42 protein-coding genes and 2 pseudogenes (2 of these 44 only partly in view) are annotated in these 57,671 nt (G+C 70.1%); 23 read left to right on the top strand and 21 right to left on the bottom strand.

Features of this window, described 5'->3' with window-relative positions; all coding sequences use genetic code 11:
* Positions 1–514, top strand: partial view of a hypothetical protein gene (locus ACSRUE_RS45605; protein ID WP_441289033.1) — the final stretch only. The gene continues 668 nt to the left of window position 1, outside the view; only the last 514 of its 1,182 coding nucleotides appear in the window; its start codon lies off the left edge, out of view; the stop codon is at positions 512–514.
* A gap of 208 nt (positions 515–722) precedes the next feature.
* On the opposite strand, the gene ACSRUE_RS45610 is transcribed toward ACSRUE_RS45605, so the two are convergent.
* Positions 723–2,396: a sigma 54-interacting transcriptional regulator gene (locus ACSRUE_RS45610; protein ID WP_441289034.1), complete on the bottom strand. Its 1,674-nt coding sequence runs from the start codon at positions 2,394–2,396 to the stop codon at positions 723–725.
* 240 nt (positions 2,397–2,636) lie between these two features.
* Between ACSRUE_RS45610 and ACSRUE_RS45615 the strand changes: the two genes are divergently transcribed.
* Positions 2,637–4,430: a S53 family peptidase gene (locus ACSRUE_RS45615; protein WP_441289035.1), complete on the top strand. Its 1,794-nt coding sequence runs from the start codon at positions 2,637–2,639 to the stop codon at positions 4,428–4,430.
* 64 nt (positions 4,431–4,494) lie between these two features.
* Here ACSRUE_RS45615 and ACSRUE_RS45620 read toward each other — a convergent pair whose 3' ends face one another.
* Genes ACSRUE_RS45620 through ACSRUE_RS45635 form a run of 4 tightly spaced genes read right to left on the bottom strand, consistent with a single transcriptional unit; the run spans position 4,495 to position 11,054 of the window.
* Complete coding sequence (locus tag ACSRUE_RS45620) at positions 4,495–5,592, bottom strand: TfuA-like protein (RefSeq protein ID WP_441289036.1); 1,098 nt, start codon at positions 5,590–5,592, stop codon at positions 4,495–4,497.
* Positions 5,589–6,863 (bottom strand): YcaO-like family protein, encoded by a 1,275-nt coding sequence (locus ACSRUE_RS45625; protein ID WP_441289037.1) that lies wholly within the window; start codon positions 6,861–6,863, stop codon positions 5,589–5,591. The genes ACSRUE_RS45620 and ACSRUE_RS45625 overlap by 4 nt, the downstream gene beginning before the upstream one ends.
* A complete protein-coding gene (locus tag ACSRUE_RS45630) occupies positions 6,860–7,576 on the bottom strand; it encodes a hypothetical protein (RefSeq protein WP_441289038.1) in 717 nt (238 codons plus the stop codon). Before ACSRUE_RS45630 ends, ACSRUE_RS45625 begins: the two co-directional genes overlap by 4 nt.
* A 49-nt stretch (positions 7,577–7,625) precedes the next feature.
* Positions 7,626–11,054 (bottom strand): ATP-binding protein, encoded by a 3,429-nt coding sequence (locus ACSRUE_RS45635; protein ID WP_441289039.1) that lies wholly within the window; start codon positions 11,052–11,054, stop codon positions 7,626–7,628.
* Positions 11,055–11,771: 717 nt separating this feature from the next.
* On the opposite strand from ACSRUE_RS45635, the gene ACSRUE_RS45640 reads away from it, so the two are divergent.
* The 7 genes from ACSRUE_RS45640 (at position 11,772) to ACSRUE_RS45670 (ending at position 19,795) form a co-directional block, all read left to right on the top strand.
* Complete coding sequence (locus ACSRUE_RS45640) at positions 11,772–12,560, top strand: hypothetical protein (RefSeq protein WP_441289040.1); 789 nt, start codon at positions 11,772–11,774, stop codon at positions 12,558–12,560.
* Positions 12,561–12,777: 217 nt separating this feature from the next.
* A complete protein-coding gene (locus tag ACSRUE_RS45645) occupies positions 12,778–13,674 on the top strand; it encodes an HAD family hydrolase (protein WP_441289041.1) in 897 nt (298 codons plus the stop codon).
* A gap of 79 nt (positions 13,675–13,753) precedes the next feature.
* Entirely contained in the window at positions 13,754–14,185 is a 432-nt protein-coding gene (locus ACSRUE_RS45650) for a hypothetical protein (protein WP_441289042.1), read from the top strand.
* Between the two features lie 199 nt (positions 14,186–14,384).
* A complete protein-coding gene (locus ACSRUE_RS45655; protein WP_441289043.1) occupies positions 14,385–16,463 on the top strand; it encodes a hypothetical protein in 2,079 nt (692 codons plus the stop codon).
* A gap of 11 nt (positions 16,464–16,474) precedes the next feature.
* Positions 16,475–17,467, top strand: a complete 993-nt coding sequence (locus tag ACSRUE_RS45660; RefSeq protein WP_441289044.1) for a S1 family peptidase — start codon at positions 16,475–16,477, stop codon at positions 17,465–17,467.
* Between the two features lie 361 nt (positions 17,468–17,828).
* Complete coding sequence (locus ACSRUE_RS45665; RefSeq protein ID WP_441289045.1) at positions 17,829–19,052, top strand: S8 family peptidase; 1,224 nt, start codon at positions 17,829–17,831, stop codon at positions 19,050–19,052.
* A gap of 41 nt (positions 19,053–19,093) precedes the next feature.
* Complete coding sequence (locus tag ACSRUE_RS45670; protein ID WP_441293199.1) at positions 19,094–19,795, top strand: IS701 family transposase; 702 nt, start codon at positions 19,094–19,096, stop codon at positions 19,793–19,795.
* Positions 19,796–19,833: 38 nt separating this feature from the next.
* Here ACSRUE_RS45670 and ACSRUE_RS45675 read toward each other — a convergent pair whose 3' ends face one another.
* A complete protein-coding gene (locus tag ACSRUE_RS45675) occupies positions 19,834–20,085 on the bottom strand; it encodes a hypothetical protein (protein ID WP_441289046.1) in 252 nt (83 codons plus the stop codon).
* A 96-nt stretch (positions 20,086–20,181) separates the two neighbouring features.
* Between ACSRUE_RS45675 and ACSRUE_RS45680 the strand changes: the two are divergent.
* A pseudogene (locus ACSRUE_RS45680) lies at positions 20,182–20,466 on the top strand (TetR/AcrR family transcriptional regulator); the annotation flags it as partial.
* 245 nt (positions 20,467–20,711) lie between these two features.
* Here the strand turns inward: ACSRUE_RS45680 and ACSRUE_RS45685 are convergent.
* Positions 20,712–20,933 carry a heavy-metal-associated domain-containing protein gene (locus tag ACSRUE_RS45685; RefSeq protein WP_437761759.1) on the bottom strand — a complete coding sequence of 74 codons (222 nt, stop codon included), beginning with the start codon at positions 20,931–20,933 and terminating at the stop codon, positions 20,712–20,714.
* 225 nt (positions 20,934–21,158) lie between these two features.
* Here ACSRUE_RS45685 and ACSRUE_RS45690 point away from each other — a divergent pair, with 225 nt between their 5' ends.
* Both ACSRUE_RS45690 and ACSRUE_RS45695 read left to right on the top strand, forming a co-directional pair.
* Complete coding sequence (locus tag ACSRUE_RS45690) at positions 21,159–23,477, top strand: heavy metal translocating P-type ATPase (protein ID WP_441289047.1); 2,319 nt, start codon at positions 21,159–21,161, stop codon at positions 23,475–23,477.
* A gap of 417 nt (positions 23,478–23,894) precedes the next feature.
* Complete coding sequence (locus tag ACSRUE_RS45695) at positions 23,895–24,254, top strand: four-helix bundle copper-binding protein (RefSeq protein WP_441289048.1); 360 nt, start codon at positions 23,895–23,897, stop codon at positions 24,252–24,254.
* A 62-nt stretch (positions 24,255–24,316) separates the two neighbouring features.
* On the opposite strand, the gene ACSRUE_RS45700 is transcribed toward ACSRUE_RS45695, so the two are convergent.
* From ACSRUE_RS45700 to ACSRUE_RS45720, 5 genes are all read right to left on the bottom strand, one after another.
* Positions 24,317–27,784: an efflux RND transporter permease subunit gene (locus ACSRUE_RS45700; RefSeq protein ID WP_441289049.1), complete on the bottom strand. Its 3,468-nt coding sequence runs from the start codon at positions 27,782–27,784 to the stop codon at positions 24,317–24,319.
* Positions 27,774–29,066 (bottom strand): efflux RND transporter periplasmic adaptor subunit, encoded by a 1,293-nt coding sequence (locus ACSRUE_RS45705; protein WP_441289050.1) that lies wholly within the window; start codon positions 29,064–29,066, stop codon positions 27,774–27,776. The genes ACSRUE_RS45700 and ACSRUE_RS45705 overlap by 11 nt, the downstream gene beginning before the upstream one ends.
* A complete protein-coding gene (locus ACSRUE_RS45710) occupies positions 29,063–30,304 on the bottom strand; it encodes a TolC family protein (protein WP_441289051.1) in 1,242 nt (413 codons plus the stop codon). The genes ACSRUE_RS45705 and ACSRUE_RS45710 overlap by 4 nt, the downstream gene beginning before the upstream one ends.
* Positions 30,305–30,582: 278 nt before the next feature.
* Positions 30,583–31,986 (bottom strand): multicopper oxidase family protein, encoded by a 1,404-nt coding sequence (locus ACSRUE_RS45715; protein ID WP_441289052.1) that lies wholly within the window; start codon positions 31,984–31,986, stop codon positions 30,583–30,585.
* Positions 31,983–32,459: a hypothetical protein gene (locus ACSRUE_RS45720; protein ID WP_441289053.1), complete on the bottom strand. Its 477-nt coding sequence runs from the start codon at positions 32,457–32,459 to the stop codon at positions 31,983–31,985. Before ACSRUE_RS45720 ends, ACSRUE_RS45715 begins: the two co-directional genes overlap by 4 nt.
* Before the next feature lie 633 nt (positions 32,460–33,092).
* Here ACSRUE_RS45720 and ACSRUE_RS45725 point away from each other — a divergent pair.
* Entirely contained in the window at positions 33,093–33,803 is a 711-nt protein-coding gene (locus tag ACSRUE_RS45725) for a multicopper oxidase domain-containing protein (RefSeq protein ID WP_441289054.1), read from the top strand.
* Between the two features lie 66 nt (positions 33,804–33,869).
* Here ACSRUE_RS45725 and ACSRUE_RS45730 read toward each other — a convergent pair whose 3' ends face one another.
* Positions 33,870–34,526 (bottom strand): TetR/AcrR family transcriptional regulator, encoded by a 657-nt coding sequence (locus ACSRUE_RS45730; RefSeq protein ID WP_441289055.1) that lies wholly within the window; start codon positions 34,524–34,526, stop codon positions 33,870–33,872.
* A 63-nt stretch (positions 34,527–34,589) separates the two neighbouring features.
* Between ACSRUE_RS45730 and ACSRUE_RS45735 the strand changes: the two genes are divergently transcribed.
* A complete protein-coding gene (locus ACSRUE_RS45735) occupies positions 34,590–35,459 on the top strand; it encodes a sterol desaturase family protein (protein ID WP_441289056.1) in 870 nt (289 codons plus the stop codon).
* A 25-nt stretch (positions 35,460–35,484) separates the two neighbouring features.
* Here the strand turns inward: ACSRUE_RS45735 and ACSRUE_RS45740 are convergent, their stop codons facing one another.
* From ACSRUE_RS45740 to ACSRUE_RS45750, 3 genes are all read right to left on the bottom strand, one after another.
* Complete coding sequence (locus tag ACSRUE_RS45740) at positions 35,485–37,944, bottom strand: heavy metal translocating P-type ATPase (RefSeq protein WP_437944516.1); 2,460 nt, start codon at positions 37,942–37,944, stop codon at positions 35,485–35,487.
* 203 nt (positions 37,945–38,147) lie between these two features.
* The gene (locus tag ACSRUE_RS45745; RefSeq protein WP_437761768.1) at positions 38,148–39,563 is read right to left on the bottom strand and encodes a sigma-54-dependent transcriptional regulator; all 1,416 of its coding nucleotides are present in this window, start codon (positions 39,561–39,563) and stop codon (positions 38,148–38,150) included.
* Complete coding sequence (locus ACSRUE_RS45750; RefSeq protein WP_441289057.1) at positions 39,560–41,056, bottom strand: sensor histidine kinase; 1,497 nt, start codon at positions 41,054–41,056, stop codon at positions 39,560–39,562. The genes ACSRUE_RS45745 and ACSRUE_RS45750 overlap by 4 nt, the downstream gene beginning before the upstream one ends.
* Positions 41,057–41,326: 270 nt before the next feature.
* Between ACSRUE_RS45750 and ACSRUE_RS45755 the strand changes: the two genes are divergently transcribed.
* The 6 genes and pseudogenes from ACSRUE_RS45755 to ACSRUE_RS45780 form a co-directional block, all read left to right on the top strand.
* On the top strand, positions 41,327–42,229 hold the full coding sequence (locus ACSRUE_RS45755; protein WP_441289058.1) for a hypothetical protein: 903 nt from the start codon (positions 41,327–41,329) through the stop codon (positions 42,227–42,229).
* Positions 42,230–42,266: 37 nt separating this feature from the next.
* Positions 42,267–42,392: a hypothetical protein gene (locus ACSRUE_RS45760; protein WP_441289059.1), complete on the top strand. Its 126-nt coding sequence runs from the start codon at positions 42,267–42,269 to the stop codon at positions 42,390–42,392.
* The gene (locus ACSRUE_RS45765; protein ID WP_441289060.1) at positions 42,389–43,033 is read left to right on the top strand and encodes a hypothetical protein; all 645 of its coding nucleotides are present in this window, start codon (positions 42,389–42,391) and stop codon (positions 43,031–43,033) included. The genes ACSRUE_RS45760 and ACSRUE_RS45765 overlap by 4 nt, the downstream gene beginning before the upstream one ends.
* The gene (locus tag ACSRUE_RS45770; protein WP_441289061.1) at positions 43,030–44,217 is read left to right on the top strand and encodes an efflux RND transporter periplasmic adaptor subunit; all 1,188 of its coding nucleotides are present in this window, start codon (positions 43,030–43,032) and stop codon (positions 44,215–44,217) included. Before ACSRUE_RS45765 ends, ACSRUE_RS45770 begins: the two co-directional genes overlap by 4 nt.
* Positions 44,218–44,225: 8 nt before the next feature.
* Positions 44,226–47,414, top strand: a complete 3,189-nt coding sequence (locus ACSRUE_RS45775) for an efflux RND transporter permease subunit (protein ID WP_441289062.1) — start codon at positions 44,226–44,228, stop codon at positions 47,412–47,414.
* A gap of 204 nt (positions 47,415–47,618) precedes the next feature.
* Positions 47,619–47,939 (top strand): annotated as a pseudogene (locus tag ACSRUE_RS45780) (multicopper oxidase domain-containing protein); the annotation flags it as partial.
* Positions 47,940–48,715: 776 nt separating this feature from the next.
* Here ACSRUE_RS45780 and ACSRUE_RS45785 read toward each other — a convergent pair.
* Positions 48,716–49,549, bottom strand: a complete 834-nt coding sequence (locus tag ACSRUE_RS45785) for a helix-turn-helix transcriptional regulator (protein WP_441289063.1) — start codon at positions 49,547–49,549, stop codon at positions 48,716–48,718.
* A 128-nt stretch (positions 49,550–49,677) separates the two neighbouring features.
* Here ACSRUE_RS45785 and ACSRUE_RS45790 point away from each other — a divergent pair, with 128 nt between their 5' ends.
* Complete coding sequence (locus ACSRUE_RS45790; protein ID WP_441289064.1) at positions 49,678–50,406, top strand: SDR family oxidoreductase; 729 nt, start codon at positions 49,678–49,680, stop codon at positions 50,404–50,406.
* 32 nt (positions 50,407–50,438) lie between these two features.
* Entirely contained in the window at positions 50,439–51,119 is a 681-nt protein-coding gene (locus ACSRUE_RS45795) for a dienelactone hydrolase family protein (RefSeq protein WP_441289065.1), read from the top strand.
* Between the two features lie 79 nt (positions 51,120–51,198).
* On the opposite strand, the gene ACSRUE_RS45800 is transcribed toward ACSRUE_RS45795, so the two are convergent.
* Positions 51,199–51,408 (bottom strand): hypothetical protein, encoded by a 210-nt coding sequence (locus ACSRUE_RS45800; RefSeq protein ID WP_441289066.1) that lies wholly within the window; start codon positions 51,406–51,408, stop codon positions 51,199–51,201.
* A gap of 153 nt (positions 51,409–51,561) precedes the next feature.
* Here ACSRUE_RS45800 and ACSRUE_RS45805 point away from each other — a divergent pair, with 153 nt between their 5' ends.
* Entirely contained in the window at positions 51,562–51,966 is a 405-nt protein-coding gene (locus ACSRUE_RS45805) for a hypothetical protein (RefSeq protein ID WP_441289067.1), read from the top strand.
* 244 nt (positions 51,967–52,210) lie between these two features.
* Here ACSRUE_RS45805 and ACSRUE_RS45810 read toward each other — a convergent pair whose 3' ends face one another.
* From ACSRUE_RS45810 to gatB, 3 genes are all read right to left on the bottom strand, one after another.
* Entirely contained in the window at positions 52,211–55,612 is a 3,402-nt protein-coding gene (locus tag ACSRUE_RS45810; protein WP_441289068.1) for a GAF domain-containing protein, read from the bottom strand.
* 105 nt (positions 55,613–55,717) lie between these two features.
* Positions 55,718–56,563, bottom strand: coding sequence for a lysophospholipid acyltransferase family protein (locus ACSRUE_RS45815; RefSeq protein ID WP_441289069.1), 846 nt, complete (start codon positions 56,561–56,563; stop codon positions 55,718–55,720).
* Between the two features lie 140 nt (positions 56,564–56,703).
* Positions 56,704–57,671, bottom strand: partial view of an Asp-tRNA(Asn)/Glu-tRNA(Gln) amidotransferase subunit GatB gene (gene gatB / locus ACSRUE_RS45820; RefSeq protein ID WP_441289070.1) — the 3' portion only. 490 nt of this gene lie beyond the right edge of the window; the window shows 968 of its 1,458 coding nt (coding positions 491–1,458); the start codon falls outside the window, past its right edge — the gene reads right to left on this strand; its stop codon occupies positions 56,704–56,706.

Genomic DNA, 57,671 nt, shown 5'->3' on the forward strand with positions numbered 1-57,671 from the left:
GCTCGCGTTGCGCGGCGCCGCCGCCGAGCCTCAGGGCATGTTTCCTCTGCCCATCTTCCCCCCGGGCACGACCAACCAGCTCGCCATGCTGCTCGTCTTCGGCGCCCCACCCCCTCCGGGCGCGCTCGCGCCGACGCCCTCCTTCGTCCGCGCCGTCGCCGATTTCGAGACCCAGAGCCTCGTCTATAGCGACCAGTCCCGGCTCGAGCTCGTAGGCCCCCTCTTCGACAATTACGGCTCCCTCGCCGCCGTCCGCGATCTCGCGTGCGGGCTCTCGGGGCGCGACGCGAGCCACACGTCGAACCTCTCCGCCTTCCGCGGCGACGTGCTCATCTACGTCGAGGGCACCGGCTTCGGCCCCGCCATGTTCGACACCGCCGGCCTCTTCGATCGCGCCGCGTCCGTCACCATCGATCACAACCCCGAGCTCGGCGAAGCGGACGTGTACTTCAACGTCCACTGGAAACAGACCTTCCTCGGGCCCTTCACGCGCTGGCTTCGCCAGAAGATCTAGGACGCACTCCGATCAGGGGCGTCAAATTTCCAAAAAAAAAGGGACGATCCGCTGTACGTCGCTGCACTGTAATACGCGTCTCGTTCCCGTTCTCGTGATCAATCTCTCACGGAGAGCACAACATCATCATGTGCGCATGGTGGGCTCAGCCCATATCCGTCAGATCATTCGGCCCCACTTCACCGAAGAGCCAGCAATCCGGCTTCTTTTACCTCTGCGCGACGCGCACCGGGACCTTGAGCTCCCGGATGCGCCGCGAGAGGGATTTCCGCGAGACCTCGAGGCGCTCCACCATGGCGTCGATGTCCCCGCCGCAGTCTCGGTAGGCGTGCGCGATCTCGGCGTGGGTGAGGTCGACCGCTCGGCGCACGCGGGTGCAGCGGTTGAGGAGCTCATAGAGCGAGCTCCTGGCGACGCCCAACCGGTAGGCCGCGGCCTTGAGGTCCCAGCGGCATGCGCGCAGCGTGGCCACGAGCTCGTCCTCGGTCACGTCCTTCGGGCTGCGCCGTACCCGGTCGGGCTGTGCCGGTATCGCCAGGCGCGGTGTCGCTCCAGCCCGCTGTACCCCGGCGCCGCGCCCGAGCAGCTCGTCGAGGTGCGGACCAGCGCGCAGCTCGAGCGCCCCGCGGCTGCTCACGACGAGCTGGCGCACGACGTTGCGCAGCTGCCGGACGTTGCCGGGCCAGTCGTACCGGGCGAGCTGCGCGATGAGCGAAGCGGGCACGAAGCCGCGACCGTCCGGCCCGGAAGCGCGCCAGGCGTCGGGTTGGCCGACCCGCATGAGCTCGTCGCGGAGGAAGTGCACGAACAGGCAACCGATGTCCTCCCGCCGCGCGCGCAACGGCGGCAGCGAGATCTCGAAGCCCGCCAGTCGATGCAAGAGCGGCGCACGAAACGCGCCCGAGGCGATGCGCGCCTGAAGATTCGCGTCCGTCGCGCTGAGCACGCGCACGTGGGGCCGCTCGACCGTCCGGCTCCCGACTGCCTGGATCTCGCCCGTCTCCAGCGCACGCAGGAGCATCACCTGCACGTCCGGCGGCGTGTCGCCGATCTCGTCGAGGAACAGCGTGCCGTTCCGCGCCTCGCCGAAATACCCGCGCCGGTCTTCCACCGCGCCCGTGAACGCGCCCTTCTTGATCCCAAACAGCTCGGCGCTCGCCAGCGACGGCGACAGGCTGGCCATGTTCACCGCCAAGAACGGCTCCGCCCGCCGCGCGCTCAACCGATGAATCGCCTGCGCGACCAGCTCCTTGCCCGTCCCGGTCTCCCCCAGGATCAGCACCGGCATGTCGCCCTTGGCGATCGCGCGGATCTCCCGCCGCACGCGGTCCAGCGCCGCGCATTGCCCGACCAGCCCAAGGTCGTCGCCGCCGTCGCCCGCCGGCCCCCGCCCAGAGAGCGGCGGTGCCTGGGTGTCGACCGACAGCCCAAGGTTGTCGCCACCGTCGCCCGCCGGTGGCGCTACCATCGCGATGTGGAGCGTAAGCACCACGCGCTCCGACAGCTCCAGCACCACACCCCGCGCGATCTCCGCCGGCGAAAGCTCTCGCTCGCCCTCGAGCACCTCGCCGTCCACGACGAGGTGCGTCGTGCTCTCCCCCATGCAAAGGCGGATCCCACCGCCCCCCGCGTCGCGCAGCCGAAGAGGCGTCCGGCTCACGTGCCTGTCCTTGAGCGCGCTGGGCGCCCGGCCCGGCATCGCGAACACTGGCTCCATCCGCGAGAGCTGCGCCTCGTGCGCCGTGGCCATCTCGAGCAGCAACGCTCGCTCGCCGACGCGCTCGAGGTTCGGATGTCCCAGGATCGTCAGCGCTGGGACGAGCACAGGACCGAGCCCCCTCCGGGAGGGATCGGCAGGTTCGAGGGTCGAGTCCGAGAGCATGGGAACCCTGTCATCGCCCCCTATCGCTCCGCGGCGCCGCGCTGTCCATCGAACAATGCACCTCCCTCCGAGCCCGTACCTCGACCCCACGGACATCGCCCGAGGCCCTCCGCCCTGGCATCGCGATTGCTTCAACGTACACCGCCACCGCCACCGCCGCGCTGGATCCGCGATGCATCAGCCAGCACGCACCTCGCGGCGCCGAGCAGATCGGTCTGCATATGAGGAGGGAGCGACATCATGAGCGACAATCCGTGGAAAGACCGTGGCTCCGTGAACGACGACGAGCCGATGACGATCACCGTAGGCCTCAGTTGCCTCCAACCCGACGAGCGCGTGAAGAAGAGGCGAACGCTCGTCGAGACGATCGCGGCGAAGCCGCTCGCGCGCCACGAGGCGCTCGTCGACGAGCTGCACGGCGCCAACGACCAGGTCTTCGCGACGGTTCGGCAGTTCGCTGAGCAGCACGACCTGAAGGTCGTGCGGGAGCGGCGTGTACCCGGCGAGGTGGTTCTGACCGGCACCGCACGACAGCTTCGACGGCACATGGGCGTCGACTTCAAGCGGGTCGATGGCGAGGGTCGCCGCATCGTCGTTCCAGTGACGCTGGACAACGCGCGAATGCCGGAGGCGCTCGCGACCTACGTGACCGCGGTCATGTGCGACGAGGAGGGTCCATCCGACGGCTTGATCAGCGCGTTCCTGTTCGATGAAGGCGCGCGCGCGCGCGCCTCGACCAATCACGAGCCCAAGCCCGCCTCGCGCCCCGACGGCAAACCTTTCACCGTGCTGGACCTGGCGGCGCTCTACAATTTCCCACCGAACCTCGACGGCTCCGGCGTGAAGGTGGGGTTCATCTTGCCCGACGGAGGCCTGCCGGAGGACGTGCTCGGTACGTACTTCGACGCCCTGAGCTTGAAGCGACCGAACATTCAGCTCACCGAGCTGGGTCTAGCAAAGAATTCACCAGCTCCTCTGGAGGAGATCAGGGAGATCGTTCTTGCCTTCGAGCTCGGCACCGGCGGACCGCCGCTGCACGGAAAGGCGGGCACTGGACGGACTTCGGCTGCTCCCGTCCGCGCCGGCAAGATATCAGATCCAAGCAAGCGGAATTTGTTCACCATGGAGATCCTGCTCGATCTCGCGATCTGCGGTTCCGTGGCGAACGGCGCTGAAATGCGCGTGTACAGAACGCTCGCCAACCGCGTAGGGCTGCGCGATGCCGTCATCCGAGCAGCCGACGATGGCGTCTCCATTCTCGTCATCACGTGGGGCGCCGCGGAGCGTGACGGGTGGGAGAACTGGGGCGTGCCACAAGGGCAAGTTCCGGGGTTGAACCATGCGCTCGACTACGCCATCGCCAAGAAGGGGGTGACCGTACTCTGCGCCTCCGGCGACGGAGGCTCGACGCCCAGCAGGTTCGTGCACGATCGCCTCGAACCGACCTTCCCCGCGAGCCACGACTTGGTTGTCACGTGCGGCGGCACCGCGATCAATGGATGGACCGCGAGTGGATTCCAGGACGAAGTGGTCTGGAATGAGCTCGTCCTGGGACGACAGATGGCGAGCTGCGGTGGATTCAGCCGATTCGTCGAGCAGCCGCCGTGGCAGCGCGAGCTCGCCGAGATCGCCGGGGTCGCCGAGGCCGCCGGCATCGCCGAGCCGGGGCGAGGTGTGCCCGACATCGCGGCGAACGCGGCGTTCGCCTCCGGCGTATGGCTGTGGTTGGGCTCCGCCAACGCACACTCGTTCGGCACCAGCGCCGCTGCCCCGCTGCTCGCAGGGCTAATGGCGCGTATCTATCAAGGATTGGCTTCGAAGCACGGGATCTCCGGGATCCCCGGCCTCGGTGCATTGCTCTACGATCCCGCGGTGCGAAAGGCCATGCGACCGATCCTCAAAGGCAATAACATCCGTCGCAACGGCGTCAATCGATACGATGCGGGGCCAGGCTGGAACGCATGCACCGGGTTGGGCCGGCCGTCGGGCATCGATCTGCAGGCCGCGATCGAGGCGTTTATCACGCGGCCCTAGCGTAGGCGCGGGCGAGTCCGCGGTGCCCGCTCGGTCCGCGCGTGCGGCGAGCGAGGGGAACCGCTCAGGCGCCTCGATCGGCCCGCGGACCGCGCCCTGTCCACTGCACGTACAAGAGCTCTAGCGCGAGGGCGCGCCGCAGGGCGTTCACGTCGTCGAAGCCGACCCGATGCGCGTACGCCGCCAAGTCGTCGGGCACGGGCTGCCCGAGCTGCTCCTCGAAGTACCAGCGAAGCAGCTCCTGCTCCGGCAGAGCCGCCTCGGCGAGACCAGCGCTCGATGCGCCGTGCGCCGCAAGGAGCCGCTGCTTGCCGGACGCGCGGGCTGCGAAGGATTGATATGTACCGGTCCCAGCGAGGCGCAGCTCCTCGACGAGCGCCTCGTCAGGCACGGGAGCGCCGGCGGAGTCGGTCGCGGTCGCGTCCGCCGAGCGGCGCTCGGCGGCGCGACGCGCGTGCTCCCAGGCGTTCGTATGCTGAAAGCGGTAGCGCACCGCCTTCGGCTTCACCGCCCCCGCGAACCGGGCGCTCATCTGCTCCAGCATCGCGATCGCATCGAGGCGCTTCTGGTCGACGCGCCCGCGCGGCAGGAACGCGCGCAGCGCTTCGAGCGTCTCTCGCGCCAACCCTTCCGCGCGGCCCGCTTCGAGCAGCAGCGGCCACGTCCGCTCGGCGTAGAACAGCCGCTTCGCGATGCGCTCCAGCGCGTCGCGCGTCCCCTCGTCGACGGCTCCAGCTGCCGCCGCCGCGCGGAGCGTGCTTCGAACGTTCACCATCGCCTCGGAGCATGCCTTGTATCCGTCGTCCGAAGGACGGTGCGCCACCGCGACCTCGTCGTCGTCCTCGAGCTCGCCCCGCGCGAAGGCCTCGTAAATCGCGCCGACCCCCTCCATCCCGAACGCGGTCAGCTCCGCGGCCCGCAGAGCGCCCATGCTCGCGCTTCCGAGCACGTGGATCCCCTGCGACATGGCCCAGAGGACCTCCTTGTGCCAGACGGCCGGCACCCGCTCGAAGTACCCGTCGATGATCCCGATCGCGACGGGCCGATCGAGCGTCGCAGAATAGACGTCGCCCTGCGCAGCGGGCGGCAGGTACGTTGCATCGAGGTACGCGCGGGCCTCGCTGGGAGCGAGCGTCGGCCCCGTGAACACGTAGATCTTCATCGTTTGCCCTCCCGCGCGGTCCAGCGTGCGCGCGCGCGCGCTCCGGGGACGTAGCCTGGCAGCCCGCCGATCGTCTCCAGCCCCGGGATGACGACACGCACCACCGGAATTCCGATCTCCGCCTTCGTGAGATCGACCACGGCGACCTGATCGATGCCGGCGGTGCGCAGTTGCTCGAGCTCCCAGCGGATGTCCTCCTCGAAGGTCGTGATCTCGCGCGTGGGCACGTCGCGAAAACGCCGGCCCGGCGCTCCATCACGCATATCTTGCAGGACCCGGCGATGCAGATCGGGGTCCAGCCGCCGCTCGTAGTCGGCGCGACTCATATCGTCGCGCGACCCGCTGATCATCGTCATGCGGCTCTGGACGGCCTCGGTCAGCGCGCGCGACAGCGCCACCTCGCGCGCGGGGTGGCAGCCCATCCCCGCCGCTGGGTAGAGCGAGCTCAGGCCGCCCGGCGAGCGCTCCGCGATCATGCAGCGGAACGCCGCGATGTCGATGTCCGAGCGGATGTCCCACGCCGCCACGTCGAGCCCCGCGCGCTCGCAGCGGTCCAGCAGCGTTCTGCAGCCCACGTCGTCCACCGTGGCGAGGTCGAGCCGTGTGGCGCGGCGCGAGCCCGCGTCCAGCAGGCTCCAGAGCGTCCCCGCGTCGCGCTCCACCGCCTCGCAGATGCCGTGGCTGACGGCCTCGAGCGGATGATTGCCCGAGGCGAGGCCGGTGGAGCTCGTCAGAAACGCGCCGCTGCCCGTGGGGAGCGGCAGCGTGTAGTTCGTGTGCACGAGCTCGAAGGGGACCCAGAGCGGCTCGCTGCGCATCCAGTCGAGCGCCTCGATCCAAAGCAGCGGGGCGCTCGGGTGGAACGTGCTGAAGGCGCGCTGCGGTAGGAGCCTGACGTTCGCCAACCGATGCGTGAAGCGCAGCTCCTCGAGGGAGCCGAGCTTCAGCGGGGAGGTGATGCGCTCGGCGTGGTAGAGCTCCGTGGCCTCCATGATCCCGGAGGCCTTGGCTGCGGCGAGATCGACGCCTTTGCCCTGGGAAACCGAGAGCGAGCGCGCGTTTGGGCGGCAGACCATGACGACGGGGATTCCGAGGATGTCCAGCCCCGTAACGTTGGCGACGCGCGTGATCCCGAGCGCGGGCAGCAGGGGACGCAGCCGCTCGACCGTCTCAGCGGGCGGCACAAGGCGATGGGTCCCGTCCCGGAACTGCTTGAATGCGAAGGCAGCTTGGCCTGCTGCCGCGGGCTGCTGCGCCACGGGCTCGCTCATGGCTTGCGCCTGGCTTTGCGCTCTGCCTGCGCCGGCGGCTCCCTGATCATCGCCAGGTTGAGCAAGTAGCAAGCGAAGAACGGATCGAGCACATCGACCGGCAGGTTCGCCAGCGTGACCCCGTTGCGAAGCATGTTCTGCTCAACCCAATCCTTCGCATCTCCCGCAAGCGTCTGCGTGGCCGACCATTCCTCCCTGAGGAGCTGGTGAATCTGGCCGTCGTCGCCTGCGATCAGGATGGTTTGATCGCTATCCGACGATATACTGCGCCTGTCAGTTCCCATGATCGCGCGCGCGATTTGGGGAGTGAGCTCGATCGGCGTAATCGGCGTGGATCGCGTGTTGGCCGTGTTCGGCGCGGCCGCCGCCGGAGGCGCGGGAGGTTCCACGGCGCCGGGCGCGTCGTGACGGAAAGCGACGAACGCGTCGACCTCCTCGCGCTCGATGCACGCCTCATAGGCTTGGATCAGGGGTTCGTCGGGAGCCGCCTTATTGAGCTGCTCGAGCGTCTCGCGGCTGGGTACAGCCCACACATTGACGATCTTGTCCGGGCTCGAAGCCGCTTGAAAGCTGGCTGCGAGCCTCACGCCAAACTTCTCGCCAAGCAGCGTCCGCATCTCTTCCGTGAGACGACGGAACTCCTCCAGACGACCCGGTTTGACCTGAATGACGGCGTGCAGGTAGCAGGGGGCACTTCGATCGTTGTTCGTCATTGGTTCTCTCCTCGCGCTTCCCTATGCATTCGGCGTACCGTGCCGGCGCTTAGCAATAAGCGAGCCCGCGAGCGACCGAGCACGATCGTTCGAGGTGCGCCCGCGCATCGTCCTCCCGGGCCGCAGCGACCGCCTCCTGGAGGGGAAGCGCGACCGCATCGGGGAGGCGCTGTTGCTTCGGATCGAGCGCCGCGCGTGCGTAGGCCACCGCATCGTCGATCCTGCCGTCGGCGGTCGCGATCGCGATGAGGGGCAGGAGCGCCATCCACTGGAACGGGTAATCGTAGGCGAGGGATCGCCACGTCTCGAGCGCCGTCTGCAGGCGCGACTCTGCGCTCGCCCGATCGCCCTCGCAGAACACCACCCAGCCGAAGTTCGCGCGCGCCGCGCCGACATAATCGATCATCTTGCCCTCGGTCGCGACCGACAGGGTCTGCGCGGCCAGCGCGCGGGTCCGGGCGATCGCGCGGCGCCTTCGGTGCGTCATCATCAGGTAGGCGAGGCATCGCGATTGCAGGGTCACGTCGCCCAACCGCTCGGCGTCGCGCAGCGCCGCGTCGAGCTCCGCCTCCGCCTCCGAGAGATCGCCGTGGAAGAGCAGCGTGAAGCCGAGCGCGAAGCGCGCCCCGGCGATCTCGTTCGGATCGCCCGTCTCCTCGCTGGCCGCCATGGACGCTCGCGCGTAGCGCGCGGTCTCGTCTGAGGCGACGTAGCGATCGCGCCGCAGATCCATGTGCATGACCGCCTGGAAGAACTGCATGCGCTGCCGCGGCGTGCCGCGCCGCTCCACGTGCGGGCGCACCTGCTCGACCAGCGCGGCGAGCGCGTCGACCTGCGCCAGCCAGTAGTGGACCCACGTCCGATCCATCTGCACGTGCACCCACGCGTGCCACCACGCGTCCGCGGCCTCGCCGCCGCCCTCCGGCGGCGCCGCCCCGAGCGCCGCCTCGGCGAGCGCGTAGCACCGCAGCGCCTCCTCGTGGCGGTGGTGCGTCTCCCAGGTCTTGCCGATCTTGCGGTGCAGCCGCGCGCGCGCGAGGCCGTCTCCCTCTGGCATCCGCGCGAGCGCCTGGGTGTACCCCGCCCGCGCCTCCTCCTGGCGGCCCGTGATCGCGAGCACGTCGCCGAGGCCCTCATGCACGCGCTCTTCGGGATGGAGCGGCACCCCCGCGCCTGCGGCCCCCGAGGCGCGCGCCGCCTGCGCCTCCGTGAGGGCGCTCCGGTAGGACGCGATCGCCTCGCCGTTCGCATGCACCTCGCGGGCCCGATCGCCGGCGCACGCGAAGTGGACGCTCGCCCTGTCGTGCACCTCGGCCCTCGCGAAGTGGTGCGCGAGCTGCGCGTGGAGCTCCGGCGCGCCGGGCGACCGCGCCTCGATCGCGGCCGCGGCTCGGCCGTGCAGCGCGCGGCGCTGCTCCTCCAGGATGCGCTCGTACCCGATCTCCCGGATCTTGTCGTGCACGAAGCGCAGCCGCCCGGGCGAGAGCTCCTCGATCACCTGCCGCACCCGCAGCGTCTCCAGCGCATCGAGCAGCGCCGTGTCCTCCAGCCCCGACGCCGCCGCGAGCAGCTCGCCGTCGAACTCCCGCCCCAGCACCGACGCCCACTCCGCCAGCCTCCGCGCCGGCCCCCCGAGCGCCGACAGCCTGCGATCGATGAGGTCCGCCAGCACCGTGGGCAGCGGCAACGACGCGGGCGGCCCGTGATCCCCCTCGGCACGCTCGTGCACCCGCCACCGCCCTGTCCGATCGCGCGTCACCAGCCGCTCGCCGATCGCCGCCCGCAGGTACTCGGCCACGAAGAACGGGTTCCCTTCGGCGCTGCCGGCGACGAGCTCCACCAGATCGCGCGGCGGATCGGCCAGCGCGAGCATGCCCGAGACCATCTCTCCTACGCTCGCGTCGCTCAAGCGGCCGAGCTCGAGGTGCTGCGCCCAGGGCGCGCGCACGATCGGCGCCAGGTCGGCTGAGATCTCCTCCAGCCGGTAAGTCCCCAGGATCAGCAGCTTTCGATCGGCCAAACCCTTGCTGGCGAGGTGCTCCAGAAACGCGAGCGACAGCTCGTCGGCCCATTGGAGGTCGTCGATGACGATGAGCAGGCACCGGCGCTCGGCGAGCGCATAGATCGCGCGCGCCAGCGTGTCGAACACGCGCTGGCGCGCCTGCTCCGGCGGGAGCGGCGGCGGGTCCGGTAGCCGCGCCACCCAGGGGATGTCCAGGATCGAAGGCTCGTAGAGCGCGAGCACCTTCGCGCCGTCCCCGAGCAACGACGCGCACTCCACGTCGCCGTGCTCGCGGCAGCGGTCCGCGACGGCGAGCATCGAAGGGCGGAAGGGGTGCAGCGGCGCGCCGCCGAGCGCGCCATCGCCACCGGACTCAGCGACGCACTCGCTCATGATCACCCCAAACCCCCGCTTGCTCGCGAGCGCGGCGGCCTCCATGGCGAGGCGGGTCTTGCCGATTCCGCTCTCGCCGCCAAGGAACAGGCAGGATCCGTCGCCCTTGAAGGCGCTCGCGAGCACCCCCTCGATGCGCCGCAGGGCCTCGTTGCGCCCGGAAAACGTGGGCCGATAGATGTAGAGCTCGGCCTTGGGCAGGTCCGGTGCGGTCCAGTCCTCGGCCCCGAGCTCACCGAGCATCGCGGCGAGGTCGTCGGCGTGCCCCAACCGATCCTGCGGCTTCTTCTCGAGGAGCCGCAGCAAGAGCTCCTCGAGCTGCGCGGGGATGCCGTCGACGAGGAGCGAGGGCGGCCGGGGCGGTTGATAGAGGTGCTGCTGGAACAAGAGGACCGGCTGAGCGCCCTGGAAGGGCGGGCCGCCGGTGATGCATTGGTAGAGAATGCACCCGAGCGCATAGAGATCTGCCCGCGCGTCTACGGGCTCGCCGAGGATCTGCTCGGGCGCCATGTACCGGGGGGTGCCGGCGAACTCGGCCTGCTCCAGCGTCTCGCGCCCGCGCGCGCCGCCGAAGTGCGTGGAGATGCCGAAGTCCACCAGCACCGGCGTGCTGTCCGCGCGGACGAACACGTTCGCGGGCTTCAGATCGCGGTGCACGAGCCCGCTGCCGTGAAGGAACGACAGCGGCCGGCAGAGCTTCCGCATCAAGGAGAGCATCGTCAGCAGCGGCGGCGTCCCCCTTCGCTTCCACGTCACCGTCCCTCCGTCCGAGAGCGTCCCCGCGCTTCGCGGAATGGTCCGCTCCGAATCCACCGTCGGCGCGCGCTGGCTCTCCACCCCCTCCCAGAGCTCGACGATGTGGTCCTGGAGCGTTCGACCTTGGAGCAGCTCCATCGCGTACCACGGCAGCCCGCCCGCGACGCCCTGGCCCAGGATCCTCACGATGCCCGGGTGCCGGACGCGCGTCAGCGCGTGGATCTCCCGCCGGATGCTGCCCAGCGACGTCTCGGCGGGCACGAAGACCGTCTTGACCGCGGCTGCCGCGCCCGTCTGCTCGTGCTCGCCGTGGTAGACCACCCCCATCCCACCGCGCCCCAGGATCCCGCGGATCCGATACGGTCCAATGGCGGTGGGGAGGGGGGCGTCTCCTAATTCAGCCGTTGCCACGGGGCGCCATGCTACCGCGTCCCACCAACGTGTGTCATGTTCAAAACAAATTCACCCAACTGAAATCCAGGCGTACCATTCTTCTCTCGCGCGCGAGGGTTGTGACGAAACCGTCGCACCTTCCCCGCGTCCAATGCACCCAGGGCGCCGCCGTTCGCCGCGACCCACGCGCCCGTCGGCCCCGTCGGAGCGCGCGCGAGCGAGAACATTCCGGCCATCAAGGCTTCACAAACAGCGAAAACGCCGGTGTCGCGCCGGCAGTTCGGCGCTTCTTCTCTACCCGCGGGTGCCGATCTGTCGGCCGGCATGCCGGGCGATCTGTCGGCCGGCAGATCGCCCGATCTGCCGGCGGCATGCCGGGCGATCTGTCGGCCGACAGATCCGCGGCGACCGCCGCTCTGGCGTCGGCCGACCTATCGACATGGCTCGGCGTGTCGCCCGACGAATCGAATTTGCGCCCATCGATGATGTCTTCACGGCGCGCGAGCTCGGTTGGAGCGCAGTCCCACGAGCGTGGTTGCTTGATCGGCTCCGCTCGCGTTGGCACACGGGTTGCCATGGCGATAAGGCGCCTGCCACGACGACGGAAGTGCGGCAGGACGAGACGAAATGCCCTCGACCGTGAGGCTTGCCATGCCCGGACCCAACGATGTCCGCGATTGTCTCCGCAACGCCGCCAATTCGTTCTTTTACCAGTCCGCGGACGAGCTGCCGACGTCCGGTCCTGCCACGATGCTCACGTCGGAGCCGCACTCGTTCTCGCGCGTCTTTACGGCCGCGTTCCTCGACGCGCTCGCGGGGATGTTCGCCAGCCGGCCGGGACAGAAGGAAGAGGACCTCCTGGAGGTGAGCCGGGACATGGCGTCCCTGCTCGTCGAAGCCGTCCGGAGCTCGCCGATCGTTCCCAGCTACATGAGCCAGGTGGGCGCACACCTGCTCCGCGCGGCGATGAAGAAGGACCAAGGGTATGCCGAAGCGATCAAGGTCGGGCTCGTCCGCCACGGCCTGCTCTCCATCCCGGGCGCCGTGACCGTCGCGACGGCTCACGCGCCGGTCGGCGTGGCCGCTGGGCTGGGCGGGCAGCCTGTGCCCCACGATCTCGACGTGTCGGGTTACGGCCTCAAGGTGTCCACGATCCGCGTGCAGGCGCCGTCCGCGCAGCGGCGCTTCAGCGTCGCTGGGGCTTCGAAGTCGGTCGACGACGTCGCGGTCGCCTCGCCCGAGGACGCGGCGCGGGCGTTCTTCGAGGACCTCCTGCGGCGCGGCCGTCTCGATCCAAAGGGCTTCGCAGATCCTGCCCTCACGGTCTTCGATCGTTCGTCGTTCAAGACCCACGAGCTCGTCGATGAGCAGGGCACGGTGACCTTGTATCGGCGCCGCATCGATTGCATCCCGCGCCGCCCGCAACCCGCCCAGATCTGATAACGACGCTCGCGATCTGCGGCGAGCCACCTTCTGGAGTCTAGAGCGACAAACGGGTTGAAACCCCGAGAAAAGCAGGAATTTCACAGGGAGGCGAGGAGGCGGGGAGCGAGAGACGGCGAGAAGGAGAGATTCTTTTTTTCTTCCTCCCCGCCTCCTCGCCTCCCTGTGAAATTCTCCGGGTTTCAACATGATTGGTGTTCTAGGAGCACGCGCCATGGATATCCAAACCATCCTCCCGCCAAGCGTCCTCCTGCTGGATTTGGGGGGCACCCTCGAGTACGGCGGCGTCGTGCTCCCGGACGCCGCAAGAGCGCTCGATGTGGTCTCTGGTTTTCGAACGAGCTCTGGGCAACGGCTCCCCGTGGCGCTCGTCTCCGATTTCACGATGCCAGCCTCGGGCTCCGGGCCCGTCGAGATCGAGCGACTCTTCCACGAATACGTCGACATGCTGAGCCATCTCGGGTTGGCCCCGTACTTTCAGCCTCCCGAGCAGCGGATCACGCTGTCGACGCAGGCCGGGGTGCGCAAGCCGCATCGCGCCGTCTTCGAGCTCGCCCTGGAGCGCCTCGGCGTCGCGCCTCGGCTTGACGCGTGCCTCTTCGTTACCGAGAGCGCCGAGCACGTCGGCGCGTGCCGCGCTCTCGGGATGCACGCGCTCCGACTCGGTCCTGACGGCGATTTCGACGTGTGGTCCGCAGGCCCGCTCATCCTTGCGCGCGTCCTCGGGATCCGCGACGCCGAGGCGCTGCGGCCCGCGCTCGATCTGCGGCTCGAACGCCGGTTCGGGCGGCGGCTCCTTCACGTCGAATCCATCGCGGACGCGAGCAACGGCGGCGCGCGCATCTCCGCGATGGTCGGCGACGCCCTGGATACCCCGACGCCCGTCGCCGCCGAGATCACGCTCGCCCGGTCCGGCGACATCGCAGCGCTCGCGGTCGACGGCTCCCCGGTGGATGCGCGCGCGGACGCGGAGCTGTACAGACGTGTTCTCGAGGATAATGCCATGATTGCACCGGCGGGTGCCGAGCTGCCCCAGGGCGCCACGCATACGCTGGCGCCTGGCCCCGGCGGTGACATGGCCCTGCGCCGCCGCCGGTACTCCATTCTGTGAGCACCGGCCGTCCGAGCCTGGACAAGCCACTCTACGATACGAGGGTCTTATGGGACGTGAGATTGTACGCAACGACGTTATGCGAGCTCGCTCGGCAGCCATGCGGGCGGGCGGCGAGCCTCCTCCGACGGACACCTTCACGCAGCGGCTCGTCAAGCTGATCCCGAGCGAGGTCATCGGCACGTTCCTCGTGATCGACGGCCTCCTCCAGGCCGGAGCGAATCAGGTGCCGCTCGTGCCAATTTTCTGGCTGCTCTTCTCGCTTTTCCTGGTGGGAACGCCGCTTTACCTGTGGCGGATCGAGCAGGTCAGAAGCCCATTGCAGCTCACGCTGTCCATGTTCTCGTTCGTCGTGTGGGTGTTCGCGACTGGGGGCGTGATTCGTCAGGTCGTCCCCGCGTTCACGCCCGTCATGGGGGGGCTGCTGCTCGCTGCATACACGTTCGTGGCTGCGGTCCTGCTTGGACCGAAGAAGGCATCGCCGGAGGGGGTGCCTTCGCCGGGCGGCTGAATCAGCACATCCCGGCTCGCGTCGGCTCGCGTCGGCTCGCGTCGGCTCGCGTCGGCTCGCGTCGGAGGCAAAAGCCGCGCTGTAGAATGCAATCGAGTCGTCGGACGGCGGCTGGAGCAGCGCAGGCTCGCCACCGCGCCGTTCGGACGGAACAGCCTCGTGCTCGCTTGAGAGATCGTGCTCCCCGAAGGAGGTTGCCTTGACGATGATCGCTCTACCCAGGTATCGAATCCCACTCGCGGCGTTCATTGCGCTGACCAGCGCTGGTCATCTTGCCGGTGGCGTCGCGACGGCGCAGACGGCCGACGCAAAGACCATCGAGTTCAAGAGAGACTCGACGTTGAACACCTGGACGCTGGCGCCTGCGCCCGGGTTGCCGTTGTCGCAAGCCGTCGAGCTTCAGGTCAAGGTGCCGGCCGTGTGCAAAAACGTGAAAGCAACGCTGAAGACCGCCTCGTCCGAGACGGCGGTCCAACCCGCGCACATCAGCGTCGATGCGCTCAACGGAGCGGTGGAGTTGACGCTGGCGGCAACCTGTGACGGCCAGAAGGTCGGGCCGACGGCCTACATGTTCGCGCAGCCGACGGCTCCGCCTCCCCCTCCGCCGAAGAACGAGGAGAACTGCGATCCCGACCGCGTGGGGCTGTCGGGACCGCTCCGGGTATGCCCGCAGCGCACGAAGCTGCTGGAGAGCAAGCGAAACACCGTGACGCTGCGAAGCGCCCTGCCTGGCGGCATCGACGAGCAGGCTGCGCAGATGGCCGCCGAGCTGCTGCAGATCCTGGCGGAGATCGCGGTGGATCGAGCCCGGGCGAAGGGCTTCGAGATTATCCGCAAACGCATCGACGACACGCTTTGCCACATCGACGAGCAGGGCATGCTCATCGATCCCAAGGCCCCGCGGCCCAAGAAGATCCTCTTGCGGAAGTCCTGCGCGCTGCTCGACACCGTCCGGCTCAACGATATCGCGACACAGAGCCAGGCGCTCCAGGCGGCGCTGGTCTCGGATCTGCTCACCTTTGTCGCGGAGGCGCCGTTCAAGTTCCTCATCGCCGCGGGGAACCGGTCCGACGCGCTCACGACACTGGCGGTGCTCGTCGAGATGATCACGACGTCGCTCGAGATCCACTTTCATGGCGGCCACATCCAGGCGACGCTCCCCAACCCCAAGCTGGTCATTGATCAAGCGATCGAGATGACCTGGTCGTTCGGCAAGCTGGACGAGCTCACATTCAAGATCGCGGTTCAGGCGGCGCGGCGCTGCCTGGCGCAGACCGCCGACGTCTGCGATCTGTCCGTGGATATCGAGACGCTCTTAAGCAAAGATTATAAGGAGCAGCTCGAGAGCCTCAAACCCCGCTCGAGTGAGCTCGCCCGTTTGCGCACGCGGGCCGCAGCCTTGGCCCAGATTGTCGTGGACGCGGTGAGCCCCGCGAGCGCCGGCGTCAGCCCGCGCGACCGCTGGCGCCTGACGCTGGAGGTCGTCGGCTGGCTCGCCCAAGCCGTCGTGGACAAGGAATTCCACGACAAGCCCCGCGAGCAGCACGAACGGGCGCGCGCGATCGTCGATGACGTACAGCGCCTCTTGCTCGCGATCGTGGACGAGGATCTCCCGACGGCGCTCTCGAAATGCGCGGCTCTCGTGTCGAACGTGCGCACCGAGAGCGGCGACGATGTGGACCAGTTCAAGGTGATGATCCGCGTCGTCGCGACGATCGGCGCGTTCGCCGCCACCTACAGCGGCGGCGGCGCCCCCGACAAGCAGCTGCACGACGTGCGCAAGAAGCTCATCGAGGATCTCGTCGATCAGATGACGGACAGGCGCGGGCGCGATAAGGACACCATCGTATCCGTCGGCGTCAACGCCTCTTTCCTAACGACCGGCGTCGAGGCGGTGCGCGACGCGAAGGGCCACCTCGGCGGCCCCCAATACATGACACCGCAGCTCGCGCTCCCGCTCGGCGTCGCTGTAGACGGGGGCTGGTTCGAGAGCTTCGGGTGGCACCTGATGGCCTATCCTATCGACATTGGCCAGTTCGCCTCGTACTCCACGAGCGAGGGGATCAACACGCCGCGCTGGGACACCATGCTGGTCGCCGGGTTCCAAGCTGGGCTGACGCTCGGTCATCAAACGCCGGCGGTCTTCGCGCTCGACGTCCGCTATGCGCCGACGCTCTTCGCTCAGACCTCGAAGACGCTCCTCGGGGACAGGCCAGGCGGCGCGCTCCGCGTCGGCCTCAGCATCGGTTACTATGTGCCCTTCTTCGACTTCAATTGATGGAGGATAGTGTGCACCATCGCGCGACACCATTGCTTTACGCCATCTGTCTCGTCGGTTGCGGCGCCGCGGGCGGGACGCGCGGAGCCTCGCCCGAGGCGCCCGCGCAGCTGGGCGCTCCCGCGGAGGGGCGCCTGCAGGACACCGAGAAATCGGGACGAACGCTGGCATTCCGCGCGCAGGCGCCGGAGGGCGACGACATCGACCTCGAGCGCGATCCGCTGGGCGCCGATGCGTCAGAGTTCGTCCCGCTCTCCGAGATCAAGGAAAGGCCGTTCGGCCTGATCGAGGCCAGGGCAGCGATGGTCCGGCGCTCGCAAGGCAGGCGAGGCATCGACATCAGCACGAAGATCGTCCGTGGTGAGCGGCAGTGCGAGTGGACCGCTGTCGGAGCCATCCTGCGGAATCACCAGGTGCACTGCTCCGGTACGTTGATCAGCCGGCATGCGGTGCTCACCGCCGCGCACTGTCTCGACACCGAAGACGCGAAGCAGTTCACGTTCTCGCTCGACTGCAAGATCACGAGCGACACCCGCCCAAAGCTCGTGCGCGACGTGTGGGCGAACAAGCGATTCCCGTCGGACCGGCCGCTCCGTGTGGAGGACGCCACGAACGATGTGGGCATCCTTTGCCTGTCCGAGCATCCGGGCGTGGCCCCGATGGCCATCCCAAGCAGCGTCCTCCCGGAGTCGACGTACAGGCGGAGCAGCCTGGCGTTCGTGGGTTATGGCCTGTTCGATCCGTCGGACCCCGGGTCCCACGGAGTCCGCCGCAGAGCGGATATGGAGGTCGGCGAGATCAAGGAGGCTTGGTTCTCCTACGGGGACGTGGAGCACAACACCTGCAACATCGATTCTGGCGGCCCCGCGTTCGCCGGTGCCCTGCTCGTCGGCGTCACCTCGCTCGGCGACCGGAGCTGCAGGACGACGGGCGTGGATGCCCGTGTGGACCAGAATTTCGATTTCATCGCCGACAAGGTGAGCGCGTGCGAGCGCGGGCGTTGAGCGCCGGTCTTGATGTAGACAGCTTACAAGCATTGTCGTGGCTACAAATGATGAAGCCCCCATGGTCTATTGTGCGCGTCGGCGTTCTCATGCGCTCACGCACCGAGGGGGGACCGACGCGCGGGCCGCAAGTGGCTCTTCCCCGCGGTGCGAGCCGCGAATGGCTCTTCCCCAAGGCGCGAGGGGAGCCGCACCGCGCGGATGCCGACGTGAACCCGCTCGCGGAGACACGTGAGCGTTTCGCCGTCTTATCTCTCCTCCGAGTCCCTAGCCTAGCTAGCTCGGGTTGTCGCATTCGGGTGCCATCACGCCCAACGCGTGGCGATGCCCGCCATTGTCAACATCAAGCCCCAGAGGAATTATGTCCACCCGCTACCTGATCCTCCGCGCGAACGCCAACATCGAGAAGTCGGTCGATCTTTCGAGCCCTGCCGCCTGGCATCGCAGCCGCGGCGGTGCGACGCAACTCTCTATTGCCATTGAGAGCGGACGGGAGCACGACGCCGGATCACTTCGCGCCGATCCGAAGAACGCCGCTGTGCTCGACGCCGACGCGGTGTTTTCCCTTGTCCGGCCGACGGCGCAAGCCTCCCTCCAGGCAACCGCGATCGACGGCGCGCTGAAGACGAGTGGCACGCTCAAGATGCCGCAGGGACTGATCGCCGTCGGCGCCCACGCGACGAACTTCACGGGGCAAGGCGTCCGCGTCGCGGTGCTCGACACCGGCATCGACAGGACGCACCCCGCGTTCGCGGGCAAGGACATCACCTCGCGCGACTTCACTGGCGAGGGTTCGTCCCCCGAGGACGTGTCCGATCATGACGGCCACGGCACGCACTGCGCCGGCACGATCTGCGGCGCCTCCGTGGATGGAATCCGTGTGGGCGTGGCGCCCGGCGTGACGAAGATTGCTGTCGGCAAAGTCCTCGGCACGAACGGCGGCTCGCTCGAGATGCTGCTGAAGGGCATGCTGTGGGCGGTCTTCGAACAGAAGGCCGACGTGGTCTCGATGTCGCTCGGCTACGACTTGCCAGGCAACGTCCAGCGTCTCATCGACCGGGGCATGGACGCGCGGCGCGCCAGCTATGCGGCGATGCAGCTGCAGAACGACATCATCAAGGGCGTGTCAAAGCTGCGCGGGTTCCTCGAGTCCCAGGCGAAAAATGTCGTCTTCGTGGCGGCGACCGGAAACGAGAGTGATCGCGCCGCCGGCGTCGTGCTCGGCGCCGGCCTCCCGGCATCGGAGTTGTTCGGCGTCGGCGCGGTCGGCCCGACAGACGCGACCGGAGACAAGTGGAAGATCGCCGATTTCTCGAACGGACGCGCACTCGTTGTCGCGCCCGGCGTCGACGTCGTGTCGGCAGCGGTCGACGGCGGCTGGGCGACGATGAGCGGCACGAGCATGGCAACGCCGCACGTGGCCGGCGTCGCGGCGCTGTGGGTCCATAAGCTTCGGGAGGCGGGCATGTTGAACATTCCCGGCACCGTGGAGGCGGAGCTGCGCAAGAGCACCACGAGGGCCCCGCTCGTCGACAACGACCTCGACGCGATCGGCACCGGGCTGATCCAGGCACCCGCGAACTAACCACTTGGACCGACGACCCGGAGCGGCGGACAAAAACAAAGATCCCTGAGGACCTTCAGTTTCAAACCCAAATCGACCTCGCTCTGGGCATGATGGAGCGGGCCGTACGCGATGGGATTGCCGGAGACATCCTCCTGGCCGACAGCGGCTACGGCGAATCGCATGCGTTCCGCGACGCAGTGCGCCTGCTCGGCTTCGACTATGCCGTCGGGATCCACGGGCCCACCCAGGTGTGGCTCCTGGACACGCAGGAACGCCGGCGCGGAGTCGCTATCGGTGTTCAGGAACTCGGCGTGCAACTCGGCCCGCGAGCCTTTCGACGCGTGACCTGGCGGGAGGGTACCGGCGGCAAGCTCTCCTCGCGTTTCTGCTTTCGACGCGTAAAAACAGCGCACGACGATGGGCTGACGCCTGCGGCGAAGGAACCCGTATGGCTCATGATGGAATGGCTCGACGGAGAATCGAAACCTACGAAGTTTATCCTGACGACGCTGCCGCGAAGAATGAGCAAGAAGCAAATCGTCCGCGTTGCCAAGGAGCGTTGGCGAACGGAACGTGTCTACGAAGAGCTCAAGGGGGAGCTGGGCCTCGATCACTTCGAAGGCCGCTCCTTCGTGGGTTGGCACCATCACGTCTCCGTTGTCCTCTGCTGCTACGCGTTCGTCGTCGCCGAACGTGTGCGGCACTTTCCCCCCTCGCAAGGACGGCAAGCTGCAGCGCACGAGATCGACGTCGCGGCCTGAGCGGCACTTCGTCGATTCATTCATTACGGTCCGACTCGCTATAGCGCGCATTCTCGTTCGATGGCGACCCCGCTGCCCTTGCTGTTATCGACCCCATCGAAACCGTCGTCACCGGCCGGCGTGTGGCTACCTGGACCACCAAGGCTCATGCCGGTGAGGTGCAGGACGACAAACAGCACGACCAGGACGACAACGATGGCCCCGAACGCCTTCACCCAGCGCGGCGTGGGAGGGGTAGACCCGCCGTCCAGCCTCAGGCCGGCGTCGGGATAACGGGGCGGGTCAGCCATGTGCATCTCCTCGGTTGAGCGTGGATGTCAGGGTCGACCTCAATTTTATCAATACACTTTGTACACGCCAATTCACTTTGTCTATGGTACTGTCGGCTCGAGGCCTTCGCGCTCATCGCCCACGAGCACCCCACCACCGAGCTCTCGGCGCTCTTGCATCGCGGTGAACACGTCGCCCGCGCGCAGCAGCACCTCCGCGACTTCATCCGCGACCTGGTCGCGGAGGGCGCGAAGGCCGGTGCCTCCCGGGATGATGTCGCGCCGGACGAGCTCGCGCAGTACTGCCTCCACGCCCTGACCGCAGCCGGCAGCCTGCCGTCCAAGGCTGCCGTCCGCCGGCTTGTCGCGGTCACGCTGGCGGGGTTGCGCCCCACGCGCTGAGTCGTCCCGAGGCGGACGGCGATCCGCGATCCGCAAGGCTCTGCCCCGCGCACGAGGCGCCCGAGCGGCCAGGGCGCCGCCTCGAGGAGCGTCACCGCGTGGCCGAGCCTCCGGAGGGATGCAGCGAGCTCGAGGCCAGCAGCCCTCCACCGACGATGGCGGCGCGGGGACCTTCAACCAGTCGCGCCCGCCGGAGCTCGTGACCTGACCTTCATCAGGCCACGAGCCCCGGGCACTGCAGGCGTTCAGGCGGCGCGGGGGCGCACGTCGTACCCGGCCCCGCGCACGGCCTCGACGAGGGCGTCCACGGGCGCGCTCGTCGGATCGTGCTGCACCACGACGGTGCCCTCGCGCAGGCGCACGTCGACCTTGGCCACGGCGCCGCCGAGCTCGCGAAGCGCGCTGTCGATGTGGCGGATGCAGGACGGGCAGCTCATCCCGTCCACCTGAAGCATGGTCTCTTTCATGACGTCTTCCTTTCGGCGACCCACAGGCCGCTCACCCCCGAAGACGCAGCCATCGGGATTCATTACACGGCGCAGGAGCCGTCGCGTTTGTCGGGGGAGCTGGGCGAAGCCCCCCCAGTGCCCCGGACATGCCGGCCGTGCAGCCGCTTGCGCGGTGAGCTCCAGCGCTCTTGCCGTAATCCGCGGAGTGACCCTGCGTCTGCGCTGGTCGACAAAGAGGTGATCATGTCGACCGCATCCGTCTCCATTCCCGCCCCGCAGGACACCGACGAGGGCGCCATCTGCCGCATCGATCTGCCTGTGGAGGGCATGACCTGCGCCGCTTGCGTCCGGCGCATCGAGCGGGCCTTGCTCGCGATCGCCGGCGTCAGCGACGCGAAGGTCAACCTTGTGACCCGCACGGCCATCGTCACGTTCGACCCGTCCGCCGCGTCCACCAAGACCCTCGTCGCCGCCATCGAGAGCGCGGGCTACAGCGTCCCGGAGAGCAGCGCCGCGCCGGGCAGCCCCACCGTTGCTCCTGCCGATCGAGCAGCCGCCGCCGAGGAGAGCCTCGACGGCGAGCGGCGCGTCCTCTGGCGGGACTTCGTGATCTCGCTTGTCCTGTCCGTCCCGCTGCTCGTCCTCGGGATGTCGCACGGCCGCATCCCGGGAGCCGACGGCACGCTCGGCCGGTTCGTCCAGCTCGCCCTCGCGACCGCGGTGGTCGTCGGCCCCGGCCGCAGGTTCTTCCGGCTCGCCTGGGCCGCGCTCCGGCACCGGGCGGCCGACATGAACACGCTCGTGGCCCTCGGCACCGGCGCCGCGTGGGTCTACTCCGCGATCGCCGTCGTCGCCCCGCAGCTCTTTCCCCACGCCGAGCACGGCATGCGGCCGCATGTCTACTTCGAGGCCGTCGGGGCCATCATCAGCTTTGTCCTGCTCGGCAAGCTCCTCGAGACACGCGCCCGCAAGCGCCTCACCGACGCGGTGCGTGGGCTCGTCGCGCTCCAGCCCAGGACGGCGCGGCGCCTGCGCGGCGATGTGGAGGAGGAGATCCCGGCCGCGGATCTCTCGCCCGGCGACATCGTCCGCGTTCGGCCGGGAGAGCGGATGCCGAGCGACGGCGAGGTCGTGTCCGGCACCTCAGCCATCGATGAGTCGATGCTCACGGGCGAGAGCCTCCCCATCGACAAGAGCACCGGAGCGTCTGTGTTCGGCGGCACGCTGAACCAGAGCGGGCAGCTCACGGTGCGGATCACGAAGACCGGCGCCGACACCGCGCTCGCCCACATCGTCGAGGCGGTCGAGCAGGCGCAGGGCTCGAAGGCGCCGATCGCGCGCCTCGCCGATACGGTGAGCGCCATCTTCGTCCCGGTGGTCCTCGGTATCGCCACGCTCGCGTTCGTCGTCTGGGTCGCGATGGATCCGAGCGCGGCGGGGTTCGCTGCCGCGCTCGAGCGGTTCGTCGCCGTCCTCGTGATCGCCTGCCCTTGCGCTCTGGGCCTCGCGACACCTGCCGCCGTGGCCGTGGGCACCGGACGCGGCGCCGAGCTCGGCGTGCTCGTGAAGGGCGGTACGGCGCTCGAGGCCGCCAGCCGCGTCGATACCGTCCTCGTCGACAAGACGGGCACGCTCACGGCGGGACGCCCGCAGCTCGCGGCCGTGAAGGCGCTGGCCGAGGTCTCCGAGGACGAGCTCCTGCGCCTCGTCGGATCAGCGGAGCTCGGCAGCGAGCACCCGGTCGCGAAGGCGCTGGTCGAGGGCGCGCGCGCCCGCAACCTCCCGCTCTCCGCGCCCGAGGACTTCCGCGCCGACGCCGGACGCGGCGTGGTCGCCCGCATCGACGGCCGGGAAGTGCGCATCGGCACGGCCCGGTACCTCGCCGAGCTCGGGATCGACGCCACGCCGCTCGAGGAGCTCGCCCAGGGCCTCGCCCGGCACGGAAACACCCCGTCGTTCGTCGCCGTCGACGGCCGCCTCGCCGGTCTGGTCGCCGTCGCCGACCTGCTGACCCCCGAAGCCAAGGAGGCCGTCGCCGCGCTGCACCAGCTCGGTGTGCGCGTCGCCATGGTGACAGGGGACCGCGAGGCGACGGCGCGCGCCGTGGCGCAGCAGCTCGGGATCGACGAGGTCTTCGCCGAGGTCCGCCCCGAGGACAAGGCGCGCATCGTGCGCGAGGAGCGGGAGCGCGGGCGCATCGTCGCCATGGTCGGCGACGGCATCAACGACGCGCCAGCCCTCGCCGGCGCCCACGTGGGGATCGCGGTCGCGAGCGGCACGGACATCGCGGTCGCTGCGGCCGACGTGGCGCTGCTCCGTGGCGGCATCGCCGCCCTGCCCACGGCGCTCGGGCTCTCGCGCGCGACGCTGCGGACCATCCGCCAGAACCTCTTCTGGGCGTTCATCTACAACGTGGTCGGCATCCCGATCGCCGCCGGCGCGCTCTACCCGCTGACCGGCTGGCTCCTGTCGCCGGTCCTGGCGAGCGCGGCCATGAGCCTGTCGAGCGTCTCGGTGCTCCTCAGCTCCCTCCGGCTCCGCCGGTTCCGGCACGCGAGCTGAGATCCGCGCTCGACCGTAATGCGGCGGAGGCCCGCGCCGGCGCACCGGCCGCGGATGGCGACAGCCTGGTCGTTCGGATCAATGAAAGTGACCGTGCAGGTCACATCGATCCCATCACCCCTCTCGAATCCCATCCGCCCAGATCTGTTCCAAGCATCGCCCTGTGAGCAGCCCAGACGCATGGGCCAGCAGAATGGCACGACGCATGCGCGGCGTCGGCGCTGGTTCAGCCTCCATCCGAGCCGCGAATGCGGAGCTCTCTGACATGACGAACCTGGTGAATTCGACAAGTCTCTCGCCCTGCCAGTCGGGCTCATCCTGTGCGCGCGCGAGATGAGCTCACGAAGCATCGAGAAGCATCATTGAATAAGGGGGGGACACATGGCTCACAAGGCATTTACTCTGAGCACGGCTTTCGTGAACACGGCCAGCCACGCCCAGAGCTGCGAGTCGATCTGCGTCCAGACGATCCAGTACTGCCTTTATATGGGAGGCTCGCACGCGGAGCCATCCCACATGCAGCTCATGCAGGACTGCGCCAGGATCTGCGAGACGACCGCGACGTTCCTGATGCGCGGCTCGCCGCAACACAACCAGGTCACGGCCGCGTGCGCGAGCATCTGCGAGCTCTGCGCCCAGAGCTGTGACAAGTTCACGGGTGACGCGCAGATGAGGGCCTGCGCCGACGAATGCCGCCGCTGCGCCGCCGCATGTCAGCAGGTCGCGCAGATGCGGCCGGGCGGGGCAGCCGGCGCGGGGCACCAGAGCGTGCCCTGAGACCGGCCAGGGCGCCGCGCGGGGCGGCGCGGAACGGAACGGAACGACCTTACGCAGCGCGGTCAGCCCTGCGCGGCTTCCTCCGCCGCGGCCAGCGCTGGAGCCGCAGCAGGCGGCGCCGCGGGCGTGGCCCGGCGGAGCGCGAAGCTCCTCCACACCACGTACATCGCGGGGATCACCAGGAGCGTCAGCAGCGTGAGCGACACCAGCCCTCCCCACATGGGCGCGGCGATGCGCTTGGCCACGTCGGCCCCGACGCCATCGTCGAGCAGCACGGGGAGGAGGCCGAACACGTTGGTGAGCACCGTCATCAGGAGCGGGCGGACGCGCTTCGCGCCCGCCTCCAGCGAGGCCTGGATGAGGTCGTCGACGCTCGCCAGCGTGCCGGCTGCACGCCCGCTGGTCCAGGCCTCGTCGAGGTAGACGATCATGACGCTCGCTGTCTCGGCGGCGACGCCGAGGAGCGCGATCATCCCGACCCACACGGCGATCGAGGTGTTGAAGCCGGCAACGTAGAGCGTCCAGATCGCGCCCACCGCGGCGAACGGCACCCCGGTCATCACGAGGAGCGTCTGCGCTGCGCCGCTGAAGTTCAGATACAGGATCACGAAGACGATGCCGATCGTGAGCGGCAGGATGTACGCGAGGCGCTCTCGCACGCGCTCGAGCAGCTCGTACTGGCCGGTCCACTTGAGATAGTAGCCCGCGGGGAGCTCGACCTCTCGCGCGACGGCCACCTTCGCCGACTCCACGTAACCGCCGACGTCGCTCGTGGAGGTGTCGATGTAGATCCAGCCCGTGAGCGAGCCCATCTCGCTCTTGATCATCGGCGGCCCCATGACCGTATCGATCCTGGCGAGCTGCCCGAGCGGGACGAACGCCGCGCGCGCCGGCCCCTCGGCCTGACCCCTCGCCACGGCGGCGCTCCCGCCCATCGCGCCCCCGCCCATCGCGCCGCCCCCGCCGGCGGCGAGGCCCGCGATCTCGGCCGGCGAGGGCGCACCTCCCATCGGGTCTCCGCCCATGGATCTCGCCGCCATCCCTCCTGCTGGGCTCATGGCCGTCGCGCCCCCCATCGGCGCCGGGGCGCTCCCGATCGGCAGCGGGCGCGGCGACAGCGGGGCGACCGGGACCGGCACGTCGCGCAGCGCCTCGATGTTGTCCCGGAGCTCCCGCGGATAACGCACGCTCACCCGGTAGCGCTCGCGCCCCTCGAAGGTGGTGTCGACATCCATCCCGCCTATCGCGCTCTCCACCACGTCGAGCACGTCGCGCACGCTGAGGCCGTACCGGGCGATCGCTTGCCGGTCCGGCGTGATGTCGAGGAAGAAGCCGCCGAGCTCGCGCTCCGCATAGACGCTCCGCGTTCCGGGCACGTCCCTGAGCACGCGCTCGAGGTCGCCGTCGATCCTGCTGATGACCTCGAGATCCGGCCCGAAGACCTTGACCCCGATCGGCGTCCGGATCCCCGTCGCGAGCATGTCGATCCGCGCCTTGATGGGCATGGTCCACGCGCCCTGCACGCCGGGGGTCGCCGTCTTCTGCTCGAGCTCGGCCACGAGCTTCTCCTGGGTCATGCCCGGCCGCCAAGCGCTCTTGGGCTTGAGCTGGACGACGGTCTCGAACATCGAGAGCGGGGCCGGATCGAGCGCTGTCTCGGCGCGGCCCGCCTTGCCGAACACGCGCTCGACCTCGGGCACGGTCCGGATCTGCGCGTCCTGCCAGGCCAGGAGGCGCCGGGCCTCGGCGATGGGGATGCCCGGCACCGTGACCGGCATGAAGAGCAGGTCGCCCTCCTCGAGCGGCGGCATGAACTCCGATCCCAGGCGCGACATCGGGTAGACCGTGGCGCCCATGAGCCCGAGCGCGGCCGCGATGACGAGCCCGCGGCGGCGAAGGCACGCCCGCAGCACGGGCCGATACGCCGCGATGCAGAGGCGGTTGATCGGGTTCCGCCCCTCCGGCGTGATCCGGCCCCGGAGGAACGTCACCATCAGCGCGGGCACCAGCGTGACCGCGAACAGCGACGCGAACGCCATCGAGAAGGTCTTGGCCAGGGCGAGCGGCCGGAAGAGCCGGCCCTCCTCGCCTTCGAGCGTGAAGACGGGCAAGAACGCGACGGTGAGCACGAGCAGCGCCCCGAACATCGAGGGCCCGAGCTCGCGCGCGGCGCCGATGACGATCTCCGCGCGGGGGATCTCGCGCCCTTCCCTCTCCGCCGCCTCGATCTTCCGGTGCGCGTTCTCGACCAGCACGCAGGCGGAGTCGACCATGTCGCCCAGCGCCAGGATGATCCCGGCGAGCGACATGATGTTGATCGACAGGTCGAGCGCGTAAAAGGCGATGAACGTCGCGGCCGTCGCCACCGGGAGCGCGATGGCGGCCACCAGGGCGGAGCGCAGGTGGAAGAGGAAGACGAAGATGACCAGGATGACCACGCCCAGGATCTGGACCAGGTTGGTCGAGAGCGTCTTCACCGAGCCGGCGATGAGCTCGCTCCGGTCGTAGACCGGCACGACCTTCACGCCGGCCGGGAGCGAGCCCTTCACCTCCTCGAGCCTGCTCTTGACCCGCTCGATGACGTCGAGCGCGTTCTCCCCGTGGCGCATCACCACGATGCCGCCCACGACCTCACCGCGGCCGTCGAGCTCGGCCACGCCGCGGCGAAGGTTGCCCCCCACGGTCACGTCGGCCACGTCGCGGACGCAGATCGGCGTGCCGCGCGCGTCGGTCGCGACGACCGCTTCCTCGAGATCCTCCCTCGCGCGCACGTAGCCCCGGCCGCGCAGCACATACTCGTGCTGCGCCATCTCGATCACGCGCCCGCCGACCTCGGTGTTGGCCCCGCGCACGGCCGCGGCGACCTGCCCAACGGACACACCCCTCGCCTTCATGCGCGCCGGGTCGACCTGGATCTGGTACTCCTTCTCGAAGCCGCCCACGCTCGCGACCTCGGCGACCCCTTCCAGGCCCTGAAGCCAGTAGCGAAGGTGCCAGTCCTGGAAGGAGCGCAGCTCCTGCAGGTTGTGCGCGCCGCTCTCGTCGACGAGGGCATACTGGTAGACCCATCCCACGCTGGTCGCGTCCGGGCCGATCTGCGGCGTGACGCCCTCGGGCAGGCTGTCCTTCACCTTGGCGAGCTGCTCGACGACGCGCGATCGCGCCCAGTAGATGTCCGTCCCGTCCTTGAAGACGACGTAGACGAAGCTCATCCCGAACATCGTGAAGCCGCGGACGGTCTTCACGCTGGGCGCGCCCAGGAACGATGTGACGACGGGATAGGTGACCTGATCCTCGATGAGCGTCGGGCTGCGGCCCATCCACTCGGTCGCCACGATCACCTGGGTGTCGGAGAGATCCGGCAGGGCGTCGAGCTGGGAGCGCCGCGCGCTGAACAGCCCGAGAGCCGTGAGCGCCGCGGCGATGAGGAAGACGAAGAACCGCTTGCGGGCGGAGAAGTCTATCAGGCGCGCGATGACGCCGAGCGGCGCCGCCGGCGCGCCCTCGGGGCGCGGCGGCTCAGTGGACATGGCCGCCCTTCGGAGCGCTGGAGGCCTGGAGCCGGCTCTCGGAGTCGAGGAGGAACTGCGCCCCTGTCGCGACCTGGTCTCCCGCGGAGAGGCCGTCGTCGACCCGGTAGCGGTCGCCGATGAGCGGGCCGAGCTTCACCTCGCGCGGCTCCGCCCGGCCGCCCTGGACCACGAAGGCGATGGCGCGCGTGCCGGTCCGGATCACCGCGCTCTCAGGAACAGAGAGCCCCTCCCCGAGCGCCAGGTTCATGGTCACGGAGACGAACGCGCCTGGCCGGAGCGAACCGTCGCTGTTGTCGAGCTCGAACCGGATCTTCATCGTGCGCGTCGCCTCGTCCACCGTCGGTGGGACGAACGCGACGGGCGCGTGGAGCGCGCCTTCGCGCCCTTCCACGGTGAGGTGTGCGTGATCCCCGGCGCGAACATACGGCACGTCGCGCTCGTACACGTCGGCCAGCACCCAGACGCGGGACAGGTCCGAGAGGGTGTAGAGCTCAAGCGAGGGTTCCACGAACATGCCCTCCACGGCCTGCTTCGCCACGACCACCCCGGCGCGGGGCGCGGTGAGGGCGAAGGTGCGCTGCGGCTGCCGGGTCGCCTCGAGCCGCGCGATCTCCGCCTTCGGCACATCCCAGAGCGAGAGGCGCCGGCGCGCGGCGCCGAGGAGCTGCTCCTGCGCGCGCCGCTCCGCGGCCCCGAACTCTCCCGCAGGCATGGGACCTCCCGCGGCGCGCTCGAGCAGCGCGACGAACTCCAGCTCCGCCGCGAAGACCTCCTGGCTGTAGAGCGAACAGAGCACCTGCCCCGCCGAGACCTTGCGGCCGACGAAGTCGACGGCGACGCGCTCGATGAAGCCCCGGACCTTCGCGTGCACGTGCGCCGAGCGCGTCTCGTCCAGCGCGACGACGCCCACCGTGCGGAGGGGTCTCTTGAGCTCCCGCGCCTCGACCAGGGCCGTGCTGAGCGAGAGGCCGCCGAGGCGCGCCGGATCCAGCGAGACCGGGGCGTAGCCCGCCGGGGTCATGGGCGTGCCCGGCCCCTCCTTGGCACGGCCTTCGGCGGGCTCGGCCCCCTGCTGGGCCCCATGACCAGCGTGGGCGTCGCCTCTGGCGGGCTCGGCCCCCTGTGCCCGGTGACCAGCGTGGGGATCGTTCGGCGCCGGCGCCGGCGCGGCGGTCGAGGCCGCGTGCGCGGCGTGGCCGTCGTCGGTCGCGGGCGACTGAGCCTTGCAGCCGAGCAGCGCCACCGAGGCGGCGAGCAAGAGGGAATGAGTCCGCTTCATTGTCCATCTCCACCGAGCGGCCCGCCCACGGCCCGCTCGAGCTCTGCGAGGGCGATCTCGCGGCGCACCACGGCCTCGGCGACGGCGAGCTCCGCGCTCTGGAGGGCGCGCCGCGCATCGAGCACAGCGACGAGGTCCGCCGCCGCCGTGCCGTAGCCGGCGATCGCGGCCTCGAAGCTCTCACGCGCCTTCGGCAGCGCCACCGCGCGCAGGAGCTCCACCTGCCGGGTCGCGGCCTGCGCCCGGTGCCAGGCGCCGGCGACCTCGGACGCGATCATCGCCCGCATCTCCGCCTGATCCTCCGCGGCGCCCTCCGCGCGCGCGTCGAAGGCGCGAGCGAGGTGTCCTTGCTTCGCGGCGCCGAAGAGCGGGATCGTGCCCCCGATCATCGCGCCGAACGACGGCTCAGCGCCGATGTTCTGGTTGAGCCACACGCCCGTCATGAGGTCCGGATACGGCTCCTTGCGCGCCACCGCCGCCATCGCCTGCGCCTCGGCGCGCATCGCCGCCATCCCGTTGAGCTCGGGCCGCGCCGCGCCGGCCCGGCCAACGAGCGCCGCGAGCCCGCCCGAGGGCATCGGGGAGAGCGCGCCGGTCGGATCGGCGATCGCCGTGTCGACGGGCCGGTTCCTGAGCGCATTCAACATGGCCGCCATAGCGGCGCGCTCGCCCTCCAGGTTGACGAGCTCCACGTCGATCGCCGCGACCTCCACCTGCGCGCGTGCCACGTCGTGGTGGCCGGTCTGGCCTGCGGCGTAGCGCCCGAGCGCCGCGCCGGCGATCTGGACCGCGAGGCCGCGCCCGGCGCGGATCACCTCGCGGCGCTTCGCGTTCAGCAGCAGCATGAAATAGGCGCGCTTCGCCTCGAGACGCAGCTCCAGCCGGCGGACCGCGACCTCCGCTGCCGCGCTCTTCTCCTGCTGATCCACCGCCCGGCGCATCAGCTCGAGCTTCCCGGGCCAGGGGATCATCTGCGAGAGCTCGTACCGGATCATGGGCATCTCCTCGCCCATCGGGACGCGGTCGAGCATCACGCTGGCCGTCGGGTCCGGCCATGCGCCGGCCGCCGCGGCCTCGTCCTGGAACGCGCGCCGGCGCAGCGCGCCCGCGCGCAGCGAGGGGTTCCGGGCGAGCACCTCGGCGACGATGGCGGCGAGCCCGGCCTCCTCGGCCTGCGCGGCCTGCGGGCTGCCCAGCGACGCCAGGGCGAGCAAGGCGGCGACCAGTCGCGACTTCATGCCGGGGCCCACAGCACAGGGCGTGCCGCACCGTCGTTGCCAGTGACGTCCGCTGTCCCCGCGAAGGGGAGGCGCAGGGCCTGCGCGACGCGCGCGCGTTGCGCGCGTTGTCCGGCGGTGTCCCTCGGGCTCCGTGGGCAGCTGTGACCGTTTCGGTCACCGCGACCCGTCTGATGTGGCCGTACCTGCTGCCTCTACGAGGCTCGCCTAGGCCCGGCGTCCTCCTTGCGCTGTCGAGGGCACCGCCGGCGCGGCCAAAAGCGAAGGCGGCCGGCTCCTCAGGGCTCGACGTGGATCTCGCCCATCATGCCGCGCTCGGTGTGCTCGAGGATGTGGCAGTGATACATCCACATGCCGGGCTCATCGAAGCGCGTCGCGATGCGCACCGTGGACCGCTGCGGCAGGACCACCGTGTCCTTGTTGGCGAGCTCGTCGTCGGCCAGCGGCACATCGTCCCTGGCCAGGACCTGGAAAAAGGCGCCGTGCAGATGGAACGGGTGATCCATCTCCGCGTCGTTCTTCAGGTCATAGACATGGACCGATCCGTTCCCGATGCCGATCGGCGGCACGTCCGGATACGCCTTGCCGTCGATCGTGAACGTCAGCTTGCCGTCGACATACCCCTCGTCGAACGTGATCGTCTTCTCCGCCGTCCCGCCCGGTAGCCGCTCGATGGCAGGGCCCGTCTCGGGGAGCGTGCGGCCGGACAGCCGGGATCCCTTGCCGATCCGCACCCTGGCGAGCGGCATCGGTTCGGCCAGTCCGGTGTGGTGCCCGCGCTCGTAGGGCTCGTTCATCAGGGTGAGCTCCGTTCCCGGCTCGCCCTCGGCGATCAGCAGCACGTCGTAGCGCTCGCCGGGAGAGACCAGGAGCCTCTCGGTGTCGTACGGCTTCGGGATCAGCCCGCCGTCGGTGCCGATGACACGGAACGTGTGGCCCGGGAGCGCCAGGTTGAAGAAGCGCCCGTTCGCCACGTTGACGATCCGGAGACGCGTGAGCCCGCCCGGCTGCACGTCGAGCGCTGGCATCACCTCGCCGTTGACGAGCACGACGTTGCCCTCGCGGCCCATCATGATCGTGTCGTCGTCGAGCTCTTCGTTGAAGGTCCCGTCCTTGTTCAGGGACACGTCCCCGAGCACGGCGATCTTCTCGACATCGGCCTCCGGCTCGTTCGGTCCGCGCACGCGGATCAGGCCGAAGAGCCCCTTCTGGATCTGCTCCGGCTCCATCACGTGCGGGTGGAACCAGTAAAACCCCGCGTCCCGCAGCGTGAACTGGTACGTGAACGTCTCGCCGGGCGCGATCGGCTCCTGCACGGCCATCACGCCGTCCATCTCGTTGGGCACCCGGACGCCGTGCCAGTGGATCGTCGTCGCTTCCGGCAGGCTGTTCTTGAAGTGGACGATCAGCGTGTCGCCCACGTTCGCCTCGATGAGGGGCCCGGGGACCGTACCGCTATAGGACCAGACCGCGGTGGTCGTGCCCTCCAGGTAGGTCTTCTCTGCCTCCCTGGCCTCGAGGTCGACCTCGACGATCCGGGGATCGGGGTTCCTGTCGGGCGCGGCGGCGGGCTCGCCCCAGGCATCGGGGGCGGGCGGCTCCTCTACCCGATCGGCGGCGCACCCGGCCGCGAGCAGCGACAGCAAGGCGACGCCCGAAAGAGCACGCGAAAGCCGTATCATGGCGCGCTCTCCTCGTCGGTGGGGTTGCCGGACATCTCGTTGGAGTACCCGGAGTAGACTTCGCCCACCTTGCAGCGAAGACGGTACGTGTACTCCATGTCCTCCGTCGCATCGGAATCCATGTAGGCCTTCTTCGACCCTGCGACGGTGAACGCGACGGCGTAGTCGTTCATCGGGTCCTTGCGCTCGGCCTCGATCTGATCGCACTCCGGCTGCGGCACCCACTCGACGTGAAGCACGTCCAGCATCGGCATCACGAACGACAGGACCGGCGCGTCGGGCACCGTCACCGCAGGCCCGCCGCCGCTCCCGCCGCCCTCTCCAGCGCCGGCGTGCCCCCCCGTGCCGCTCGCAGCTTCCGCACCGCCACCCCCGCCCGTACCGTGGGCATGAGAGCTTTCCGTCTCCGAGCCTCCGCACGCGGCAAGGGCGAGGCTGACGGCGGCGAGGCCAATGAGGCGAGAGTAAGCCATGACTGTGTCTCCTTGCTGGTTCCTGGTGTCCCCCGAATGTAACCGATCTGGTCACAGCGGCGAGGTGCAACGGGACGCCGCCGCTCGTTCTAGGCACCAGCGGGCCAGGCGTGACGCGCGGACATATTTTTGTCGCCCGCTGGCCCGGCGGCGATGCCCGCTCCGTTCTTCGATCCGTCCGCTCACCGGCAAGGCGCACGGCCGGGCTGGCCTCCGAGCCTGGCGCGGGGTCGCGCGGCGGTGGAGGAGCTCGCTCCCGAGGCAGGCGAGCCGAGCCTCGGCGCCCGACATGTAATGGGGCGGAGGCTCGCGCGTCGTCCAAGTAGGAATGAGAGGAGAACCCATCATGTGCTACGCAACCGGCCGCTGGAACGACACCCCCGGGGTCGGCCTCCACAAGCACCACGGAACGTGAGCGGAGGGACACGAGACGATGGCAACCGCGTCGCAAAGGGTTCGGCTGATCGTCGGCGCCACGCTCGTCGCGGGGATCGCGGCGGCGTTGCTTGTCCGGTCCCATCCTCCCCGGCGCGCACCGGAGCGCGCCGCGTCGGCCGGCGCCGTGCACGCCGGCGGCAAGCCCGGCCCGGCGAGCGGATTCGCCTGCGGCTCCTCAACGCAGCGAACGGGCGGGTGTTCGCGCCAGACTTCTCCGGCCTCGACGCGCGGGTCATCGCGGTCGACGGGCTGTACACCGCCAAGCCGCTCGACCCCGCGGGGTTCGAGCTCGCGCCTGGCAACCGGATCGACCTCGACATCACCATCCCGCCGTCCGCGGCCGGCCGGCAGCTCAGCGTCGTCGACCGCTTCACCCGGCGCCCGAACGCGCTCGCGTCGATCGACGTGAGCCAGGGACCAGCGGTGCAGTCTCCCTCCTTCCCCTCGCCAGCAGCAGCCCATGTGCCCCCGTGGCGCGACACAGAGGCGATCGCGCCGCGACTGGAATATCGGCTGGCGGCGAGGAGAGGCGGTGAGTTCGGGATCGAGTGGACGCTCAACGGCGCAGCGGCTCGCCACGCTCACGACACGGAGGCGTCGTCCGCGGATGGCGACGGGCACGAGGTGTCGGTGCTGCCGCGGCGGGAGTGGAGCAAGCTCCGGTTCGTCAATGAGTCCGGCCGGCTGCACCCGATCCACCTTCACGGGATGTTCTTCAAGGTCCTGAGCCGCAACGGCCGACCAGCCGACGAGCCGTACTTCCGCGACACCGTGCTGGTCCACGCGCGTGAGACCGTCGACGTCGGCCTGGTTCCTCTCGACGAGGGGCGCTGGATGCTCCATTGCCACATCCTGGAGCACGCCGAGGCCGGCATGATGTCGCTGCTCGACGTGAAGTCGATGTGAACGCGTCGCCAGCTATGCGATCCACTCCCCTCCCGTGGTGCCTGGGCGTGCCGGCGCGGTTGCGCCTCACTCCTTCCGCGTCCGTCCGCTCGCCGCCGCCCGCTCGTCCGCGAGGACCCGCTGCAGCAGCGCCGTGCTCTCCTCCGCCATCCGCTCCGGTGAGCACGGCATTCCCTTGTGGACCCAGCTCGTCATCAGCCGCACCAGCGCCGCCGCCGCCGCCTCGCAGCGGAGCATGAACAGAGCCCCCTCCTCCGGCGCCAGCCGCGGAGCGTACAGGCGGCAGATGCTTCCCTGCAGGATGTCCTCCAGGGAGCGCGTCAGCACCCGCTCGCTCTTCTCCGCGGACAGGAGCTTGCCCATCAGCTCGTGCATCTCGGCGAGGTGGCGGTAAAACGGCAGGAAGTCGAGCGCACGTCCCGCATCCCGCAGGGACAGCGCCCGCAGGTGCTCGTGTCCGAACAGCAGCAGCTGCTCCTTGTTCTCGTAGTGCGAGTAGAACGTGGACCGCCCGACGTTGGCTCGATCGATGATGTCCTGGATCGACACCTCGTCATAGCCCTTCTCCAGGATCAGCGCGACCAGGGCGTCCGAGAGCAGCTTCCGGGTCTTCTGGACGCGCCGATCCTGCACGCGCCGATCCGCGATCTTGCCGGCGGCCCGCGTCCTGTCGCCGCCCCCGTCCCTGTCCTCGGTTCCGGACTTTTTCGCGTTCTTGTTCATTAACGTTCAATCCGCGGTCCGTGTCGCTAGGTGGAAGAGGCGCCCGACCTCAGCATCCATCGCATGCGAGGAACGCTGATCTGGATGACGAGCCGCCTGCTGTACCCGCTGCTGCTGGCGGTGACCTTGTACATCATCTACGCCGCCGTGACGCAGGGCTGGGACCTGAGGCGCGCCCTGTGGGGCTACCTCTTCGGCCTGATCGTCTTGCTCATCACCGTCGAGCGCCTGCTGCCGCTGTCGCCGGACTGGGGCATGACCCGCCAGAGCTTCTGGCGCGACCTCAAGTACCTGCTGGCCTCGGGCGTCACCATCGCGGTTGTGCGGACCGGCTTCGGCACCCTGGCTCTGTGGCTCAGCGAGCGGCATGAGGGCCCGCTCGCCGGTGCCTCCGTGCTCCCCAGCGTGGGGATCTTCCTCGTGGTCTTCGAGCTGCTGCAGTACTGGTTCCATCGCCTCAGCCACGAAGGCAACGGAGCCCTGGGGCGCTTCCTGTGGAAGGTCCACCTGGCCCATCACCTTCCGGATCGCGTGTACGTCGTGATGCACGGCGTGTTTCACCCCCTCAACGCGCTCATCTCGGCGGTGCTGATCCAGTCGACCCTGCTGTTCTTGGGACTGTCGCCGCAGGCCGTCTTCGCGGCGATGTTGCTCATCGATCTGCAGACGATGAGTTCGCACTTCAACGTCGACATCCGCGCCGGATTCCTGAATTACGTGTTCATCGGCACCGAGCTGCACCGCTATCATCACAGCGCCGACGTCGACGAGGCCCGGAACTTCGGGACCGTACTTCCGCTGTGGGATCTGGTCTTCGGGACGTTCGTGTACCGGCCGGACGCGGCCCCGCGCCGCCTGGGCGTCGACCGCTCCGCGGGCTATCCGCCGTCGCAGCAGTTCTGGCAGGTGCTGTCCCTGCCGTTCCGACGCTGACCTATTCGCGGCACCGGCGCCTCGATCAGAGCTCGGTCCGACGCAGCCGGAGGGCGTTGCCGATGACGGACACCGAGCTCAGGCTCATCGCGGCGCTGGCGAGCATCGGGCTGAGGAGCAGTCCGAGGACCGGGTAGAGGACGCCCGCCGCGACCGGCACGCCGAGCGCGTTGTAGACGAACGCAAAGAACAGGTTCTGTCGGATGTTGCGCATCGTCGCCCGGCTGAGCTTCCGCGCGCGCAACAGCCCGCGGAGGTCGCCGCGCACGAGCGTGATCCCGGCGCTCTCGATGGCGACGTCGGTCCCGGTGCCCATGGCGACGCCGACGTGCGCCTGGGCGAGCGCGGGCGCGTCGTTGATGCCGTCGCCGGTCATCGCCACGATGCGGCCTTCGGCCTGGAGACGCTTCACAACCGCGGCCTTCTGATCGGGCAACACCTCGGCCTCGACGTGCTCGATGCCGAGCTTCCGGGCGACCGCCTCCGCCGTCGTGCGGCTGTCGCCGGTGAGCATGATCAGGTGGATGCCCTCCTCGCGGAGGAGACGGACGGCCTCGCTGGTCGAGGCGCGCACCGGGTCGGCCACGCCGACGATGCCGGCCGCCTTGCCATCCACCGCCACGAGCATCGCTGTCTGGCCTTCTTGTCGGCGTTCCTCGGCTCGACGCGGGAGATCATCCGGCGGGATACCGAGCTCCTCGAAGAGCTTGAGGTTGCCGAGCGCGAGCGAGCGCCCGGCCACCGAGCCCACCACGCCCTTGCCCGTGATCGACCGGAACCCTTCTGCCGGCAGGAGCTCGAGCTTCTGCTCGAGGGCCCCGGCGACGATCGCTGTCGCGAGCGGGTGCTCGCTGCCGCGCTCCAGGCTCGCCGCGAGCCGGAGGATCTCGTTCGGCGGGAGGTCGCCCAGCGTCGCGACCGAGGCGAGCTTCGGCTTGCCCTCGGTGAGCGTGCCGGTCTTGTCGACGACGAGGGTGTCGACCTTCTCGAAGGTCTCGAGCGCCTCGGCGTTCTTGATCAGGATACCGGCCGTCGCGCCGCGCCCCGTCCCGACCATGATCGAGATGGGCGTGGCGAGGCCGAGCGCGCACGGGCACGCGATGATGAGCACCGCCACCGCGTTGACGAGCGCGTGGGAGAGCCTGGGCTCCGGTCCGACGAGCAGCCAGACCACGAAGGTCAGCGCCGCAATCGCGATCACGGCGGGCACGAAGTACGCGGCGACGGCGTCCGCGAGGCGCTGGATGGGGGCGCGGCTGCGCTGGGCCTCGCCCACCATCTGGACGATCCGGGCGAGCAGGGTGTCGCGCCCGACGCGATCGGCCCGCATCACGAAGCCGCCTGTGCCATTGACGGTGCCGCCGACCACGCGGGCGCCGGGCGTTTTCTCGACAGGGATGGGCTCGCCGGTGATCATCGACTCGTCGACCGCGCTGATCCCCTCGAGGACCTCTCCGTCGACGGGCACCTTCTCGCCGGGCCGCACGCGCAGCCGGTCGCCGGGCTGCACGTGCTCGAGAGGGACGTCCTCCTCCTGCCCGTCCGGCGCGAGACGCCTGGCGGTCTTCGGGGCGAGGCCGAGGAGCGCCTTGAGCGCGCTGCTCGTCCGGCTGCGGGCGCGGAGCTCGAGGACCTGCCCGAGCAACACCAGCGAGATGATGACGCTGGCGGCCTCGAAGTAGACCGGGACCGCGCCGCCGTGCCGGACGGAGTGGGGGAAGACGCCGGGCGCCAGCGTGGCCAGGACGCTGTACGCGTAGGCGGCGCCCGTGCCGATGGCGATCAGGGAGAACATGTTGAGGTGCCGAGTCCTGATCGAGGCCCAGCCGCGCTCGAAGAACGGAGCGCCGCACCAGAGCACCACGGGCGTGGTGAGGGCGAACTCGATCCAGACGAGCCCGTGGCCAAGGAGATGCTGCACCGGCTGGCCCGGGATCATCTCGGACATCCCCAGCACGAGGACAACGAGGCTCAGCGGGACGCTCACCCAGAAGCGACGGGACATGTCCACGAGCTCCGGGTTGGGCGCGTCCTCGAGCGTCACCGTGCGCGGCTCGAGGGCCATCCCGCAGATCGGGCAGGAGCCCGGCTCCGTGCGGACGACCTCGGGGTGCATCGGGCAGACGTACTCGACGCGCGTCGCCGGCTGGACCGGCTCGACCGGCTCGAGAGCCATTCCGCACGAGGGGCACGTTCCCGGCCCGGTCTGTCGAACCTCGGGGTGCATCGGGCACGTGAAGATGCCCTGGTCCAGCGTGGGCTCGCCTTCGGTCCTCGCCTGGACTGGCGCGTACCTCTCGGGCTCCGCACGGAACTTGGCGAGGCAGCGCTCGCTGCAGAAGAAGTACGTCCGACCGCCGTTCTCGTGCCGCCCCGCGGCCGTCTCGGGCGAGACGGTCATCCCGCAGACCGGATCCTTCGTCTGCTCTCGGTCCAGGTCGGCGGGAGCAGGGTGGCCGTGCTCGTGGTGATGCCCGTGGTTCATGTCGTCTCCCTCCTCGCCGACGCTCATGGTTGCGCCGCCTTACAGCCCAAGCACCACGCGGGCTCCGTTTGTAGCTTCGAACGGCCGCCCGGCGCTCCCCGCAGGAGGCGATGCCGCATGACGCCGGCGATCGCTGGCGAGCTGGTCAATGGGTTCCGTCGTTCGAGACGCCAGCTCGCCACTGCTTCGCGGTGAATGCCCGCTCAGTTCTTCGACCCGTCCGTGCCCCGGCGCTCCTCGCGGAAGTCGTCGGCCGAGAGACCGCAGCGGCGGAGGAGCCGGTAGAAGCTCTCCCGCTCGACGCCCGCGTGGGCGGCGGCCTTCAGCACGTCGCCGCGAAAGCGGCGCATCACGGCCTCCAGGTAGCGCCGGTTCATCTCCTCGCGCGAGGCGTCGACCGCCTCGCGGTACGAGAGCTGAGCGAGGTCCACATCGCTCGAGCTCGTGAGCCGGAGCGGGCTCGCCCCCTGCACCTCGGGCGGCAGCGACTCGAGGCGGATCTCGCTCGTCGTCTCGATGACCAGCGCCCGCTCGACGGCGCTCTTGAGCTCGCGCACGTTGCCTGGCCACCGGTACATCTGGAGCGCGCTCATCGCCGCCGCCGAGAACCCGCTCGCGGACGAGCGTGACTGCGGCGCCCGCTCGGCGAGGAACCGTTGCCCGAGGAGCGGGATGTCCTCCGCGCGCTCGCGGAGCGGGGGCAGCTCGACGACGCAGACGTTGAGCCGGAACCACAGGTCCTCGCGGAAAGCGCCGGTCTTGACCATGGCCCGGAGGTCGCGGTGCGTCGCGCTGATGAGCCGCACGTCGACCTTGCGCTCGCGCGACTCGCCGATGCGCCGCACCGCCCGCTCCTCGAGCACGCGCGTGAGCTTCGCCTGGACCGTGGGCCTGAGCTCGCCGATCTCGTCGAGGAACAGCGTGCTCCCGTGCGCCTCCTCGAAGAGCCCCGCCCGATCCGTGACCGCGCCCGTGAACGAGCCGCGCACGTGGCCGAAGAGCTCGCTCTCGATGAGCGAGCGGGGGATGGCGGCGCAGTTGACGGCAATGGGGCGGTGCGACGCGCGGGACGAATGCTCATGGATGGCGCGCGCCACGAGCTCCTTCCCGGTGCCCGTCTCACCCAGGATGAGCACGGTCGCGTCCGTCGGCGCCACGCGCTCGATGAGCTGGTAGAGCGCCCGCATCGCGGGTGAGCGCCCCGTCATGCCGGCAAAGCCCTGCGCTTCCGGCGCGTCGTGCTCGCCCTTCAGCACCGCGGCCTGCGCCATGGCCCGCTCGACCAGCGCGCGCAGCTCGTCCGGGTCGAACGGCTTCGTCACGTAGTCGTAGGCGCCCTCGCGCATGGCCTGGACCGCGGTCGGGACCGACGCGTACGCGGTCATCAGGATGAAAGGCACTCCGGGCCAGCGCGCGCGCACTGCCCGGAGCACCTCGAGCCCGTCCCCGTCGTTCATGCGCAGATCGCAGACGACGGTTGTGACCGGCTCGGTCTCAAGCAACTGGAGCGCCGTCCGTACGCCCCGCGCCGTCAGGACCTTGGCGCTCTTGCCGAGCACCTTCGAGAGCAGCGCCAGCATGTTCGCCTTGTCGTCGACGACGAGCACTGTCGGCTTCATGCGCGCTCCTGGCTCTCCCTAGCTTCTTCGGTGAGGACGCCCGGCAAGTCGATCACGAACAGGGACCCGCCCCCCGGCCTCGGCTCCGCCCGGATCGTCCCGCCATGCGCTGTCACGAGACCATAGCAGACCGCGAGGCCGAGGCCGGTGCCGTCGCGGCGGGTGGTGAAGAACGGCTCGAAGAGGCGCTCGCGCGCCTCCTCGGGAATGCCGGCTCCCCGATCCAGGACCTCGATCCGGTAGCCATCGTCCTGCCGCCGTCCGCGCACGATGATCTCTTCACGCTCCGAGGTTCCAGAGGTCGCCTCGCGCGCATTGGCCACGAGGTTGACGATGACCTGCCGGATCCGGAGCGGATCCACGTTGATGAAGGACGGCTCGGCGTCCACGAGCGGGGTCTGGTCGCGCCGCCCCGGCCCGCCGTCGCAGTGCGAGGCCGCGTCCCTGAGGAGCTCCTCCGCCTGCACGGGGCGCGGCGAGAGGATCGGAGAGCGCGCGTACATGAGCAGCTCCTCCGCGATCCGCTGGCAGGCCGCCGCTTCCTCATCGAGGATCGAGAGCTCCTCGCGGAGCTCGGGCTTCTCCGCCTCCTTCGCCATCGTCTTCACGTAGCCGCGGATCACGGCGATGGGGTTGTTGATCTCGTGCGCGACGCCCGCGGCGACGCGGCCGATCGCCGCCAGCCGCTCCGAGGCGACCAGGTCGGCTTCGGTGCGCGACAGTGCGTCCAGCATGCGGTTGAACGCGTCGGCCACCGCCGCGAGCTCCACGGCTGCGACCGGCTCGACGCGAGCGCTGCGATCTCCCGCCGTGACGCGTCCGGCGACGCGCTCGAGCGACGAGAGCGGCGTGGAGAAAGAGCTCCAGAGCTTGCGCCCGGCGATCAAGGCGAGCGCCGCGGCGAGCGCACAGACGGCGGTCGCGAGGATCAAGGCGAACCGGATGAACTGCTCAGCCCGGCGCTCCGCGGCCATGGCGCGCTCGTCGAAGTGAAGCGCCAGGCTGTCCGCATGCTCCGTCATCCGGTCGACGAGCGCGTTCGCGCGGTCATGCGCGTGGTGAACCTCGTGCCAGTCCTGCCGATCGATGGCGGGGAGGATGGCCGTGGAGAAGAGCTGGCTGAGCTCGCGGCTCGTCTTCCCGATGTCGTCGAGCGTCGTGGCCGCCTCGGCGTCGAGGCCGGGCCGCAGCTCGGCGAGCTTCGCGCCGAGCTCGTTCACCCAGGCATCGTGGTGCTCGACGTGCGAGCGGTCGCGCAGGATGATCGTGTGCGCCTCGTGGATGTACTGCTCGCGCGCGGTGACGCTGAGCAGCGCAGCTCGGCGCGAGGCCACCTCGAGGTCGTGGGCCTCCAGGATCGCGCGACGGGACGCGAGGCCGGTGAGCACGGTGGCGATGCCGCTCACGACGACCAAGGCGACGAGGAGGCTGATGACCAGGAGCAGCCGGCGGCGGAGTCGATAGAGGCGCTGCGGAACGGGAGGCGGAGCCATGGACGGGGGCATCCTCGCAAGCCGCGTACCGGGGCCGCAATCGGAGCGCTGACTGCGCGCGGAGCCGCCGATCAGGCCCGGCCGGCGTGGTCCCCGACCCAGCCGAGGGACGGTCTGTGACCGAAGCGGTCACAAAATCGTGACCGTCGAGGTCACCACGAGGACCGGACGCCGCGCAGAAGCCCGAGATTCCGGCGCGCGAACGCTTGGCGCGCTCGTTGCTCAGGGCCCTGTTCTCCAGGGGAAGAACCTCGGTTCCAGGAAAGCACGATGCGCCAAATCCTTCTCTCTCTGCTCGTCTCGATCCCGCTTGTGGCCTGCTCCAACAAGGAGACACCTGGCCACGACCACGAAAAAGCCGCCTCGACACAGGCTCCGGCCGCGGCGCCGCCCCCCACGAAGGCGCCCCACGACCATGCCGCGAGCACGCGCCCCCACGCGGATCACAACGCCCGTCACGGCGGCCTGGTCACGATGGAGGGCGACAACCACGTCGAGGTCGTGATCGGGGCCGACGGCGCCATCGACCTGTACGCCAGCGACGCAGTGAGGACGCCGATCCCGCCGAAGGACGTCACTGGCACCATCACGATCGAGCCCAAGGGCAAGGGCGAGAAGCAGACCCTGACGCTCGCGCCGAACGAGGCGAAGGGCTCGCTCTCGGCCAAAGGTCCGGCGCCGGACAATGCGGATTACACCTGGGACCTGAAGGTCCGCAGCGCGCCGATGAAGATGACGCTCACGGTGCCGGCCGGGGGGACGGCGGCCTTCGCGGACGCGCCCGCCGACCACCCGGCCGGCGATCACGCCCACGGCTCGCCCCACGGCGGGGTCGTCCAGTCGCTCGCAGGCGGCCACGTCGAGGTGAAGCTCGAGAAGACCGGCGACATCACGGTCTGGATGCTGGACACGGCCGAGAAGCCTCGCTCGGCGAAGGGCGTCACGGCGAGCCTCCGCCCCGTCGTCGCAGGGGCGAAGGAGGTAGCGCTCGCCTACGACGAGAAGGCCGATGTCCTGCGGGGCAAGATCGACCCGATCAAGCAGGACCACGTGGACGGGGTGCTCAGCATCACGCCGGCCGGAGGAACCGCGACCTCGCTCCGGTTCGCGTTCCACCTCGAGGGTCATCCGGGGGCGGGACATGACGGCCACACGGGACACGAGGGGCACTGAGATGGCGAGGGGGCGCCCGCACCGGAGCCGACGCGCGATGGTCGCAGCCCTGGCTGCCGCGCTGACGCTCGTGCCCGCGCCTTACGCCCGCGGCGAGACGCTGACGTGGGCCCAGGTGAAGGCGCGCGCGGAGCTGTCCCGCATGCTCGGAGAAGAACCATGATGCACAAGAAGCACCTCGCCTGTGCCGTGGCGCTCGCGATCGTTGCGTCGGTCCCGCGCGCCTCCGCGCACGGCGGCGAGGATCATGCGGCGCCCGCCGCGCCAAGCGCCGCGAGCATCGGGACAGAGCACGTCGTGTCCGGGGAAACGGCGGTGTTCTCGGTCGTCATCAAATACCCGGCGAAGAAGGCAGAAGGACCGTTGCCCGCGCGCCTCTACGTCGCTCGGGCCGACTCCAGCGCGCCGGTCGAAGGCGCGCGTGTCCGCCTCGAGCTGAAGGGAGGGCTGACGTTCGCGGCGGACGCGGGGAAGACGACGGCCGCCGGTGTTTATGAGGTCGCGCTCCCCGCGGCCCCGGAGGGAGCAACGGCCAACGGGGTCGTGTCGGTCGAGGCCGGGGACGCCTTCGACCTCGTGCTCGTCGGGGACCTGCGCTTCGGCGCCATCGAGCCCGCCGCCGCGCCGACCGGGATGACGCCGGGCCGGGAGGTGCCCCTCGGCGCTCTGGCGGCGGCCGCAGGCGCGCTGGCCGTGCTCAGCGGCGGGATCGGGTATGCGCTCGGGCGGCGCTCGCGCCGGAAGCCGCCTGCCCCCACCCTTCGCCCCGAGGATCGTTCCGCGCTCCCACAGGTGGCCTCGTGAGCCGCGCCCGTCCGCCCACCGTCGGCGCCATCACCGCCGCGCTCGCCATCGCCTCGGCCCTCGCGGTCACGGGCCTCGGGGAGCGCGCCGACGCGCACGGCGGCGAGGACCACAGCGCGCCCGCGAAGCCCGCAGCCAGCGCCGCGGCGGACCCGAACGTGGCCCGGGTGCCGATCGAGACCCAGTTCCTGCTCGGGCTGCGCACCGAGCGCGCGAAGCGCGGCGCGCTGGCCACGAGCCTCGGGCAGATCGGCACGGTCGTCGCGCGCCCCGCGGGCGAGCTCGCCGTCGTGGCCCCGACGTCCGGCCGGCTCTTCCCGCCCGAGGGCGGGTTCCTCCGGCTCGGCGACGACGTGAAGAAGGGGCAGCTCCTCGCGACGCTCCGGCCGAGCCTGGGCGGCGCGGAGAGCGCGCAGCTCGGGCTGTCGCGCAGCGACGCCGCGTCCCGGGTGGCCGCAGCCGAGGCGCGGCTCGGGCTGGCGGAGCGCGAGCTCGCGCGACGCCGCGAGCTCGAGGACATCGTCGCCGACAAGGACATCCAGGCCGCCGAGGCCGAGGTGGAGATCGCCCGGGCCGAGGTCGCGCGCGCCCGGGCCGACGTCGGGGTGCTCGCGGGCGGGGCGGGTGCGCAGCGGCTCAGCGCGACGATCGACGGGACGGTGGTCTCCGGCCGCGTGAGCCCGGGCGCCCAGGTGGCGGAGGGGACCGAGCTCTGGCGCATCGTCGATCTCGCGACGCTCTGGGTCGACGTGCGCATCCCCGAGGCGGACGCGGCGCGCCTCGCGGGCGACCGCGCCGAGGTCGCGCTCGTCACGGATCCCGCGGCGCGCTTCGAGGCCAGGCGCCTCGCCGTCGCGTCGCTCGTCGACCCGGCGACCCGCACCGTCCAGGCGCTCTTCGAGTTCGACAACAAGGACCGGCGCGCGCGGGTCGGCGCGCTCGCCAACATCAGCATGGCGGGGAGCGCGCCCGTCGAGAGCGTCGTGGTCCCGGTGTCTGCGCTGCTCGATCGCAGCGGCACGCCCACGGTCATCGTGAAGATCAGCCCCGAGACGTTCGAGCTGCGCGCGGTCGCGATCGGGCCGAAATCCGCCGGCGCCGTGGGGATCACGGCCGGCGTGGCGGCGGGAGAGCGCGTGGTCGTCGATGGCGCCATGGCCGTGCTCCTCGCCGCAGGGGGCTAGCAGAAACCATGTTCGACACCCTGATCCGCTTCTCGCTCAGGAACCGCCTCTTCGTCATCGCCGCGGCGGCGCTGGTGCTCGTCTACGGGACGTATTCGCTCCTGAAGCTCCCCATCGACGTCTTTCCTGACCTGAATCGGCCGACGGTCACCCTCATGACCGAGGCTCCTGGGCTGGCGCCAGAGGAGGTCGAGACGCTGGTCACGGTGCCCCTCGAGCGGGTGATGAACGGCGCCCCCGGCGTCGAGCGCGTGCGCTCGACCTCCGGCGTCGGCCTGAGCGTGGTGTACGTCGAGTTCGACTGGTCCACGGACATCTACCGCGACCGACAGCTCGTCGCCGAGCGCCTCGCCACGGTGGCGGAGCAGCTCCCGGAAGGCATCACGCCGCAGATGGGGCCCGTCGCCTCGATCATGGGGGAGATCCTGCTGATCGGGGTGCAGGGCGAGGGGGTCTCGCCCATGACCCTCCGGACCCAGGCCGACTGGGTGATCCGGCCGCGGTTGCTCACGATCCCGGGGGTCGCGCAGGTGATCCCCATCGGCGGCGAGGTACGCCAGATCCAGGTCACGGTCGATCCGGCCAAGCTCGCGGCAGCGGCGGTGTCGCTCGACGAGATCTCGCGTGCCCTCGCGGGCGCAAACGCCAACGCCACCGGCGGTTACGTCGACCGGCGGGGGCTGGAGTTCCTCGTGCGGACGCTCGGCCGCGCCCGGACCGAAGCGGACATCGCCGCGACCGTCATCGCCATGCGGAACGGGACGCCGGTGACCCTGGCGCAGGTCGCCACGGTGCAAGAGGCGGCGCGCATCAAGCGCGGCGACGGGTCGATCGACGGCAAGCCCGCCGTGATCCTCTCGGTGCAGAAGCAGCCGGGCGCCGACACCGTCGCGCTCACCGGCAGCATCGACAGGGCCGTGGCCGAGCTGCAGAGGTCGATGCCCGCCGGCGTCACCATCAACCCGCACCTCTTCCGGCAGGCGACCTTCATCCAGAGCGCGGTCCACAACGTGGTCGAGGCGCTGCGCGACGGCGCGATCCTGGTCACGATCGTCCTCTTCCTGTTCCTGCTCAACTTCCGGACGACCGCGATCACGCTGACCGCCATCCCGCTCTCGTTCATCGCGAGCGCGCTCGTGTTCCGGGCCTTCGACCTGTCGGTCAACACGATGACGCTGGGCGGTCTCGCGGTGGCGATCGGCGAGCTCGTCGACGACGCCATCGTCGACGTGGAGAACGTGTTCCGGCGCCTGCGCGAGAACCGGGCGCTCGCCTCCCCGCGGCCGGCGATGGACGTCATCCGCGACGCGTCGAGCGAGGTCCGCAGCTCCATCGTCTTCGCGACCATCCTGGTCGTCCTGGTCTTCGTCCCCCTGTTCGCCATGAGCGGCATCGAGGGGCGGCTCTTCGCCCCGCTCGGGATCGCCTACATCGTGTCGATCCTCGCGTCGCTGGTTGTATCCCTGACGGTCACACCCGCGCTCTGCTCGTATCTCCTGCCGTCCATGAAGCGGATGAGCCACGAGGACGGCTGGCTGGTGCGCAAGCTCAAGGCCGCGGACCGGCGCGTGCTCGGGGTGTCGCTGCGGCACCCCGGGGCTGTCATGGCGGCCGCGGGCGCGCTGGTCCTCGCCGCCGCGGCGACGGTGCCGTTCCTCGGGGGCGAGTTCCTCCCGCCGTTCAACGAAGGGACGCTCACGATCAACGTGATCGCCAGGCCCGGCACCTCGCTCGCGGAGTCGAGCCGGCTCGGCACCCTCGCCGAGCAGCTGATCCACGAGGTCCCCGAGGTCGTCTCGACGGGGCGGCGGACCGGCCGGGCAGAGCTCGACGAGCACGCGGAGGGGGTCCACTACTCGGAGATCGACGTCGATCTCCGGGCGTCCGAGCGGGAGCGGGGGGTGATCCTCGGCGACATCCGCGACCAGCTCGACAAGATCCCCGGCGTGGCGGTCAACGTGGGACAGCCGATCTCGCACCGGCTCGATCACCTGCTCTCAGGCGTCCGCGCGCAGGTCGCGGTGAAGATTTTCGGCGAGGACCTCGGCGAGCTGCGGCGCCTCGGCAAGGCGGCGCAGGGCGCCATGCAAGGGGTCGCGGGGGTGAAGGACCTCCAGATCGAGCAGCAGGTGCTCATCCCGCAGATCGCCATCAAGGCGAACCGGGAGCGCGCGGCGCAGCTCGGCGTCAACGCGGGCCAGCTCTCGGAGCTGCTCGAGCTGGCGCTCGCGGGCAGCACGGTCACGCAGATCCTGGAGGGCCAGCGGACCATCGATGTGGTGCTGCGGTACCCGCCGGAGCTCCGCGAGGACATCGACGTCCTGCGGCGCACGCTGGTCGATACGCCCAGCGGCGCGAAGGTGCCGCTGTCCGACCTCGCCGACGTGACGGAGAGCATGGGGCCGAACCAGATCAGCCGCGACGACACGCAGCGGCGGATCGTGGTCTCCGCCAACGTGGCCGGGCGCGATCTGGAGCAGGTCGTGAGCACTATCCAGCGCGCCGTGGACGCGATCCCCAAGCCGCCGGGCTACTACGCGACGTACGGCGGGCAGTTCGAGAGCCAGCGGTCGGCGTCGCGGCTGATCGGGTGGCTCTCGATCGCGAGCCTCGCCGGGATGCTGGTGGTCCTGTATTCGCAGTTCCGATCGTGGACGGTGGCGCTCCAGATCCTCTTGAACATCCCGCTCGCGCTGGTCGGCTCCGTGCTCGCCGTCGTCCTGACCGGCGGTGTCCTCTCGGTCGCGACCCTGGTCGGGTTCATCACGCTGTGCGGCATCGCGTCGCGCAACGGCATCATGATGATCTCCCACTACATCCACCTGATGAAGGAAGAGGGGGAGTCGTTCGGCGAGGCGATGATCGTCCGCGGCTCGCTGGAACGCCTCGTCCCGGTGCTGATGACGGCGCTCACCGCCGCCCTGGCGCTCGTGCCCATCGCGCTGTCCAAAGGCCAGCCGGGCAAGGAGATCCTGCAGCCCGTGGCGGTCGTGATCCTCGGCGGCCTGCTCTCGTCAACGCTGCTCGACATCGTTGTCACGCCGGCGGTGTTCCTGAAGTTCGGCCGCAGCTCCGCCGAGCGCCTGGCGCGCGCCCGGGACAGCGCGGCCGGCGAAGCGCCAGACCTCGCCGGCGCGGCGCCGCGTGAATGCGGAGGTGTCGCGGGGGAACGCGGGGTCTGCGCCGGAGCGCCTTGAGGCGCTCGCGTCGCGTAGCGGTGGTAGGTAGAAGACTTCTCTTAATGCCGCCGGGTCCCCCGCGTCTGCGAGGTGCAGCCCGGAAGCAGAGCGCTCACGGCCGTCCGCCTGGAACCAGGCGCGCGTTGACGACCCGTGTACCTGGGTGACCGAGCTCCCGGCGATGAGCTCTTCAGGAGGAACGACCATGTCGTGGTGGAACGCTCTGACAAACACATCCCGCCCGGGGAAACGTACGTCTACGAGTTCGTGGTCCGGTACCCGGGGACGTACATGTACCATTCCCATTTCGACGAGATGACCCAGATCGCGCTCGGCGGCGTGGGGATGTTCATCGTGCATCCGAAGAAGCCCCGTGGGCCGCGCGTGGACAGGGACTTCGTGCTCATGACGCACGAGTGGAAGATCAACGCGGGGGCGCGCCGGCCGGACCCGAACGCGATGAGCGACTTCAACGTGCTCACCTTCATGAACCCGACGAGCGAGGCGATGCTCAGCACGCTCACCGTGGGCTTGGGACCGCGTGCCTCCCGCGCTCCGCCGCCTCCCACGCGGCTCGCATGCTGCTTGCAAGTTTTCCTCCTCCCTCCATCGGCGGTCCCATCCGCTTCAGCGCCTCCAGGCGTGCAGCCTCCAGCCTCGACTGGCGCCGCGCCCTTCGGGCCGCCCCGCGGTCGTGCCCGCCGCGCACCGCCCTTGCATACGTATGCGACAAGTTTCCACACCTGACCAGATCCAGGTAACTCGCGACGAGATACCGGGTCGTCAGAATTACCATTTCGGGCCTCCTCGCGGGCTCTCGTTCAGGCTCCGTCGCGATCCCGAACACCACAACAACGGAGGTTCAGATAGGGCAGGAGCAGCTACCCTCGCGCCGTCGGCAGCTCCAACCGCGCGGTCGTCAGGCCGCGCTGGCGGGCAACGCTGCTACACGTGCGGCATCGTGCACAGCGCCAGGCGTTCGGCCGTCGGCGCGCGGTAACCGTGGCCTGCCCCACAGCGCTCTCCGACGAGCCGCCCGCGCACGGGCGACGTCGTGCAGCTCCAATCCCGACGGAGAAAGTGCCGACGGCATCCGCAAGGCGAAGGCAGCCATCTGGCGCGCGCTGCGAGCCGTCGCGCTCGAGCGTGCTGGCTAGAGCTCGTCACGTCGAAGGGTGGCGGGCATGACCGCGACACCTCGGGCTACCTCACAACGCCGCCTTGCTCGCCGCCGCCGAAGGCTACGGCTGCATCCCGCCGGAGATCGACAAGCTGATCCGGCAGGCGTAGGCGAGGCGCGGCGCGTCGAGGAGAAAGAGTCAGCGGGCGGCTCGGGCGTACGCCCCCGGCGTCACCCCGGCGATGCGCTTGAAATGCCGGTGGAGCTGGCTCTGGTCGTAGAGCCCCACGCGCGCAGCGACCTCCGCCTGAGGGACTCCCCGGGCGAGCAGCGCCCCTGCGAGGCCGACGCGCCGGTAGGTCACGTACGCGTGCGGGGGAAGCCCGACCTCCTCGCGGAAGGCACGACAGAGGCGGAACTTGTCGAGTCGCGCGTGGGCGGCGAGCTCGTCGAGCGCGATCGATTCGGTGAACCGCGCATCGAGGAGCTCGCGCGCGCGCGTCACCGCGCGAGCCCACGCGCTGCGCGGACGGGGTGGATCTCGGCGCATGGTGGTGAGCTCGCACAGGGCGGCGAGCGCCTCGGACGACACACCCGCGAGCTCGAGAGGAGTCGCGTCGCCGCGAAGCAGCGAGCGATGCAACGCCGCCAACGGTGCAGCGCGCGAGTCGTGCGCGCTGAGCGCGTTCTCCGTCGGGGGCGACGCGGGAGAGTCCAGCGTCGCGCGCGCCTCGTCGACCATGCGCGCGTCGAAGATCACGACTTGAAACCGCCGCTGGCCTTGGCGGGCGTGCTCTGCGAAGACCTCTCCGGGGACCTTCACGTCGATCGTGCCCGGGCCGCTCGACCAGCGCGCGCCTCGAAGCGACCACTCGGAGCGGCCACTGAAGTGGAGCGCGGTGGCGTAGCGGTCCGTCACGCAGGTGAACAGGGGCCCGTCGCTCCGGAACTGCCCGACGGTGAGGCCGGGGAGCGCAGCCGGGCGTGAGAATGCGATCCGGATCCGCCCGCGCTGCGCCGCCGACAGGTCCACGCCGAGGACGATACCGCGCGGCCCTTCTCGGCGCTAGGGCGTTCTCGGGCGGCTCCCTGCTCCCCAAGCACGCGCGTCGAGCCAAGATCGCCCAATCTCCTCTGGACGCTCGCTCGTAGAAGGAGGGCATGAACGTCCAGCGAACAGCGCTCGTCACGGGCGCGAACAAGGGGATCGGCCTCGAGACCGCCCGCCAGCTCGGCCGCGCGAGCATGACGGTGCTCGTCGGAGCACGCGACGAGGAGCGCGGCGCGCGAGCCGCTGCGGCGCTGCGCCGAGAGGGCATCGACGCGCGCTTCATCGCGCTCGACGTGACGGACGCCGCGAGCGTCGCCGAAGCGCATCGCACGATCGAGCGCGACCTCGGGCGGCTGGATGTCCTCGTGAACAACGCGGGCATCCTCCTCGGCCGCTCCACGCCGAGCGCGACGCGACTCGACGAGGTGCGCCACGTGTTCGAGGTCAACGTCTTCGCTGCCATCGCCGTGACGAATGCGATGCTCCCGCTGCTCCGACGAGCGTCGCCCGCGGCGCGCATCGTCATGGTGTCGAGCGGGCTCGGCGGGCTCGCGAACCACGGCGACCCAGCGTGGGAGTACGCGTCCTTCAACGCCATCGCGTACCCCGCCTCCAAGGCGGCGCTCAACATGGTGACGGTGCAGTATGCGAAGGAGCTCGCCCCGACGGGCATCAAGGTCAACGCCGCGGACCCCGGTTACACCGCGACCGACCTGAATGACCACCGCGGCACGCAGACCGTCGAGGAAGGCGCCCGCGCGTCCGTGAGGCTCGCGCTCCTCGACGACGCCGGCCCGACCGGCGGGTTCTTCGACGCGCGCGGCCCCGTGCCCTGGTGAAGAGAAGTGCGTGACGAAAGGAGCAGGACAACATGACGACGATGGTGACGTTTTCGTTGGGGAACGCGGGGCAGATGAAGGGCGCCCTCTCCGAGCCGCCTGGCTCGGGCAAGGTCGGGGGGCTCGTCGTGGTCCACGAGTGGCACGGCCTCAACGAGGTGATGCGAGCGCACTGCCAGCAGTTCGCGCAGGCGGGCTTCCTCGCGCTCGCCCCCGACCTCTATCACGGCAAGCTCGCCGAGAACGACGAGGAGGCGGCGAAGCTGATCGGCGCCTTCGACTTCCAGAAGGCCGTAGGTGAGCTCGGCCACGCGGTCGGCTACCTGCGCTCGCATCCGCGGTGCAACGGGAGGGTCGCGGTCGCGGGCTTCTGCTTGGGTGGCGCGCTCACCCTCGCTGCGGCACGTTACGTGCGACCGGCCCTGGAGGCGGCGGTCCCGTTCTACGGTCTTCCGCGGATCGCACCGGAGGAGTTCGCCGAGGTGAAGACGCCCATCTGCGGGCACTACGCCAAGGTGGACGACTGGGCGAACCCTTCCGTAGCCGAAGAGATCCAGAAGGCGGCGCGCTCCGGTGGAGGCGCGATGGATCTCTACGTCTACGACGCCGGCCACGCGTTCATGCGCTCGACCGATTCGTCCAAGTTCGAGCCGAAGAGCGCCGCGCTCGCGTGGCAGCGCACGGTCGAGTTCCTCCACACGCACGTTGGCTGACGCGTCAGGGGGCATCTCAGGCCCCTGTGTCGATCGGGGGGTTACGGCGTTGGCGCTCTCGGCGTTGACGCCGGCCGCGCTAGAGATCAGTCTGCGGGTCCGCACCGATCTCGAGCAGCGGCGTGCGCGGCAGGAAGCCCTCTGGCAGCAGCGCCTCGAGCGTGCACGCTACGAAGCAGAGCGCGCCGCTCGGCAGTATAGGAGGGTCGGTGGGAACCAAACACATCAGCGCATCCGCCGTCCCGTTCACAACCTGGGCAAGACGGGATACAACGTTGTCACCCTGCATGGGTGGCGCCGCCGTGGCTTGGTGCAAGCTCGCCGGCTCGAAGGGCAGTGGGCAGTAATCGTCGACAAGGTGGAGCTACGGCGGCTTCGTCGACTCCGTCGTGAACACCCTTTACCGCCGAGCAGGAAGGCCTCGAAAGGAATGTGACAGGAGTTGCATCAGGCGTGGTCGATCACCATCAGGCTTTCCATCGGTCGCACGGAGACGTGGCTCTCCGATCGGACCGGGCACAAGTCGAGCAGCCAGATCCACCACGACAAGCGCGCCGCGCGCAAGGTCGCGGAGCTCGGCCTGGGCGACTTCACCCCCCTGGATGAAGCGATCCCCGAGCTGACCGGCAAGGGCGGCTCGGTAGCGGGCGGCGGCCCAGTGTCCGAGGAAACGGGCTCAGTGAGCAGCGCGATCTCCATCGCGGCCGCGCCGCTCCACCGGGCGCTGACCGGGGGCGACGTTGCCGCCGCTGCAACGGCGGAAGCGGATGCGCCCGAAGGCGGCGCGTTGGGCCACGCCTCGAGAGCACCCGGCCGCCAACGAGCCATAAGCTTTCGAAATTGTTGATCTTTCTCCCGATTCCACGTCGCCGCCGGGGAAGAAGCATAAGGTCCCGGCGGGCTCCACGTCCCAGGCGCGCCTTGTGTGGCGCGCGACGAAACGTCTCAGAAGGCAAGGCCCGAAGTGAGACATGCCGGGCGGTGTTTCATGCGCAAGCTCCCCCGCCCCCGTCTTGGCGGATGGCCAGCGCCCCCCGCGCGCTGCCGCGCACACCCCCACCCCGGCGCGTGCCCCCCGGATCCCCCGTCACTCACTCTTCCCGGGACCAAGGCATGAACCCGGTCGCCAGGCACTTCACCGCCGCCGCCAGCTCGATCGGCTCGATCGGCTTGGGCACGTGCATCTGGTAGCCGGCCGCGAGCGCCCGCACCCGGTCCTCGGTCCGCGCGTACGGCGTCAGCGCCAGCGCCGGCGTGCGCCCCACCTTGCGCGGCAGGAGATCCCGCACCCGCCGGATCAGCGAGTAGCCGTCCTCCCCCGGCATCCCGATGTCGACGACGAGCAGCGCCGGCTCCGACGTCTCCAGCAGCTTCAGCGCCTCGTTGCTCGACGTCGCCGTGCTGACCTCGGCCCCGCAGCGCCGCAGCACCGCCGAGAGCATCGCCAGCGTGTCGGGATCGTCGTCCGCGATGAGCACCCGCACGCCGGTGAGCCGCGGGAACGGGTTGCGCGGGTCCGGCGCGATGCCCGCGTTCGTGAGCGCCGTCGCGGTCGCGCCCGTCGAGAGCGGCAGCTGCACCGTGCACGTCGTCCCGCGCCCCGGGCCGGCGCTCGTCACGCGCACCATGCCGCCGTGCAGCCCGACGATGTGCCGCACGATCGACAACCCCAGCCCGAGCCCCCCGTGCCGGCGCGCGCCGCTGTTGTCCTCCTGCCGGAAGCGCTCGAAGACGTGCGGGAGCGAGTCCGCCGAGATGCCCTCGCCGTCGTCGATCACCTTGACCTCGGCGAAGCGCTCGTCCTGCGAGAGCTGCACCTGCACGAGCCCCCCAGGGCGCGCGAACTTCACCGCGTTCGAGAGCAGGTGCCACACGACCTGCTGGAGCCGCGCAGGGTCGCCCTCGACGAACACCCCCTCCGGATCGAGCCTCGTCTCGATCGCCACGCCCTTGCCCGCGGCCGACGGGAGGATCGACTCGACCGCCGTCTGCACCGGCAACGTCAGCTCCACCGCGAGCCGCTCGATCTTCAGCGTGCCCGTCACGACCTGCGACGCGTCGAGCAGCTCGTCGATCAGCGTCACCTGGTGCTCGGCGTTGCGCTCGACCGCCGACAGCGCCCGCGTCTCCGCGACCCGGTCGAGCGAGCCCGCCTGCATCATCCTCGCCCAGCCGAGGATCGCGTTGAGCGGCGTCCGCAGCTCGTGCGACACCGTCCCGAGGAACTCGTCCTTCAGCCGGTTGGCGTCCTGCACCTCGCGGTACAGGCGCGCGTTGTCGAGCGCGAGCGCGGCCCGGTGCGCCACCTCCTCCGCGAAGGCGACGTCGGACCGCTCGAAGAACCGGCCCGACTCCGACGACACGAGCGAGATCGCGCCGAGGATCCGCCCGCGCGCCCGGAGCGCCACCACGAGGTACGAGAGCGGCGCGAGCGTCCGGTTGGCCGTGGCCTCCTCGCTCGTCATCGCCTCGTGCAGCAGCACGTCCCCGCGGACGTCCGCGTAGAGCTCCGACCGGCCCGTGCGCAGCACGCGCGCCACCGGGCCCGGCTCGCCGTCGACCCGGCTCGGGTGGAAGTACCGGAGCAGCGGCTCCTTCAGCGGGCTCACGTGCGCGGCCGCGACGTGGCGCAGGCCGAGCCCGTCGTCGATGTCGACCAGGCAGAAATCGGCGAGCACCGGCAGGACGAGCCGCGCGAGCGACTGGAGCGTGGCCGTGAAGTCCAGCGACGCGGCCAGCGCCGTGCTGAGCTCGGCCAGGAACGCGAACCGCCGCGCCGCCTCCTCGGCCTCGGCCCGCGCCGCCTGCACCCGGATCAGCCGGGCGCGCTCCTCCTCGGCCCGCTTGCGATCGGTGATGTCGCGGTGGATGCCGACGAGGAACAGCGGGCGACCCTCCTGGTCGTGGACCGCGTACGCGGTGATCTCGATCGGCACCTCGGAGCCGTCGCGCCGCACGCACGGGACCTCGCCGACGAAGGTGCGCGCGTCCTCGATCTGCTGGAGGATCCGCGCCGTGCTCTCCTCGCGGACGTCCTCGCGGTGGAGGAGCGCCATGCTCTTGCCGACGATCTCCTCGGACAGGTAGCCGAAGATCGACTCGGCCTCGCCCATCCAGTACCGGATGTTGCCCTCGACGTCCGTGACGAGGATGGCCTCGGGCATCTGCTTCAGCACCTCGTGCGAGAGGTGCATGGCCTCCTCCGTCTGCAGCGCGGAGAGGCGCGCCCGCTCGAGCGCCTGCGCGCTCTGCTGGACCAGCGCGAGCATGAACGCCCGGTCGTCCTCGGTGAACGACTGCGGCGCAGAGAAGCCGAACCCCACGGCGCCGAGCACGCGCCCCTCGAGGAAGAGCGGGATCGCGGCGTACGCGCGCTCGCCCGTCGCGACGCAGCACGACGCGAAGCCCGGCTCGAACTCGCCGAAGCGCCCCTCCGACTCGAGGAAGATCGGCTGCCGCTCCCGGACCGCGCGCGCGAGCGGCAGCTCCGCGCCGAGGTCGAAGCTCTTGAAGCGCGCGATCTGCGCCTCGAGGTAGCCCGTCGAGCGCACCGTCTCGAGCTCGCCGCCGAGCCCGGCGCGCAGCGCCACCACGCCGGTCATCGCCCCGGCGGCCGCGACGACGTCGCTCGCGAGCACGCGGAGCACCGCGGGCGGCGTGATCGCGTCGGACAGCGCGGCCGTCACCGCGAAGAGCCACGCGGCCCGGTCCGCGCTCCGCTCCGCGGCGTGGCGCGCCTCCTCCGCCTTCCGGTAGAGGTAGGCGTTGTCGAGCGCCAGCGCCACGCGGTGCGCGAGCTCGGCCGCGAGCACGAGATCGTCCGCGGAGTAGATGCGGTTCGACTCCGAGACGCCGAACGACAGCACGCCGAGCTTGCGGCCGCGCGCGATGAGCGGCACCGCCATCGCCGACCGCGTGCCGAGCTGCTCCAGCGCGGCGGCGCGCTCGGCGGCCTCGTCGCTCTTGTCGCGATCGAGCTCGTGCAAGAGCTCGGACTCGCCGCTGTGCAGCACCTTGGCGATGCCGAGGCGCTCCTCGGCGTCGGGCGAGATCGCGCGCAGGAGCCCCTCGCGCTCGGGGTTCACGTGCCTCGCGGCGACGCGGCAGAACCGCCGCCGCGTCGCGCCCGCGTGGCCCGCGCGATCGGACCCCGCCGGGTCGGAGTCCGCGGCGGCGCGCTGGCGCCGGGCCGCGTAGATGCCCGCCACGGGCGCCGGGTCGAACCCCTCCGCCCCGGCCACGAACGCGGGATCGCCGTCCGACGGCGGCGGCGGCGGCACGGAGCCGACCAGGCCCATGGTGTCCGCGGCGCCACGCTCGATGAGATCGACCGTGCACCAGTCCGCCAGGTAGGGCACCGACAGACGCGCGAGCCGATCGAGGATCGTATGAGGATCAAGCGATCCGGTGAGCTGCTCGCTCGCGTCCGCCAGGAACATCAGCTCATTATGGATCGCCCCTCCGCGGGGGGGCTTCAGGACCTGCCATGCCATGGCGGTCTCGCTAGGGTTGCCTTCACGCTCCATGGGGTCGCCGGCGGCCCGCATCGTAGCGAGGGCCGATCGCAGAAGCCAGCGGCGCAGGAGAGAGCGCGGCGCCTAACCGTCGGCGGCGAGCCGCGCGCGGGCGCGGCGGACGAGCGCCTGGACGGCGCGGTGCGATTCGTCGCGCACCTCGCCGACGTCCTGGCCTACCGTGGCGATGGGCGCGCCGACCTCGAGCGCCACCGGGATACGTCGCGCACGGCTCACCCGGGCCATGTGCGTCGTGAACGACTCGTCGGCGTAGGAGGACTCGGCGCCGCCGTACACGAGCCCCACAGGGACGATCTCCGCGCCGACGCGGCATGCCGCGGTGAAGCCGCCCGCGCGGAAGGGCCGCACCTCATCTCCGGCGAACGTGGTCCCCTCGGGGTAAACCATCACACCACGGCCGCCCTTGAGCGCGGAGGACATCGCCTGGACGACCGCAGAGCCGCTGCGCTTGCTGGAACGGTCCACGAAGAGCGTTCCGACGCGGCGCGCCGCCATACCGATGACCGGCCATCCGGCGAGGTCGGCGCGGCTCACGACCGTGGCCTCGAAGAAGGCGAGCGTGATCATGATGTCGAGCGCGGAACGGTGGTTCATCACGAACAGCCGGCCGAGCCCAGCGGCGTCGCGTCCAGGGCAGTACCCGGCGCCCGCCGGATCGGCCGCGCCGGCGGCGCGCCCCGCCGCGAGCTCACCCTGGAGCAGGCCGCCCGCGCGCACGTCGAGCCCGTAGAGCTTCAGGAGCGCGCGCCCATACCGGCGCATCCATGTGTGGAGGACCACTTCGCGGTCGGCCGCGGGCGAGATCGCTGTGTCGACCTCGAGCAGGCCGTACATGCCGAAGGTGAGGCCGACGAAGCCTGCCGTGCGGAGAGGGAAGCGGAGGGCGTCGAGGGGACGAGCGCTGACCATGCGTCGGATGTCCTGCCCGCTCGGGGCGATCGTGGAACCAGGCTTCGGCGAGGCGGAGGCGCCGGGCGCGCCCCGGCTCGCGCGGCGAGGGCGCGTGCCGGTGGCACCCTATTTCACGCTTGCGCTCGGAGAAAGCTCCGTCACCCGCCCGTGGCGGGAGCTCCGTCGAGCAGCCGCTTCAGCACGTCGTTCACGACGGCCGGGTTCGCGCTGCCCCCCGTCTTCTTCATGATCTGGCCGACGAAGAAGCCGAACAGCGCGGTCTTGCCGGCGCGGTACGCCGCCGCCTGCTTCTCGTTCGCGGCGATGACCGACGCGGCGACCGCCTCGATCGCGGCCGCGTCGCTCATCACGGCCATGCCCTTGTCGCGGACGATGTCGCCGGGCGCCCGGTCCGTGCCGGCCATCTCCGTGTAGACCTCCTTGGCCTGCTTGCCGCTGATCGCGCCCTCGTCCACGAGGCGGAGCAGCGCGGCCACCTGGCCGGGGGCGACCGGGAACGCCGCGGAGAGCCCTGTCGTCCGGGTGTCGCGCAGCACCTCGCCCTGGACGAAGTTCGCGACCTTCACGGCGTCGCCGTGGAGGCGCGCGGCCTCCTCGAAGAACGCCGCGATCCGCGGGTGGCCGGTCAGGACCGACGCGGCGTACGGGGTGAGGCCGAGCGACTCGGTGAAGCGGCGCCGCTTGTCGGCCGGCGGCTCCGGGAGCGCGCCGCGCACGCCGGCGAGGAACGCCTCGTCCACGACGAGCGGCGGCAGATCCGGCTCGGGGAAGTAGCGGTAGCCGGACTCGTTCTCCTTGTCGCGGAGGAGGTACGTCTCCTTCTTCTCGGCGTTGTACCCGCGGGTCTGCTGCCGGACGCGGCCGCCCTGCTCGATGAGCGCGATCTGCCGCCGGATCTCGAGGTCGATCGCCTCGGCGACGAAGCGGAACGAGTTGATGTTCTTGAGCTCCGTCCGCGTGCCGAGCTTCGTCTCCCCCACCTTGCGGACCGAGACGTTGGCGTCGCAGCGGAAGCTGCCCTGCTCGAGGTTGCCGTCGTTCACGCCGATGAACATCAGGATCTCGCGCAGCCGCTTCAGGTACTCGGCCGCCTCCGCGCCCGAGC

Source organism: Sorangium sp. KYC3313, assembly GCF_052075895.1.
Classification (GTDB): Bacteria; Myxococcota_A; Polyangia; order Polyangiales; family Polyangiaceae; genus Sorangium; species Sorangium cellulosum_B.

Coding starts and splice junctions, on each gene's coding strand:
- ACSRUE_RS45800 (WP_441289066.1), bottom strand. CDS start 51,408: ATGCAGGGTGACAACGTTGTATCCCGTCTTGCCCAGGTTGTGAACGGG.
- ACSRUE_RS45790 (WP_441289064.1), top strand. CDS start 49,678: ATGAACGTCCAGCGAACAGCGCTCGTCACGGGCGCGAACAAGGGGATC.
- ACSRUE_RS45750 (WP_441289057.1), bottom strand. CDS start 41,056: ATGGCTCCGCCTCCCGTTCCGCAGCGCCTCTATCGACTCCGCCGCCGG.
- ACSRUE_RS45765 (WP_441289060.1), top strand. CDS start 42,389: ATGATGCACAAGAAGCACCTCGCCTGTGCCGTGGCGCTCGCGATCGTT.
- ACSRUE_RS45675 (WP_441289046.1), bottom strand. CDS start 20,085: ATGGCTGACCCGCCCCGTTATCCCGACGCCGGCCTGAGGCTGGACGGC.
- ACSRUE_RS45745 (WP_437761768.1), bottom strand. CDS start 39,563: ATGAAGCCGACAGTGCTCGTCGTCGACGACAAGGCGAACATGCTGGCG.
- ACSRUE_RS45815 (WP_441289069.1), bottom strand. CDS start 56,563: ATGGTCAGCGCTCGTCCCCTCGACGCCCTCCGCTTCCCTCTCCGCACG.
- ACSRUE_RS45810 (WP_441289068.1), bottom strand. CDS start 55,612: ATGGCATGGCAGGTCCTGAAGCCCCCCCGCGGAGGGGCGATCCATAAT.
- ACSRUE_RS45630 (WP_441289038.1), bottom strand. CDS start 7,576: ATGACGAACAACGATCGAAGTGCCCCCTGCTACCTGCACGCCGTCATT.
- ACSRUE_RS45625 (WP_441289037.1), bottom strand. CDS start 6,863: ATGAGCGAGCCCGTGGCGCAGCAGCCCGCGGCAGCAGGCCAAGCTGCC.
- ACSRUE_RS45610 (WP_441289034.1), bottom strand. CDS start 2,396: ATGCTCTCGGACTCGACCCTCGAACCTGCCGATCCCTCCCGGAGGGGG.
- ACSRUE_RS45760 (WP_441289059.1), top strand. CDS start 42,267: ATGGTCGCAGCCCTGGCTGCCGCGCTGACGCTCGTGCCCGCGCCTTAC.
- ACSRUE_RS45740 (WP_437944516.1), bottom strand. CDS start 37,944: ATGAACCACGGGCATCACCACGAGCACGGCCACCCTGCTCCCGCCGAC.
- ACSRUE_RS45710 (WP_441289051.1), bottom strand. CDS start 30,304: ATGAAGTCGCGACTGGTCGCCGCCTTGCTCGCCCTGGCGTCGCTGGGC.
- ACSRUE_RS45700 (WP_441289049.1), bottom strand. CDS start 27,784: ATGTCCACTGAGCCGCCGCGCCCCGAGGGCGCGCCGGCGGCGCCGCTC.
- ACSRUE_RS45640 (WP_441289040.1), top strand. CDS start 11,772: ATGCCCGGACCCAACGATGTCCGCGATTGTCTCCGCAACGCCGCCAAT.
- ACSRUE_RS45735 (WP_441289056.1), top strand. CDS start 34,590: ATGCGAGGAACGCTGATCTGGATGACGAGCCGCCTGCTGTACCCGCTG.
- ACSRUE_RS45645 (WP_441289041.1), top strand. CDS start 12,778: ATGGATATCCAAACCATCCTCCCGCCAAGCGTCCTCCTGCTGGATTTG.
- ACSRUE_RS45720 (WP_441289053.1), bottom strand. CDS start 32,459: ATGGCTTACTCTCGCCTCATTGGCCTCGCCGCCGTCAGCCTCGCCCTT.
- ACSRUE_RS45635 (WP_441289039.1), bottom strand. CDS start 11,054: ATGGGGGTGGTCTACCACGGCGAGCACGAGCAGACGGGCGCGGCAGCC.
- ACSRUE_RS45715 (WP_441289052.1), bottom strand. CDS start 31,986: ATGATACGGCTTTCGCGTGCTCTTTCGGGCGTCGCCTTGCTGTCGCTG.
- ACSRUE_RS45650 (WP_441289042.1), top strand. CDS start 13,754: ATGCGAGCTCGCTCGGCAGCCATGCGGGCGGGCGGCGAGCCTCCTCCG.
- ACSRUE_RS45615 (WP_441289035.1), top strand. CDS start 2,637: ATGAGCGACAATCCGTGGAAAGACCGTGGCTCCGTGAACGACGACGAG.
- ACSRUE_RS45690 (WP_441289047.1), top strand. CDS start 21,159: ATGTCGACCGCATCCGTCTCCATTCCCGCCCCGCAGGACACCGACGAG.
- ACSRUE_RS45620 (WP_441289036.1), bottom strand. CDS start 5,592: ATGAAGATCTACGTGTTCACGGGGCCGACGCTCGCTCCCAGCGAGGCC.
- ACSRUE_RS45685 (WP_437761759.1), bottom strand. CDS start 20,933: ATGAAAGAGACCATGCTTCAGGTGGACGGGATGAGCTGCCCGTCCTGC.
- ACSRUE_RS45705 (WP_441289050.1), bottom strand. CDS start 29,066: ATGAAGCGGACTCATTCCCTCTTGCTCGCCGCCTCGGTGGCGCTGCTC.
- ACSRUE_RS45755 (WP_441289058.1), top strand. CDS start 41,327: ATGCGCCAAATCCTTCTCTCTCTGCTCGTCTCGATCCCGCTTGTGGCC.
- ACSRUE_RS45795 (WP_441289065.1), top strand. CDS start 50,439: ATGACGACGATGGTGACGTTTTCGTTGGGGAACGCGGGGCAGATGAAG.
- ACSRUE_RS45775 (WP_441289062.1), top strand. CDS start 44,226: ATGTTCGACACCCTGATCCGCTTCTCGCTCAGGAACCGCCTCTTCGTC.
- ACSRUE_RS45730 (WP_441289055.1), bottom strand. CDS start 34,526: ATGAACAAGAACGCGAAAAAGTCCGGAACCGAGGACAGGGACGGGGGC.
- ACSRUE_RS45665 (WP_441289045.1), top strand. CDS start 17,829: ATGTCCACCCGCTACCTGATCCTCCGCGCGAACGCCAACATCGAGAAG.